Genomic DNA, 49,087 nt, shown 5'->3' on the forward strand with positions numbered 1-49,087 from the left:
CGGCGGCATGACCCGCATGCCCAAGGTGCAGGAGAAGGTGAAGGAGTTCTTCGGCAAGGAGCCACGCAAGGACGTGAACCCCGACGAAGCCGTGGCCGTGGGTGCTGCCATCCAGGGCCAGGTGCTCTCGGGTGACCGCAAGGACGTGCTGCTGCTCGACGTGACCCCGCTGAGCCTGGGCATCGAGACCATGGGCGGCGTCATGACCAAGATGATCCAGAAGAACACCACGATCCCGACCAAGTTCGCGCAGACCTTCTCGACCGCCGAAGACAACCAGCCGGCCGTGACCATCAAGGTGTTCCAGGGCGAGCGTGAGATCGCCTCCGGCAACAAGCTGCTGGGCGAGTTCAACCTCGAAGGCATCCCGGCGTCGCCGCGCGGCATGCCGCAGATCGAGGTGTCGTTCGACATCGATGCCAACGGCATCCTGCACGTGGGCGCCAAGGACAAGGGCACCGGCAAGGAAAACAAGATCACCATCAAGGCGAACTCGGGCCTCTCTGAAGCCGAGATCCAGCAGATGGTGAAGGACGCCGAGCTCAACGCCGCCGACGACAAGAAAAAGGTCGAACTCGTGCAGGCGCGCAACCAGGCCGAGGCCATGGTGCACAGCGTGAAGAAGAGCCTGGGCGAACACGGCGACAAACTCGAAGCCGCCGAGAAGGAAGCCATTGAAGCCGCCTTGAAAGACGCGGAAGAAGCGGCCAAGGGCGAGGACAAGGAAGCCATCGAAGCCAAGACCGAAGCGCTGATGACCGCGAGCCAGAAGCTGGGCGAGAAGGTGTACGCCGCCTCGCAGGCCGAGCAGGCCGCCACCGCGAATGCGGAGAGCGCCTCGCAAGGCAGCAGCAAGGCGAACGACGACGATGTGGTCGACGCCGAAGTCAAGGAAGTGAAGAAGTCCTGATCGGCTGAGCCCTTTCGATCATCCGCCGCGTCAGGGCAACCTGCCGCGGCGTTTGTGTTCCAACCGAACCCCAAACACCATGGCCAAACGCGACTTTTACGAAGTGCTGGGCGTCCCCAAGAACGCCGGCGACGAAGAAATCAAGAAGGCGTATCGCAAGCTCGCGATGAAGCACCACCCCGACCGCAACCAGGGCGATGCGGCCAAGGCGGCGGAAGAGCGCTTCAAGGAGGCGAAAGAAGCCTACGAGATGCTGTCCGACCCGCAGAAGAAAGCGGCGTACGACCAGTACGGCCACGCCGGTGTGGATCCGAACCTGCGCGGTGGCGCGGCCGGCGCTGAAGGCTTTGGCGGCTTCTCCGAGTCGTTCGGCGACATCTTTGGCGACATCTTCGGTGGCGCGCGCGGCCAGCGCAGCGGCCGCCAGGTTTACCGTGGCGCCGACCTGTCGTACGCCATGGAAATCTCGCTCGAAGAAGCGGCCGGCGGCAAGGACACGCAGATCCGCATCCCGAGCTGGGACGACTGCGAAACCTGCAGCGGCACCGGCGCCAAGCCCGGCACCAGCGTGAAGACCTGCAGCACCTGCCACGGCCAGGGCTCGGTGCAGATGCGCCAGGGTTTCTTCAGCGTGCAGCAGACCTGCCCGCAGTGCAGCGGCACCGGCAAGCTCATTCCCGAGCCCTGCACCACCTGCCACGGCCAGGGCAAGATCAAGAAGCAGAAAACGCTGGAGATCAAGATCCCCGCCGGCATCGACGACGGCCAGCGCATCCGCAGCACCGGCAACGGCGAACCCGGCCAGAACGGCGGACCTTCGGGCGACCTCTACATCGAAGTGCGCCTGCGCAAGCACGACATCTTCGAGCGCGAGGGCGACGACCTGCACTGCCAGGTGCCGGTGAGCATGACGGTGGCCGCACTCGGTGGCGAGATCGACGTGCCCACGCTCGCGGGCAAGGCCACCATCGACCTGCCCGAAGGCACCCAGAGCGGCAAGACCTTCCGCCTGCGCGGCAAGGGCGTCAAAGGGGTGCGCAGCAGCTACCCCGGCGACCTGTACTGCCACGTGGCGGTGGAAACCCCGATCAAGCTCACGGAGCACCAGCGCAAGCTGCTCAAGGAGCTGGACGAGTCGTTCAAGAAGGGTGGCCACAAGCACAGCCCGAACGACAAGGGCTGGTTCGAGAAGGCGAAGTCGTTCTTCAGCTGAGGGCGGTTTTCCCCCTGAAAAAAGCGACGCCGTGGCGTCGCTTTTTTCTTGCGGTGTTCCACCTAGCGCTGCTGCGCGCGGCGAGCACCCCAAATCGCCAAACCCACCAGCAGCCAGAGCACCAAGGCCACCGCCGCGTACACGTATTCGCTCCCCGCGTGGTGAACCACCAGTCCGTCGAAATGCTGGCCCTCTTCGTTATACGGCATGCGCGCTTTGGCCCACGCCCAGGCCGACACCAACGCGGCGGGAACGGCCAGCAGCACGGCCAACAGCCCCAAGGCCATCGCCAGGGTTCGGACTCGGCTGCGCGGTTTCATGGGGATCTTCTCCTGTGGTGGTGCTCTCGAGGGTGCTCCCGCACTGTATCGGGCTCGCGCCCGCGCCCCTATCTCCCTCATTGTCAACATCGATTGGCCTGAATCGATAGTTTTTGTCAAACTCTCGACTTCCGAGACCACCCGCAGGCACCCCATGACCGCCCTCATTCGACAAGTCCGCCCCGTCTGGGCCCAACTGCAGGAGTTCGATCTGCAGGTGCCCGCCCACGCGCTGCGCAACGCGCTCCTGGCCTTGGGCGCTGGCCTGCTGGTGATGGCGGGCCTGGCCGCGCTGAGCACCTTCTGGGCGCCCACCCGCGCGTGGTGGACGGCCGCCGAGAACGGCAGCGCCATGGCCGCCGGTGTGCAGGCCTCGCTGCTCGCAGCGGTGGCCACGGCCGTGGGTGCGCTGCCGGTGTTTCTGGTGCAGCGGGTGAGCAAGTTGCAGGAGGCGGCTCTGATGTCGTTCTCGGCCGGCATCATGCTGGCCGCGGCCATCTTTGCCTTGCTGCTGCCCTCGCTGGAGGCCGGACGCACGCTGCTGGCCGGCATGACCGGCGCGGCCACGGGCGCCGCCGCGCTCAGCGGCGTGGGTCTGATGCTGGGCATGGGCCTGATGCTGGCGATCGACCGCTTCACGCCGCACGAACACGCGGTGCTGCCCCCGGCGGCGCTCGGCCACACCGGGGCCTGGGGCGCGCAGCCCGACAACGCCGCGGTGCAACGCGCCAAGCTGATGGTGCTGGCCATCCTGATTCACAACGTGCCCGAAGGCCTGGCGGTGGGCGCAGCCTACGCCGGGGTGGACGGTGCGGGTGGCACGCAGGCGGGCGCTTCCGTGGCCCTGGCCATCGGCCTGCAGAACATGCCCGAAGGCCTGATCGTCGCCATGGCCTTGCGCACGCTGGGACGCAGCGCGACGCAGGCCTGGGGCGTGGCCGCGCTCACCGGCCTGGCCGAGCCGCTGGGTGCCATCGTCGGGCTGGCGGTGCTGGGCAGCGTGCCGGCGTTCTACCCACTGGGTCTTGCGCTCGCGGCGGGCGCGATGTTGTTCGTGGTGAGCCACGAGATCATTCCCGAGACGCACCGCAACGGGTTCGAGACCATGGCCACGGCCACGCTGCTGGCGGGCTTCATCTTCATGCTGCTCCTCGATGCGGCCCTGAACTGAGTGATCAAAGAGCGGGGCGTAAGATGCCCCGCATGAGCGTACACATCCGATTTCTCGGCGGCGCCGGCACCGTCACCGGCTCCAAGTACCTGGTCGAGCACGACGGCCAGAGCCTGCTGGTCGACTGCGGTCTGTTCCAGGGCTACAAACAGCTGCGCCTGCGCAACCGCGACCCGCTGCCGGTGTTGCCCAACCACATCGGCGCCGTGTTGCTGACGCACGCGCACCTGGACCACAGCGGCTACTTGCCGCTGCTGGCCAAGGAGGGATTTCACGGCAAGGTGTGGGCCACGCCGGCCACGCGCGACCTGGCGCAGATTTTGTTGCCCGACAGCGGCCACATCCAGGAAGAAGACGCGGCCTTTGCCAACCGCAAGGGCTTCTCCAAACATTCGCCCGCGCTGCCGCTCTACACCGAGAGCGATGCGCTGCAAAGCCTCAAGCTGTTTCGCACCGTGCCCATGCACCAACCGTTCGAGCCGCTGAAAGGCTGGACGGCACAGTTCTCGGGCGCAGGGCACATCCTCGGGGCGGCCAGCCTGCTGCTGGAGGTGGGTGGGAAGCGCATCCTGTTCTCGGGCGACCTCGGTCGGCCCGACGACGCGCTCATGCTCGCGCCCGACGCACCGCCCGCGGCCGACGTGGTGGTGTGCGAATCGACCTATGGCGACCGCGACCACCCGGACGAAGATGTGCTGGCCGAACTCGCTCCGGCGTTGCAGCGCGTCGCAGCGCGTGGCGGCTCGGCCGTGGTGCCGGTGTTTGCGGTGGGCCGCGCGCAGGCCTTGCTGCACGCCATCGCCGAACTCAAGGCCTCGGGCCAGTTGCCGCACAGCCTGCCGGTCTACCTCGACAGCCCCATGGCCATCCACAGCACCGAGCTGTTTGCGCGCCACCTGGGCGAGCACCGGCTGAACGCTGCGCAGTGCCACGCCATGGCGCTGGTGGCGAAGATGACGCGCACGGCCGACGAGTCCAAGGCGATTGCGCGCCAGCACGGCCCCAAGGTGATCCTGGCCGCCAGCGGCATGGCCACCGGCGGGCGCGTGCTGCACCACCTGGTGCAGTACCTGGGCGACCACCGCAACATGGTGCTGCTTACCGGCTACCAGGCGCCGGGCACGCGCGGCGCCACGCTGGCCAACGGCGGCACGCAGCTTCGCATCCACGGGCAAGACCTGCCGGTGCGTGCGGAGGTGGTGCAACTCCAGTCCGCGTCAGCGCATGCCGACGCCGGGCAGCTCATGGCCTGGCTGCGCGCCCTGCCCCAGCCGCCGCGCCGCGTGTTCGTCACGCACGGTGACATGGAAGCCTCCGATCGGCTGCGCCACCGCATCGAAGCCGAACTGCGCTGGCAGGCGCTGGTACCTGAACACGGCAGCACCTGGGCGGTCTGACGCATCCGCATTCACACCTGCACACACGGCCCATGGAACGCGGCCGCTTTTCCCCACTCTGATCCCGATGAATCTTCAAACTTCCCTGCTCCTGGGCGCCGCCCTGCTCTCTTCTTCCGTCTGGGCCCAGACGCCCACGCCAACCCCCAATCCCGAGTTCGACTCCTGCCTGAACGCCCTGCGCGCCCCGGCCCGCGCCGCCGGCGTGCGCGACGACACCTTCGCCCAGCACACGCAGAACCTCGCGCCCGACATGAGCGTGATCGACAAACTCAACTTCCAGCCCGAGTTCCGCACCGCGATCTGGGACTACCTGGCCGGTCTGGTGGACGAGGAGCGCGTGGCCGAGGGCCGCGCGATGCTCACACGCCACGCCGAAACGCTGGCTCGGGTGAGTGAAAAATACGGTGTGGACCCGGCCACGGTGGTGGCGGTCTGGGGCGTGGAGAGCAACTTCGGCCAGACCTTCGGCAAATCACCGTTGGTGCAGTCGCTGGGCACGCTTTCGTGTTTCGGACGGCGCCAGGCCTACTTCCGCACCGAGTTCTACGCCACGCTGCGCATCCTGCAGGCAGGGCACATCGCGCCTGAGCGTCTGGTGGGCTCGTGGGCGGGCGCCTTCGGGCACACGCAGTTCATGCCCAGCACCTTCGAACGCCTCGCGGTGGACTTCGACGGCGACGGCAAGGCCGACCTGATGGACAGCACCAGCGACGCGCTCGCGTCCACCGCCAACTTCCTGGCCAAGGCGGGCTGGCAAAGCGGCCAACCGTGGGGGTTTGAAGTGAAGATGCCGGAGGGCTTCAGCACCACCGGTGAAGGCCGCCGCACCAAACGCGGCATGGGCGAATGGGCGGCACGCGGCCTCCAGCGGGTCGACGGATCGCCCCTGCCCGCCAGCGGAAGTGCCGGCCTCATGACACCCGCCGGAGCCCAGGGCCCGGCGTTTCTGGTGCTGCGCAACTTCGACGCGATCTACAGCTACAACGCGGCCGAGAGCTATGGTCTCGCGATTGCGCACCTGTCGGACCGCCTGCGCGGTGGCGGCCCCTTCGCCACACCCTGGCCGACCGACGATCCGGGCCTCTCGCGCGCCGAGCGCCGGGAAGTCCAGACACTGCTGATCGCACGCGGCCACGACATCGGCGCGGTGGACGGCATGCTGGGCGACAAGAGCCGCGTGGCGATCCGCGCGGAGCAGACTCGTCTGGGGCAGGAGGACAGCGGGCGCGCCGGACAAAAACTGTTGAAGGCCTTGCGCGGCGGCTGACCGGTCAGCCCAGCTTCACCGCCGTCCCACTCACCGCGACCATCATCATCCCGTTGGTCTCCCCCAGCACTTCGTAGTCGAAGTCGATGCCGATCACGGCGTTGGCCCCCATCTCGCGCGCGGACTCGATGAGGTCTTCCACAGCCGCGTCGCGCGCGCCCGAGAGGGCCCGCTCGTAGCCGCCGGCGCGACCGCCCACCACGTCGCGCACCGACGAGAACATGTCCCGGAAGATGTTGGCGCCGATGATGGCTTCGCCGTTGACCACACCCAGGTACTGCGAGCGGTCGATGCCCTCGGGCGTGGTGGTGCTCAGAAAGAAGCCGTCTTTCGCTTTGGAAAACCATCCCATGTGAAAACTCCTGTGATTGCGCCGCGTGGTGTGGCGTACGGACATTGTGCAGGTCAGGTGCTACGGTGAGGCTCAGCCACAACGGGAACATCCCATGCCCGGCTACCAGGTCAAGACCGAAACCGTGTCGCTCGGCGGCACCGACTGGCACCTACGCTGCCTGATCGACGACCAGCAGTTCAACGACACCCACCACGCCGCCGCCGACATCGGTTTGCCTTCCGCGGGTTGGTCGCATTTCGGGCAGGTGTGGCCGTCATCGCGCGTGCTCGCGCTGGCCATGCTCACGCACCCGCTGGCCGGGCTGCGCGTGCTGGAGATCGGCGCGGGCCTGGCGCTGGCCAGTCTGGTGATGCACCGGCGCGGTGCCGATGTGACGGTGAGCGACTGGCATCCGCTGACGGAGGAATTCCTGCGCCACAACCTGGTCTTGAACGACCTGGGGCCATTGCCGTACGAGGCCGGCAACTGGGAAAGTGTGGCCGCCACCGACAACCCGGCGCTGGGTCTGTTCGATCTGATCGTGGGCAGCGACCTGCTGTACGAACGCCAGCAGCCCGCACAGCTCGCCGCCTTCATCCACCGACACGCCGCGGTGGGTGCGCAAATCGTGATCGTCGACCCAGACCGGGGCAACCGGGCCGCCTTTGGTCGCGACATGGGCATGCTGGGCTTCGTGCTCACCATGCAGGCTGCCGGGCGCCAGCTGGAAGACGGCACGGCCTACAAAGGACGGTTTCTGAGCTTCACGCGCTGAGGTGGGGCCCTTGGGCCGCGCACCCATGCAAAAAGCCCGCTGCGCGGGCTCTTTGCAATTCAGCAAGGCCGGCCACCAGGGCCGAACCGGTCAGCCGCCTTTTTTGGAGCGCTTGCCGGGGTTTTTCTTGCTGCGGGTGGCCACACCACGCTCCAGGCTCACACGCTGACCACGGCCAGGGGAGGTCAGCGACACGCCAGCGACGGGCGTGGGGCGGGGGGTGGCTTTGCGGTCGGCTTCGGTGACGATTTTGTTGCCCATGACTGGATCCTGAGAAAGTTGCGAAAGTGACGGAACCCGCTATTAGGCCACAAGGCTCCGCGGTGGTCAGGTGGCGTTGCCGCCGTTCCAGGTGAACGACGCGTCGGTGGACAAGGCCTCGGGCCGGCGCACCGGCATGAGCCAGCCGTGGGCGGGGTTGGTCTGCGCCGAGATGTCGATGCGCGGCGCCTGGGCCGATACCGGGCCGAAGATGGTGGCAAACGAAGCGTCGGCGGCGTCGCGCCCGGTGCCGATGCGCACAAAACCCATGGGAATGGCGGTGCCCGACGGATCGAACAGGTACCAGCGGTGGCCCAGGTACACCTCCACATAGGCGTGGAAGTCGGTCGGGCCCAGGGCCGGGTCGGCGCCGAAATCGATCGCGGTGGTGAAACGCGCGGGGATGTTGAGCGCGCGGCAGAAGGTGATCATGAGGTGCGCAAAGTCTCGGCACACGCCCTTGCGGTCGTTGAGGGTGTCCATGGCCGAGGTCATGGAGTTGCTGGTGTTCGACTCGAACGTCACCTGGCTCTGCACCCACTGCTGAATGGCCTCCACACGCCGATACCCCGGCGGCATCTGGCCAAAGAGCTGAGTGGCCATGGCGGTCACGCAGTCCGACTGGCAGTAGCGGCTGGGGTAGATGTAGGCCAGCACATCGGTGGGCAGCTGGTTGATGGGTGTCTCGAACACCGCGTCGGGCTGGTCCACGTGGTGAACGATGTCCAGCGTGGCGCGGTAGCGCAACTGCAGTGCGCCGGGGGTGGCGGTCAGGCGCAGGATGCGCGTGCGGGTGGCGGCGTCGGTGTGCGACACCAGCGGCACGGGCTGGCTGACCTGCAGTTCTTCCCACACCACGGTCTGCTGGGGTGAATGCGCGGCCTGCACATTGAAGATGAAGTCGGCGCTGGGCTGGTTGACCTGGTACTGCAGGTCGATGGCGAGGTGGATGCGAACCATGGGGTCACCGTGGATAAAAAGTGGACCGGCCTGGTGGGCCGGCGGCAGCGAACACATTCGCTGTGCAACGGTGAGAAACGCCTCGGTGCATGTTATGCGCGTGCGACCGGGCTGTCTGTGTGCCAAGGCACCATGCCCCGGCCCGGCCAGCGGACAAGGGCTTGGGCGTAAGCTCAAACGCCATGCGCGCGCTGCTCTCCACCTTTTCCTTGCAAGAGTTGCGCCACCACCCGTGGCGCAATGCCTCGGCCGTGGTGGCGGTGATGCTGGGCGTGGCGCTGGCGTTTGCGGTGCACCTCATCAACGCCTCGGCCCTGGCCGAGTTCTCCAGCGCGGTGAGTTCGGTGAATGGCCAGCCCGATGTGGAGCTGCGCGCCCGCCAGGGGCTGTTGCCCGACACCCTGCTCGACCGCGTGGCGGCCCACCCGGACGTGGCGCTGGCCAGCCCGGTGCTGGAGCTGCCCACGCAGGCGGTGCTGCCGGGTGGCGAACGCGTGGCGGTGAAGCTGCTCGGCGTCGACGCGCTGGTGGTGGCGGGCCTGTCGCCCGCACTGATGCCGGTCCCCGAGGCCGCTTCAAGCAACAGCGCGGCGCGGCGCTTCGACCTGTTTGCACCCGACGCGGCGTTTCTCAACGCAGCCGCATCCCAAGCGCTGGGCAACAGCACCACGCTGCAACTGCAAAGTGGCCTGGCGCTGCGCACGGTGCGCGTGGCGGGCCGGGTGAACGCACCGGGCCCGCCGCTGCTGGTGATGGACGTGGCCGCCGCGCAAGACCTGACGGACCGCGCGGGCCAGCTGAGCCGGATCGACCTGCGCCTGGTGCCCGGTGCGCAGCTGGACGTGGTGTTGACGTCACTGGCCCTGCCCGATCAGGTGATCGCGCAGCGGCCCGAGCAGTCGGGCGAGCGGGTGAGCAACCTCTCGCGCGCCTACCGGGTCAACCTCACCGTGCTGGCACTGGTGGCGTTGTTCACCGGTGCTTTCCTCGTGTTCTCGGTGCTCTCGCTCTCGGTGGCTCGACGGCAGCCGCAGTTCGCGCTGCTGGGCGTGCTGGGCCTGTCGGGCAACGAGCGCCTGCGCCTGGTGCTGGCCGAATCGGCGCTGCTGGGTCTGCTGGGCAGTGCCCTGGGCGTTGCGCTGGGGACGGGGCTGGCGGCCCTGGCGCTCAAGCTGCTGGGCGGTGATCTCGGAGGTGGCTACTTTTCGGGCGTCGCTCCGCCGCTGCGGTGGAGCGCCTGGGCTGCGCTCGTTTACGGGCTGCTCGGTGTGGCGGCCTCGGTGGTGGGTGGCTGGTGGCCGGCGCGCGCCACGGCCCGCATGGCGCCGGCGCTGGCCTTGAAGGGACTGGGTGCGCCCGCGCCCGCCGGTGCGCGTCGGCACACGCTGGCCCTCGCATTGGTCTTGCTCGCCGCGGCCCTGGCCTGGGCACCGCCCGTGGGCGGCATTCCGCTCGCGGCCTACCTGTCGGTGGGCCTGCTGCTGGTGGGTGGCATCGCGGCATTGCCGCTGGCCGTGGGCTGGCTGCTGGACCGCATGGCGCCGCACATCACGCGGCACGCGCTGCCGGTGCTGGCGGTGGAGCGCGCGCGCCGCCTGCGCGAGACCGCCGCCGTGGCCACCAGCGGCGTGGTCGCCAGCCTGGCCCTGTCGGTGGCGCTCACGGTGATGGTGGCGAGCTTTCGCGACTCGGTCACACAGTGGCTCGATGCCGTGCTGCCCGCGCAGCTGTATGTGCGCAGCAGCGCCGGGGGCGGCCTGGACGCCGCGCACCTGCCCGCCGACTTCGTGGCCGGCGTGGCGCTGGTGGACGGCATCGAGCGCGTGGACACCCTGCGCGCCACACCGGTGCAGTTCGACCCGGTGCGCCCGGCCGTGGTGCTGCTCACTCGCCCCCTGACCATGGTGAGCGGTGCCGCACTGAGCCTGCCGCTGGTGGGCAACCCGCTGCCCACCCCGGCAGCGGCCGAGGGTGAGAGCGTGGTTCCGGTGTACGTGAGCGAAGCCATGGTGGACCTGTACGGCGCCGAGCCCGGCGGCTGGCTGCCGGGGCTGGCACAAGCCTTCGCCGGGCCGCAAGTGCGAGGCGTGCGCTTTTTCGTGGCGGGCGTGTGGCGCGACTACGCGCGCCAGCACGGCAGCGTGGCCATGGACCGCGCCGACTTCGTGCGCCTCACGGGCGATGCGCGCGTGAACGACCTGGCGCTGCACCTGGTCCAGGGTGCCGACGAAGACGCGGTGCGCGAACGCATCCGCGCGCTGGCCGAGGAGCGAGGCGCCGGTGACCTGATCGAGTTCGCGTCCTCCGGGCAGATCCGCGCGGTCTCGCTGCGCATTTTTGACCGCAGCTTCGCCGTCACCGTGTGGCTGCAGGCGGTGGCCATCGGCATCGGCCTCTTTGGTGTGGCCGCGAGCTTCAGCGCGCAGGTGCTGGCGCGCAAGCGCGAGTTCGGCCTGCTCGCCCACCTGGGCCTCACCCGGCAACAGATCCTGGGCGTGGTGGCGCTCGAAGGCCTGGCCTGGACGCTGCTGGGCGCACTCGCGGGCCTGGCGCTCGGCCTTGCGGTGAGCCTGGTGCTGGTGCACGTGGTCAACCCGCAGAGCTTTCACTGGACCATGGACCTGGTGCTGCCCTGGGCGCGGCTGCTCGCGCTGTGCGCGGCCGTGGTGGTGGCCGGCACCCTCACGGCCTGGCTGGCGGGACAGGCGGCCGCGAGCCGCGATGCGGTGCGGGCGGTGAAGGAAGACTGGTGAACATGACCACAAACAGCGCACCACACCCCAGGGCCGAGCCTGTCGAAGCCCTCACCAACCGCCGCCACCTCTTGATCGCGTCGGCGGGCGCCCTCGCCTTGCCCGGTCTCCAGGCTCGAACCCCACACCGCCCTGGCGATGCACTCCGACCCCGCACACTGGTGTTCCCGCGCGACCACGGCACCCACAACGATACCCGCACCGAGTGGTGGTACTTGACGGGCCACGCAAAAGACGAGCAGGGTCGCGAGTTCGGTTTTCAAGTCACCTTCTTCCGCAGCCGGGTGGACGGCACACAGGCCCTGCAAAGCCGACTGGCCGCCAAACACCTGCTGTTCGCCCACGCGGCCATCACCGATGTGCAAAGTGGACGGCTCCTGCACGACCAGCGCATGGCGCGCTGGAACGGCGAGATGCCGACGCAAACCGAACGCGGCGTCTTCGCCAGCGAAGCCGACACACGCGTGGTGCTGCGCGACTGGCACATCGAGCGCGCAGCGGATGGCCGCTACACCACACGCATCGGCGGCGACGCCTTGAACATCGACCTCACCGCCCAGCCGCAACAGGCCTGGCTGCTGCAGGGTGACGAGGGCTTCTCGCGCAAAGGGCCCGACGCCTCACAAGCCAGCTTCTACGTGTCGCACCCCCAACTCGCGGTCCAGGGCACCCTGGGCATCGGCCGACAGCGATTCGCGGTGACCGGCACGGCCTGGCTGGACCACGAATGGAGCGAGGCGCTGCTGCACCCCGAAGCCGTGGGCTGGGACTGGATCGGCATGAACCTGTTCGACGGCCACAGCCTGACCGCGTTTCAGCTGCGCCGCGCGGACGGCAGCAAGGTCTGGGCAGGCGGATCGTTTCGCGCAGCGGGCAGTGCCCAGAGTCCCACCGACATCTACCGTTTCCGACCGGGCGAGGTCGACTTCAAACCGCAGCGTTACTGGACCAGCCCGCTCACCCGCGCACGCTACCCGGTGGAGTGGCTGATCCGCACGCCGGCCGACTTCTACACGGTCAGGGCGGTCATCGATCCACAGGAACTCGACGGCCGCCAAGGCACCGGCACGGTGTACTGGGAGGGCCTCTCGGACCTGTTCGAGAGCAACGGCCAGCGGGTGGGACGGGGGTATCTGGAGATGACGGGGTACGCGCAGCGGCTGGTGTTGTGAGACGCCGCTGCGCAGTCGGTCAACGCTGAGCCGGAACGACGATCACGGCGCCGCCGCTGGAGGGCAGCGAGGTGGCGCCGGTGGCGCCTGTTGCGCCGGCACCGCCGGTGGCACCCGTGGCACCGGTGGCGCCCGTTGGGCCCGCCGGACCCATGGGAGCAGAGATGCAGCCGACCAGTGCGAGCGACAGGGCGCCGGCCCACAGCAGTTTCGAATGGTTCATGGTGATTCCTTTGTGTCAGCCACCACAGGGTGGTGTGAACACAGCTTAGGCAGTCGATGCACCTGCGTCGGTGCGTTGACCGACACAGCCCCCAGGCGCGCTCAGGGGCGCGCGGGCTCCCGTTGCCATTCACGGAAAAAGCGGGTGCGCTCATCGTGGCCGGGGTGGCTGGCAATGGCGATCGGCAAGGTTGTGTCGCCATGACCACCATCGTCTTGATCGGTTTCTTCCTGTTGCCGGATGCGCTCGAAGAACGCCACCATCACCGACGGGGACACGCCGCTTCGCTCGAGCAGCTGCGCAGCGAAGGCATCGGCCGCGCGCTCGGCATCGCGCGAATAGGCCTGTGTGGCCAGGGTGGCGGGCACGCTGGCCAGGAAGCCGGAGGCGTCGCCCAGCACCACGCCCACCAGCGCGCTGACCAGGCTGGCGCGCACCATCAAATCCAGCCCGTGGCGGTGGTGCACATGACCGAGTTCGTGCGCCAGCACGCCGGTGATGGCGTCGGGCTGGTCGGTCAGCAAGTTCACCAGATCGTCCGTGATCACGATGAAGCCCCCAGGCAGGGCAAACGCGTTCGCGCCGAGCGCTTGTGAGCGGTGAAACGCAAGTTGCCACGCCGGTGAACTTCCTTCCGGAAAGGCCCGCTCCACGGCGGATCTGAACCGCGTGCGCAACGCCTCCTGTTGCTGCGCAGGCAGTGCGCTGGGCTGGAGGAACAAACGGTCCAACTGCTGCATGCCCTGCTCACCGAGGCGCACCTCCAGCGAGTGGGGCACCTGCTGCGCCAGCGCCTGGCTCAGCCAGGGCACGCCCCAGGTCCAGGCCGCACCGAGAAACACCACGCTGGCCACCATGGCGACGAGGGTGGCACGCCAGCTCTGCATCCACCCCACCACCGCACCCTCGCGCTGGCCGCTGGCCTGGCGCCAGGCGTCCCACTCGCCGGCGTCGGCGTGCTGGATCAGGCTGCCGTCGGGCAGTTCGCTCTGGCGCTGGCCGTGCGAGCGGCGTTCGGCCCAGCGCACCTCGCGCACCGGGTAGCGGCGCACACCGCTCTCCAGCGTGAGCACCAGTTCCTCGCCCTCGATGCACAGGTCGCAGGCCTGCGCTCGAGGGCTCCGGCCATCGAACCAGGTGCTGGGCAGGCGGGGCATCGCGTTCATCACAGACCCATGTCGATGCCGAAGAAATCGCCTGCGGCATCGCCCAGGATGCCCTTGTCGGCGCCCTGCGCCCTGGCGAGCCACGCGTTCAAGTCGCCCTGCACCGAGACACCCATGGCTTCGAGCCGCAGGCGTGCGGTGTGCACCTTGGCAAACGGCCAGTACAGACCCAGCGTGAGTGCGATCAACAGCCAGTTCTTTGCGGTCAACCGCATCAACGGGGCGAACCTCAGCTGGCTCTCGAAGCCGATGCGGCGGCTGCGGGTGTGGCCCCACACCAGGTTCTGCAGCCTCGACGTGGTGTAAGGCATGAGCACCAGCGGAAACACCAGGTAGGCCAGCGCCAGCAGGAAGGGCAGCAGGACCATGCCCGCACCCGCCGAGGCCCCCACCAGCGCCGCCACAATGCCACCCACACCAGCGAGCAGGGCCGAGCACAGCAGGGACATCCCCATCACGCGAAATGAAAAACCATAGAAAGCGCCCAGGCCGGCGGTCAGCCGCGTGCGCTCCTGCGCGAACGCATAACCGCCGTGCTGGTAGCGCTTGATGCGCGCGAGCAACCAGGGCGACAGCGCGGTTATGGCCAGCACCGTCAGACCGGTGGCTGCAGCCAACGCAGCACCGGCCTCGCCCTCTTCCGCGCCCCGGGTGGTCGATGCCGCCACACCGAAGACCACCCCCATCAGCAGCACCGGGATGAAAAACGGCAGCATGCACAGGTAGGCGCCCTGGAGGTCGCCTTCGAACGCCATGCGCACACCGCGCCAGCTGGTGTTGCGCAACCGGAACTGCAGCGACGCACGCCACAGCGCGGGCCACAGCACCGCGAGCACCAGCAGGGGCAACCAGGCGAAGCTCGGCGCAAAGTTGGACACGGCCCAATACGAGACACCGAACATCAGCATGAGCACATAGCCACGGAACATCTTCCACGGATCGCCGTGAAAGCCCAGCGGGTCGCGGCCCACCAGCGTGTTGTTCTGAAAATAGGCCAGGCGGCGCGCGCGCGCAAAGGGCCAGTACAGCGTGAACGTGACCAGGGTCAGCAACAGGTTGACGATCCAGATGCGGAAGTATTCGCTGCCCGAACCGGTGAAGCGGATGTCGAGCGTGCGTTCCGGATCGCCGGTGGGGGATCGGCCCTCGGACAGGAATTCCGTCGCTTCAAAATCATCGTGCTGTGCCATCCCTGTCCCTCCCGTTGGTTGAAAATTTGGCCGCGATGCTAGCACCAAACTTTGGTACCTATGGCTTACTTGAACCAACAGCGGAAGGCGCAGGCGTGCGCTGAAAACGGGCACACACAAAACCCGGCACACTCACCTGCATGAGTTCCCCCACGCCCTCCGACCGCCCCAAAGCCACCACCCCCACCTCGCTCAGCGGCCTGCTGCCGTTCCTGCGGCCCTACCGCCTGCAGATCGGTCTGGCCATCCTGTTCCTGGTGCTGGCCGCGGCGGCCACGCTGGCATTTCCGCTGGCCTTGCGCTTTCTCATCGACAGTGGTCTGGCTCCTGCCGGGCGCGGCGAGCAGGCGCTCGCGCTGCGCGGCCACTTCGCGGCCCTGTTCGGCGTGGCGGTGGCGCTCGGCTTTTTCTCGGCCATGCGCTTTTATCTGGTGAGCTGGCTGGGCGAACGCGTCACCGCCGATTTGCGCAACGCGGTCTACAGCCATGTGCTGCGCCAGAGCCCGCAGTTCTTCGAGACCACCCAGACCGGTGAGGTGCTCTCGCGCCTGACCACCGACACCACCCTGGTGCAGACGGTGGTGGGCTCGTCGCTCTCGATGGGCCTGCGCAACGCCGTCATGGGCATCGGCGCACTGGTGATGCTGGTGTGGACCAACCCCTATGTGATGCTGCAGGTGCTGCTGATCATCGTGCTGGTGGTGCTGCCGAGCATGTGGTTCGGCCGGCGCGTGCGCAAGCTCTCGCGCGCCAGCCAGGACCGCGTGGCCGATTCCAGCGCCATCGCGGCCGAGGTGCTCAACGCCATTCCCGTGGTGCAGAGCTACACCGCCGAGGACCGCGAAGCGGCGCGCTTCAACGCGTCAACCCAGTTCGCCTTCGACACGGCGATCAAGCGCACGCGCGCGCGCTCGGTGCTGGTGGCCTTCATCATCATCACCACCGCCGGCCTGCTGCTGTGGGGCCTGTACCAGGGCACGCAGGCGGTGCTGGCCGGCACCATCACACCGGGTCACCTGGGGCAGACGGTGCTCTACATCATCATCCTGGCCGGTGCGGTGGCCGTGCTCGGCGAGGTGTACGGGGACCTGCTGCGCGCCGCCGGCGCGAGCGAGCGCCTCATGGAGCTGCTGGCCAGCGCCTCACCGGTGCAGTCGCCCGCACAACCATTGCAACCGGCCACCCCGCAAGGCGGCAGCGCGCTGGTGTTCGACGACATCACCTTCCACTATCCCTCGCGTCCGGCTCAGGCCGCGCTGACGGGCTTCAGCCTCGCGGTCAAGCCCGGTCAGACGGTGGCGTTGGTGGGCCCGAGCGGCGCGGGCAAAACCACCGTCTTCGGCCTGCTGCTGCGCTACTACGACCCGGCACTCGGCACGATCCGGCTGGACGGTGTGCCCATCCACCAGATGAGCCTGCACGACCTGCGCAACCGCGTGGGCATCGTGCCGCAGGACCCGGTGATCTTCTCCAGCAGCGCGATGGAGAACATCCGCTACGGCAAGCCCGGCGCGAGCGATGACGAGGTGCGCGCCGCCGCTGCCGCGGCGTTTGCCGACGAGTTCATCGACCAGCTGCCCGAGGGCTACGACACCTTTCTGGGCGAGCGCGGTGTGCGCCTCTCGGGCGGCCAGCGCCAGCGCATCGCGATTGCGCGCGCCATGCTCAAGAACCCGCCGCTGCTGCTGCTGGATGAAGCGACCAGCGCGCTCGACGCCCAGAGCGAACGCATGGTGCAGGCCGCGCTGGAGTCGGCCATGAAGGACCGCACCACGCTGGTCATCGCGCACCGCCTGGCCACGGTGCAGCAGGCCGATCTGATCGTGGTGCTGGACCAAGGCCGGCTGGTGGAGCAAGGCACGCACACCGAATTGGTGGCACAGGGCGGCGTATACGCCGGCCTGGCCGCGCTGCAGTTCCAGGTCTGACTACCCCAACTGGCGGAGCTCTCTGAGTGCCACAGAGACAGGCGCGAGATCGGGCGCCAGACCGGCGATGCTCTCGTGCATGTCGTTGATGCGCGCGATCGCCTTCGCATGCTGCTCCTGCCACTCGGCCAGCGTCTGCTGGCTGCTGAGCAGCGACAGCACCAGTTGACCGGCGATCGAATACACGTCGTCGCGCGCGCTGGCGCGGGCCTGCGACTGCCACATCGAATCGGTCGGCAGCTGGCCGATGCGCTGACGCCAGCGGTCCAGACCCAGCGTGTTCTCGATCGCAAAGTAGGTGCGCGCAGCCTGCTCCAGCGTGCTGCCGGCCTTGGCCGCCACGTCCACCAGATCGAGCACCGGGTACAGGTGGTCCAGCACGGTGAGGTCATCGGCGAGTTGGGCGTCCACGCCGGCCTGCACCAGGCGGGCGCTGGCGGCTTGCCATGACGCCAGTGCGGTCGCGGGCAGCCACTGCTCGACGTGCTCCCGCAGCATGCGGGCCGCGGGCCGGTATCTGGCGATCAGCGTGGGCAGGTCGCCCTGGCCGCGGTGGCGCAGCATCCAGCGGCTGGCGCGCTGCGCGATGGTGGCCAGCTGTGTGAGCAGGCGCAGCTGCAGCTCGGTCGTGACCTTGTTGTCCAGCGCGTCGATCTGGTCCCAGATCGGCTCCAGCGCGAACACCTCGCGCGCCAGCGTGTAGGCGCTGACCACCTCGGCCGCGGTGCACGACGCTTCGTTGGCCAGGAAGTTGACGAAGGTCGCACCCACCCTGTTGACCACGGTGTTGGTCATGAAGGTCGCGATGATCTCGCGCTTGAGCGGGTGCTGCGCAATGAAGTCCGCATGGCGCTCGCCGAGCACCGCGGGGAAATACATGGTGAGCACACGCGCGTAGAACGGGTCGTCGGGCAGGCTGCTGGCGCACAGCTCGTCGAACAGGTTCATCTTGGCGTAGGCCATGAGCACGGCGTTCTCGGGACGGGTCAAACCCTTCCCTTCGCGCTTGCGTTTGGCCAGCTCCGCGTCGGCGGGCAGGAACTCGATGGCGCGCTTGAGCAGACCGATCTGTTCCAGCCAGTGCATGAGGTTCTGCTGACCGTCGAGCAGGTACACGGGTCGGGTGGCGGCCAGCTCGATCTGCTGCGTCTGGTAGTAGTTGTCCTGCAGCACGAGAAGACCCACCTCGTTCGTCATGCTGGCCAGCAGATCGTTGCGGCTCTCCAGCGTGAGGCCGCCGGCTTCCTGCACGGCACCCAGCAGGATCTTGATGTTGACCTCGTGGTCGGAGCAGTCCACACCGGCGGAGTTGTCGATGGCATCGGTGTAGATCAGGCCGCCGGCCTGGGCGAACTCGATGCGGCCGTTCTGCGTGCAGCCGAGGTTGCCGCCTTCGCCGAACACCTTGCAGCGCAGCTCGTTGCCGTTGACGCGGAAGGCGTCGCCCGCCTTGTCGCCCACCTGGGCGTGGCTCTCGTAACTGGCCTTCACATAGGTGCCGATGCCGCCGTTGTAAAGCAGGTCCACCGGGGCCTTGAGGATGGCGTTGAGCAGCTCGTTGGGCGCCATGGCGGTGGCCTCGGTGCCGATGACGGCGCGCGCCTGCGGGCTCAGCGGAATCGACTTGGCGCTGCGCGGGAACACGCCACCGCCCTCACTGATGAGGGCCTTGTCGTAGTCGTCCCAGCTGGAGCGCGGCAGCTTGAACAGGCGCTCGCGCTCGGCGTAGCTGGCCGCAACGTCGGGGCTCGGGTCGATGAAGATGTGGCGGTGGTCAAACGCCAGCACCAGCTTGATTTGCGTGGACAGCAGCATGCCGTTGCCGAACACATCGCCCGACATGTCGCCGATGCCGGCCACGGTGAAGGGCTGGGTCTGCGTGTCCACGCCGAGGCCGCGGAAATGGCGCTTGACCGATTCCCACGCGCCGCGCGCGGTGATGCCCATCTTCTTGTGGTCGTAGCCCACCGAGCCGCCCGAGGCGAACGCGTCGCCCAGCCAGAAGCCGTAGGCCGCGCTGACGCTGTTGGCGATGTCGCTGAAGGTGGCCGTGCCCTTGTCGGCGGCGACCACCAGGTAGGGGTCGTCCTCATCAAAGCGCACCACGTCGGTGGGCGGCACCACCGCACCCTTCACCAGGTTGTCGGTGACGTCGAGCAGGCCGGAGAGAAAGGTCTTGTAGCAGGTCACGCCCTCGGCCAGGAAGGCCTCGCGCTCGCTCGCGGGCGGCGCCTTCTTGAGCACGAAGCCGCCTTTGGAGCCCACCGGCACGATCACGGTGTTCTTCACCATCTGCGCCTTCACCAAGCCCAGGATCTCGGTGCGGAAATCTTCGCGCCGGTCGGACCAGCGCAGACCACCACGCGCCACCTTGCCGCCACGCAGGTGCACACCCTCGACGCGCGGCGAATACACCCAGATCTCGAACAGCGGCTTGGGTTCGGGCACGTTGGGGATGTCGCGCGGGCTGAGCTTGAAGCTCATGCAGGCCTTGCCGCGCTGGTAGGCATTGGTGCGCAGCGTGGCCTGGAGGGTGCTGAGGAACTGGCGCAGCACGCGGTCTTCTTCCAGGCTGGCCACCTCGGCCAGCAGGGCTTCGAGCGCCTGCACCTGGGCACTGATGCGCTCGGCGCGCGCATCCGATTTCGCCGGGTCGAAGCGGATGGCGAACAGCTCGGCCAGGCCTTGCGCGATCGCGGGGTTCTTGTTGAGCGTGTCTTCGATGTAGCTCTGGCTGAACGCGAAGCCCAGCTGCTTGAAGTAGCGCACGTAAGCGCGCAGCACCGAGATGGCGCGCGCATCGAGCTCGGTGGAAAGCACCAGGCGGTTGAGCGCATCGCTCTCGACTTCCTGGCGCCAGACGGCCTGGAACAGTTCCTCGAAACGGAACTTGAGGCGGTCCACATCCAGCGCCTGGGCAAACTGCAGACCCCAGTCGTGGATCCAGTAGCCTGGCGCGGCCAGGTGGTAGGGGTGCTCGTCGATCACCCGTGCGCCCATCGATTCCATCACCGGCATGGCGTCGGACAGCGTGATCTTCTGCGTGGCGTAGGTCTTGAAGCGCACCTGGCCCTCGCGCTGGTAGAGCCTGAGTGCCAGCGGCTGTGTTTCGCTCAGCCCGCTGAGCACGGCCGCGTCGCTGGCCGCGGTGTCGGCGTCGAAATGCTCGCGGTACGCGGTGGGGAATGCGGCCACCAGGGCTTCCAGGCCGCTGGCGCTGCGGCCGCTCTGGCCCAGCAGAACCGCGTTCACGCCGTCGACCCAGCGCTTGCAGGCCTCGGCCACGCGGGCTTCGAGCTGCAGCAGGTCCACCTGCGCGGGCAGCTTGTCTTTGGCGCGCACGATGTAGTGGATGCGCGCGAGCGCGCTGTCGGTGAGCATGGGCGTGAATTCGACGGAGGCGGCGTCGAAGGCCTCGGTGAACAGGGCGCCGAGCTTCACGCGCAGCTCGGTGGTGTACACATCGCGCGGTACGTACACCAGCAACGACGCCAGGCGACCGAAGGCGCCGCGGCGCATGAACAGGCGCACACGCTGGCGCTCCTGCAGGCGCAGGATGCCCATGGCGTGCTGCTCCAGCGTGGCGGCGTCAATCTGCAGCATCTCGTCGCGCGGGTAGGTCTCCAGGATCGCCTGCAAGGCCTTGTGCGCATGGCTGCCGGTGACCACGCCGGCGTGGGCCATGACCTGGGCGACGTGCTGGCGCACCACCGGGATCTGCTCCACCGAGGCGGCGTAGGCGGCCGACGTGTACAGGCCGAGGAAGCGGCTTTCACCGACCAGCTGGCCAGCCGCGTCCAGGCGCTTGACGCTGATGGCGTCGAGCCAGGCCGGGCGGTGCACGGTGGAGCGGCTCATCGCCTTGGTGGACAGCACCAGGCCGGAGTCGGACACGAACTGTTCGGCGGGCTGGGCCGGCAACACCTGGGTACCGGGGGCCTTCAGCAGGCCGAGCGCGGTGCCCGGCACCGGCACCAGCACCTGGCCTTTGAGCTCGTAGTCTTCGGCGGCCAGAAAGGTGAAGTGGCCCTTTTCGAGCCAGGTCAGGAAGGCCTTGGCTTCGTCGGCCACCGAGGCGTCCAGCGCGGTGAAGCTGGCGTTGAGCACCTGCACGCGCGAGAGCATGGCGCGCCAGTCCTGCACAGCCAGACGCACATCCTGCAAGGTGTCTTCAATGGCCTTGCGCAGCGCCACCGCCTCGGGGTCGGACGCGAGCCGGTCGCACTCGACCAGGATGCACGAGACCACCTGGCCATCGCCCGCGCCGGTCTGTGCGGCACCGGTGATCTGCGCGACATGGCCGGCCGCGTCGCGCGTGACGCGCAACAAGGGATGAACGATCCAGTGCAAGGTGCGCCCGCTGCGGTTGACGGCCATGCCCACCGAGTCCACCAGAAACGGCATGTCGGGATGGATGATCTGCAGCACGTGGGTACCGCTCTCGGGGACCCGATCCCGGGGCAGTTCCAGCAACTGCAAGCGCACCTCGCCCGCCGACGAAGCACCGAGCAGGGCCTGGTGTGCGGCTGCCAAGGTCTGAAGCCAGGCGGGGTCGCGGCTGCGCAATTCTTCGGGGTCCGCGGCGGCGAAATACAGGTCCTGGAAACTCGGTTTCATGGTCGGCATCCGGTCAGATGGTGGTGGTCGGGGGGCAAGGTGTGCGCGATTCTAGGAGCGCCCCAGCGGGCAAAACCGCCCCAGACAAGGATTGCATGGACCCATGCCATGCCTTCATGCAGCAAACGCATGATGCGCCTGCGGGCATGAATTCGCCATGAAAAAACCCCGCAGAGCGGGGCTGGATGGGGGCTGGATGGCGGCGTGGAGCGCGTTACTGCAAGGTTTCCTTGACCGCCGGCAGCATCGGCAGTGCGATGACCTCGATGCCCTCTTCCAACATCGCCAGGGCTTCCTGCGGGCTGGCCTGCCCACGGATGTTGCGGTGCTCGGTTTCGCCACTGTGCATGGCGCGCGCCTCGTCGGCAAAACGTTCGCCCACATCTTCCGTGTTCGCCACCACCTCGCGCAGCGCCCTGAGCATGCGGGCCTGAAGGGCGGCCAGTTCGGGGCTCTGCGCGTGGTTGCTCATCGGCACGGAGACCGTCGATGGCGCGTCCATGTCGTGGCGGCCCGAGCGCAGGTTCAGCCGAGGGGCCGACAGCTTCTTGTGGATGTGCGCATCGCCGCACAGCGGACACGTGACGAGGCCTCGGCCCAGCTGGCTCACAAAATCGTCTTCGGAGCCGAACCAGCCTTCAAATTCGTGCTGGTGGGCGCATTGCAGGTTGAGGACCTTCATGACCTGGATTGTCCCGTGAAAGTCTCGTCAGCAGAGTCGTTCCATGACAACGCCCATTCGCCGCTTTGCACGTTCTGCAGCCACATCGACCCTATGAGGGTCTTGCTGTCAGTGACTTCCCCGCTGAAACACCAGGCCCGCAGCTCGGCGGGCGTGGCGGTGAACACGTCGAGAAACTCACCGTCGTCGAGTTGGCGCTCGCCGGGTGTGAGACCGCGCGCAAACCAGATGTCGATGGTCTCGTCGGAGTACGCCACGGTGGGCGCCAGGCGGCCGGCGAAGGCCCACTCCCGCGCGCTGTAGCCGGTTTCCTCCAGCAGTTCGCGCTGGGCGCACACCAGGCTGTCTTCACCTGCGTCAAGCTTGCCCGCGGGAAACTCGATCATCACGGCCTGCTGAGGGTGGCGGAACTGGCGCTCCAGCACCACCCGGCCGTCGTCCAGCAGACCGATGACCATGACCGCGCCCGGGTGCAGCACGTATTCACGCGTGGACTCGGCGCCATTGGGCAGGCGCACCGTGTCGCGCACCACGTGCAGAAAGTTGCCGCGCAACAGTTCGGTGCGCGACAGCGGTGTTTCTCGCAGGTGGCTGTCTTCGTTCATCCTCGGTGGCGATAAAGGTAGCGGTAAACGAAGCCGGGGAAGGCCAGCGTGATGAAGAGCGCGCCGGTGGTGGCGTAGAACTCCCAGCCTTGCGGTGCAATCTGCCCGGCGCGCTGCTCCAATGCAAGGCCGAGCGCGCCGACGATGAAGTACAGCAGCACCATCTCGCCCAGCCGCATCCAGAGGGTCTTGGGCAGGCTGCGCGGAATGACAGCCAGCCAGCGTTCGTTGATGAAGGGCAGGTTGGCGGCCACCAGCGCGGCGACCAACACCAGCCAGATGGAGAAACTGTGGTTCATGGTGGGAGGTGTGAGCCGGCCCCACCGGCGAAGTTCACCGGACCAGGGCCGCGTCCATCAAGCGAGAAGCGCCGCCACGGCTTGGGCGCACAAGGCCATGAGGCCACCGGGCAGGATCCCCAGCAGCAACACCAGCGCGCCGTTGACCGAGAGCACCGAACGCGCGTCGAGGCCCGCCTCGATGTCGGCGGTCTGCGTGGGCGCGTCGAAGTACATCACCTTGACCAGGCGAAGGTAGTAGAAGGCGCCGATCAGCGACATGATCACCGCGAACACCGCCAGGCCCACGTAAAACGCACCGCTGGAAGCCAGCAAGGCCTGAAGCACCGAGAGTTTGGCGTAGAAGCCCACCAGCGGCGGCACGCCGGCCAGCGAGAACATGCAGATCGCCATGACGCCGGCGTACAGCGGGCTGCGCTGGTTGAGGCCGGCGAGGTCGCTGATGTTTTCCGACTCGAAACCGCTGCGCGAGAGCAGCAGGATCACACCGAAGGTACCCAGCGTCGTCAACACGTAGGTGATGACGTAAAACATGGACGAACTGTAGGCGTTGGCCATGTTGCCGGTGTCGCCGTTCACCACGCCGGCCAGCAGGCCCAGCAGCATGAAGCCCATTTGTGCGATGGTGGAAAACGCCAGCATGCGCTTGAGGTTGGTCTGCGCGATGGCGGCGAAGTTGCCCACCAGCAGCGACATCACGGCCAGCACCGCGAGCATCTGCTGCCAGTCGAAGGCGAGTGGCTGCAGGCCTTCGACAAGCAGGCGGATCACGATGGCGAATGCCGCGAGCTTGGGCGCGCCACCGATCATGAGGGTGATGGCGGTGGGTGCGCCGTGGTACACGTCGGGCACCCACATGTGGAAAGGCACCACGCCGAGCTTGAACGCCAGACCGGCCACCACAAACACCAGACCCAGCGTGAGCACCTGGGCCGAACCCTTGAGCGTGGCCTCGCCGCCCGCGATGGACTGCATCACTTCGGGCAGCGCCAGCGAGCCGGTGGCGCCGTACACCATGGACAAGCCATAGAGCAGGAAACCGCTGGCCAGCGCGCCCAGCACAAAGTACTTCATGGCCGCTTCGGTGGCCTGCACGTCGTCGCGGCGCAGCGCCACGAGCGCGTAGCTGGAGAGCGTGAGCAGTTCGAGACCGAGGTAGATCACCAGGAAGTTGTGGCCCGAGATCATGACGAACATGCCCAGCAGCGCGAACATGGCGAGCGTGAACATCTCGCCGCCGCGCAGCATGTCGCGCTGGCCGGCATAGCCCCGACCGTACACCAGCGTGATCATCATGGCGATGGTGGCAAAACACTTGAGCCAGTTGCCCATGGGGTCGCTGACGATCATGCCGCCGAAGCCCAGGGTGGTGGTGCCCGAGGAGGCCGCCATGGCGAGCAAAACAGCGACCGCGCCCAGCGAGAGCAGCGTGAGCACATAGGTCGCACCGCGCAGGGGCGACTTCACCGTCAGATCGGCCAGCGCGATCACGCAGGCCATCGTCAGCAGGAGGATTTCAGGGTAGGCCGCGACCCAGCTGAGCTTGTCAATCATTGTTCGTTCTCTTGTGTCGTGTGGCGGGCCCGGCTCACTGGGGCAACTTGGAAACCGCCACGTGGCGCAGCAACTCCGCCACGGAGGCGTCCATCACGTCGGTGAAAGGCTTGGGGTACACGCCCATGAAGAGCACGGCCAGCGCCAGCACCGCCATCACGAGGAACTCGCGCGCGTTGAGGTCGATCAGGTTCTTCACGTTGTCGTTGCCCACGGCGCCCAGGTAGACGCGCTTGTACATCCACAAGGAATAGGCAGCACCGAAGATCAGAGCCGAGGCGGCGAGCAGGCCGATCCAGAAGTTGGCTTTGACTGCTGCGAGGATCACCATCCACTCGCCCACGAAGCCGGCGGTGCCCGGCAGGCCGCAGTTGGCCATGGTGAACAGCAGCGCGAACGCGGCGAACTTGGGCATGGTGTTGACCACACCGCCGTAGTCGGCGATTTCGCGCGAGTGCACACGGTCGTACAACACGCCGATGCCCAGGAACATCGCGGCCGACACAAAACCGTGGGCAATCATCTGCACGATGCCGCCGGACACACCCAGGTCGCTGAACACGAAGAAGCCGAGCGTGACGAAACCCATGTGGGCCACCGACGAATAGGCCACCAGTTTCTTCATGTCCTGCTGGACCATGGCAACCAAGCCCACGTAGATCACGGCCACCAGCGAGAGAGCGATCATGAGCCAGGCCCATTCGTGCGAAGCGTCGGGCAGGATGGGCAGCGAGAAGCGCAGGAAGCCATAGGCCCCGAGCTTGAGCATGATGGCCGCCAGCACCGCAGAGCCGCCGGTGGGTGCTTCGACGTGCACGTCGGGCAGCCAAGTGTGCACCGGCCACATGGGCACCTTGACCGCGAAGGCCGCGAAGAAGGCAAAGAACAGCAGGGTCTGCGCGGTGCCGCTCAGCGGCAGCCGGTACCAGTCGGCCAGGGCGAAGCTGCCACCGGACACGGTGTACAGATAGATGAGCGCCACCAGCATCAGCAGCGAGCCCATCAGCGTGTACAGGAAGAACTTGAACGCGGCGTAGATCTTGTTCGGGCCGCCCCAGATGCCGATGATCAGGTACATCGGGATCAGCGTGGCTTCAAAGAACACATAGAACAGCATCGCGTCCTGCGCGCTGAACACGCCGATCATCAGACCCGAGAGGATCAGGAAGGCGCCCATGTACTGGTTCACGCGCGTCGTGATCGACTCCCAGCTGGCCACGATCACCACCACGTTGATGAACGCGGTCAGCAGCACCAGCCACAACGAGATGCCATCCACCCCCAGGTGGTAGTGGATGTTGAAGTCCTCGATCCAAGGGGCTTTTTCGACGAACTGCAGCGCAGCGGTGCCGAGTTGGAAACCGGTGTAGAGCGGCACCGTGACCGCGAGACCCACGACAGCACCCACCAACGCGATCCAGCGCACCATCGGTGCCTGATCGTCACGGCCCAGGGCCAGCAGCACGACGCCAAAAAAGATGGGCGTCCAGATGGCAAGGCTCAGCAAACCCATGATGTTCTTCTTCCTCTTGTTTTATTTGGCGAGCCAGACGAAGTACGTCATGAACAGCAGCACACCCACGATCATCATCAGCGCGTAGTGGTACAGGTAGCCGGTCTGTGCGCGGCGCACCACGCCGGAGACCAGCCCCACCAGCTTCCAGCTGGCGTTGACCACACCGCCTTCGATCACCCCCCGATCGCCACCCTTCCACAGACCGATGCCCAGACCACGCGCACCCTTGGCCAGCACGTTTTCGTTGAACCAGTCCAGGTAGTACTTGTTCTCCAGCACCACCACCAGCGGGCGCAAGGCGCGGCCAATGGCCGCGGGCACGGCCGGGTTGATCAGGTACATGTACCAGGCGCTCACCGCACCAGCCAGGGCCAGGTACAGCGGTGGCGTGAACAAGGCGTGGGAGACCATGGCCAACGGGCCGTGGAAAATCTCGGCGAACTTCGCCATGGCCGGGTGGGCCGCGGCGTTGATGAAGATCGCGTCCTTGAAGAAGTCACCGAACAGCATGGGCTGGATGGTCATGAAACCGATCACCACCGACGGGATGGCCAGCAGCACCAACGGCACCGTGACCACCCAGGGGGATTCGTGCGGCTTGTTGTCATGGGCATGACCATGCCCGTGGTCGTCGTGGTGACCATGGTCGTCGTGGTGCGCGTCCGGATTCTGGTCGTAGCGCTCTTTGCCGTGGAACACCAGAAAGTAAAGGCGGAACGAATAGAACGAGGTGACGAACACACCGGCCAGCACCGCGAAATAGGCGAAGCCCGAGGCCGGCAGGTTGCTGAAGTGCACCGCCTCAATGATGGAGTCCTTGGAGTAGAAGCCCGAGAACAGCGGCGTGCCGATGAGGGCCAGCGTACCCAGCAGCGAAGTGATCCAGGTGATGGGCATGTACTTGCGCACGGCGCCCATCCAGCGGATGTCCTGGTTGTGGTGCAGACCCATGATCACCGAGCCGGCCGCGAGGAACAGCAGCGCCTTGAAGAAGGCGTGCGTCATGAGGTGGAACACCGCCACCGAGTAGGCCGATGCGCCGAGCGCGACCGTCATGTAGCCCAGCTGCGAGAGCGTGGAATAGGCCACGATGCGCTTGATGTCGTTCTGGATGATGCCCAGGAAGCCCATGAACAGCGCGGTGATGGCGCCGATGACCATGATGAAGTTCAGCGCCGTATCGGACAGCTCGAACAGCGGCGACATGCGCGCCACCATGAAGATGCCGGCGGTGACCATGGTCGCGGCGTGGATCAGCGCCGAGATGGGTGTGGGGCCTTCCATGGAATCGGGCAGCCACACGTGCAGGGGGAACTGGGCGCTCTTGCCCATGGCGCCGATGAACAGGCAGATGCAGATCACGGTGATCAGCAGCCAGTCGGTGCCGGGAAAGCCCATGGCGCCGAGGGCAGGTGCTTTCGCAAACACCTCGGTGTAGTTCAGCGTGCCGGCGTAGGCTACGATGAGGCCGATGCCCAGGATGAAGCCGAAGTCGCCCACGCGGTTGACGAGGAAGGCCTTCATGTTGGCGAAGATCGCCGTGGGCTTGTTGAACCAGAAGCCGATCAGCAGATACGACACCAGACCCACCGCTTCCCAGCCAAAGAACAGCTGCAGCAGGTTGTTGCTCATGACCAGCATGAGCATGGAGAAGGTGAACAGCGAGATGTAGGCGAAGAAGCGGTTGTAGCCCTTGTCTTCTTCCATGTAGCCGATGGTGTAGAGGTGCACCATGAGCGAGACGAAGGTGACGACCACCATCATCATGGCGGTGAGACCGTCGACCAAAAAGCCGATTTCCATCTTCAACCCGCCGACCACCATCCAGGTGTAGAGGGTCTCGTTGAAGCGGGCGCCGTCGAGGGCCACGCTCTTGAGCGTCATGGCCGACAGGATGAAGGCGACCAGCACACCCAGGATGGTGAGGGTGTGCGAGGCGCGGCGGCCGATGACGTTGCCGCCGAACGTGGTGCCCAGGACGCCGGCCAGGGCCGCGCCGATCAGCGGCGCCATGGGGACGGCGAGCAGGGTGCTGGCAGAGAGGGTGGTGCTCATGGTGTTCTGGTCTGGGGGCTGGTGCTCAGCCTTTGAGCGTGTTGAGCTCTTCGACGCTGATCGAGTTCTTGTTGCGGAACAGCAGCACGAGGATGGCCAGGCCGATCGCCGATTCGGCGGCGGCCACGGTCAGGATGAAGAACACGAACACCTGTCCGTGCATGTCACCCAGGAAATGCGAGAAAGCCACGAAGTTCATGTTCACGGCCAGCAGCATCAGCTCGATGGCCATGAGCAGCACGATCAGGTTCTTGCGGTTCAGGAAAATGCCGACGACCGACAAGGCGAACAGGATGGCGCCGACGGCGAGGAAATGGCCCAGGGTCACGCTCATGATGCTTTGCCCTCCTCGGCGGTCACCGATTCGACGGCGGGTGCGGCTTTTTGTGTGGCGTTCATCGGCACCACCACCAGACGGTCGCTGGCACGCACATGCACTTGCAGGCCCGGGTTGATGGCCTTGCTGTCCTTGCGCTGGCGCAGGGTGAGCGCGATGGCCGCAATCATGGCCACCAGCAGGATCACGGCGGCCACTTCGATGGGGTACAGGTACTCGGTGTAGAGCAGCAAACCGAGCTCACGTGTGTTGGAGTAATTGGCAGCGTTGATGCCGGTGTTCACCGCATCGGGGTTGGCAGCCAGGCTGGGGAAGCCCGCAAACAACACGGCAATCAGCTCGGCCGCCACCAGACCGCCCAGGATGGCGGCGAGCGGAAAGTGTTTCCAGAAACCCTTGCGCACACTGTCCATATTGATGTCGAGCATCATCACGACGAACAGAAACAGCACCATCACCGCGCCCAGGTACACCAGCACCAGCGTGATCCCCAGGAACTCCGCCTTCAACAGCAACCACAACGCAGACGCCTGCGAAAACGCCAGCATCAGGAACAACACAGCGTGCACCGGGTTGCGCGCGGTGATGACGCGGAAGGCTGCAAACAGCAGCACCGCGGCGAAGAGGTAAAAAAAGCCGGTCTGGTAATCCATGGCGTTGTTCTTGTGTCGTCTGTTCCGGGCGGTTCCGGATTCAGAACGGATCAGCGGTAAGGGGCGTCGGCGGCCCGGGCAGCGGCAATCTCGGTCTCGTAGCGGTCGCCCACGGCCAGCAACATCTCTTTGGTGAAGTACAGGTCACCGCGTTTTTCACCGTGGTACTCGAAGATGTGGGTCTCCACGATGGAGTCGACAGGGCAGCTCTCTTCGCAGAAGCCGCAGAAGATGCACTTGGTGAGGTCGATGTCGTAACGCGTGGTGCGGCGTGAACCGTCGTCGCGCACATCGGATTCGATAGTGATGGCCATCGCCGGGCACACCGCTTCGCACAGCTTGCAGGCGATGCAGCGCTCTTCGCCGTTGTCATATCGGCGCAAGGCGTGCAGGCCCCGAAAGCGCGGCGACAGCGGCGTCTTTTCTTCCGGGAACTGCACCGTGATCTTGCGTTTGAAGGCGTAGCGGCCGGTCAGGGCCATGCCCTTGAACAACTCCACCAACAAAAAGCTGTTGAGGAAATCGCGAAAGGAAAACGGCGCCACGACCGCTGGGGCGGCGGCGGGGTTGGCGGTGATGGTGGACATGGTCAATCGCCCTCTTTATTTCCAGAGGTTCCACGAGGTCTGCATCAGCCCGCCGACGAGCAGCAGGTAGATGAGCGTGACGGGAATGAAGATCTTCCAGCCCAGACGCATGATCTGGTCGTAGCGGAAGCGCGGGAAGGTGGCGCGGATCCAGATGAACATGGACACCACGAGGAAGGTTTTCAGCCCGAGCCAGATCCAGCCGGGTATCCAGTTGAACACGGCGCTGTCGACGGGGGGCAACCAGCCACCCAGGAACATCAGCACCGCCAGCACCGAGATCAGCCACATGCTGGCGTATTCGGCCAGGAAAAAGATCGCAAAGCCCATGCCCGAATACTCGACCATGTGACCGGCCACGATCTCGGCCTCGCCCTCGACCACGTCGAACGGGTGGCGGTTGGTTTCGGCCACACCCGAGATGAGGTAAACGAAGAAGATGGGCAGCAGCGGGAGCCAGTTCCACGACAGAAAGTTCAAACCTTGCGAGGCGGCCATGCCGCGCGCCTGCGAGTTCACGATGTCGACCAGGTTCAGACTGCCCGAAACCATGACAACGATCAGGAAACAGAAGCCGATGGCGATTTCGTAGCTCACCATCTGGGCCGACGCGCGCAGCGCACCGAGGAACGCGTATTTCGAGTTGGAAGCCCAGCCCGCGATGATCACGCCGTACACCTCGATCGAGGTGATGGCCAAAATCACCAGCAGACCGGCGTTCACATTGGCGAGCACAGCTTCGGGACCGAAAGGCACGGCCACCCACGCGGCGAGCGCCGGCATGATGGCCATGATGGGACCGAGGCGGAAGAGCCCGTTGCTCGCAGCGCTCGGTCGGATCAGTTCCTTGGTCAGCAGCTTGAGCGCATCGGCAATGGGCTGGAGCAAACCGAAAGGGCCCACGCGGTTGGGTCCGTGGCGCACCTGGATCCAGCCGAGCAGCTTGCGCTCCCACAGCGTGAGGTACGCCACAGCACCCATCAAGGGCGCCAGCACGGCCACGATCTTGATCAGGTTCCAGATGACGGGCCAGGCCGCAGTGGTCCACCACGGGGCCGCAATCAAGCCCATGCCGCCGTTGTACATCGCGTCGATCATGCGGGCACCTCGTCGGCGATGAGGGATGCGCGGGCGTCCGCTGTCATTTGCAGCGCGGGAGCGCGGCGCACCAGACCATCAAGCTGGTAAATGCTCGCCACGCAAGGCTCAACGCTGGCCGGTGCCGTGTCGATGGAAGCGGCACTGCTGTTGTTCAGCCGGGCGGTATCCACCACCGCACCGCTGGCCACGCCTGGCAGCACGCTGGCCAGCACGGCCTGCGACGAGTCGGCATCAAAGCCGGTCAGGCCGAGCAGGTTGCCCAGCACGCGGATCACCTTCCAGGCCGGGCGCGTTTCACCCAGCGGGCGAACAACGGCATGGAAGCTCTGCAGGCGGCCTTCGGCGTTCACGAAAGAACCCGAGGTTTCGGTGAACGGAGCGATCGGCAAGAGCACGTCGCTGACATCGAGGTTGGTCTTGAACGGGCTCAGCGTGACGACCATGCCGGCGCCAGCCAGGCCTTCGGTTCCGGCCGCGCTGTCGTGCGCGGGTTCGGTGTTCAGCAGAACCAGCGCCTTGAGTGCGCCGCCCAGCATCTGGCCAGCGTTCAGACCGCCCTGCCCCGGCACGGCGTTCACAAGTTGTGCGCCCACGGTGTTGGCGGCTTCGCTCAAATAACCGACGCTGGCGCCGGTCTGCTGGGCGATCCAGTTGGCCAGCGACAGCAGGCTGGCTGCTTTTTCGTGGTGCGCAACGGCGTTGCCGAGCAGGATGGCCTTGTGCTCACCACCCAGCAGCGACTTGGCCACCGCACGGTGGGCGTCGGTCGCCTCGGCGTTCACCGGTGCGCTCGCGCCCGTCTCGGCGGCGATAGCAGACGCAATGCCAGCCAAGGCCGACACCCAGACGCCGCTGTCGGCGAGCACCACGTTCTTGAGCGGCATGGCCCAGTCTTGCGCGACGGCATTGAGCACGTTGACCTGCGCACCCTTGCGCTGCGCCTGGCGGATGCGTTGCGCAAACAGCGGATGGTCCTTGCGCATGTTGGAGCCGACCACCAGCACACGCTGGAGGTTGGACAGCGAGGCCACGGGCATTCCAAGCCAGCGCGCCGCACCGGCGGGGGCGGTGTTGGAGAAATCGGCGTGGCGCAAGCGGCTGTCGATGTTCTGGCTGCCCAGGCCGCGCACCAGAGCGCCAGCCAACGCCAATTCTTCGAACGTGCTGTGCGGGCTGGCCAGCAGGCCGATGGCAGCGGCGCCGTGTTCGGCCTTGACCTGTTTCAGGCCGTTGGCCACGTATTCGAGGGCGGTCTGCCAGTCGACCGTCTTCCATTCGCCGCCCTGCTTGAGCATGGGCGCGGTCAGGCGGTCTTCGCTGTTGACGGCTTCGTACGAAAAGCGGTCGCGGTCGGCGATCCAGCATTCGTTGACGGCTTCGTTCTCCAGCGGCACCACGCGCATGACCTTGTGGTTCTTCACCTGGACGATCAGGTTGGCACCGGTGGAGTCGTGCGGGCTCACGCTCTTGCGGCGCGAGAGCTCCCAGGTGCGGGCGCTGTAACGGAACGGCTTGCTGGTGAGCGCGCCAACCGGGCAGATGTCGATCATGTTGCCCGAGAGTTCGGAGTCGACCGTGTCGCCCAGCACCGTGGTGATCTCGGCGTGTTCACCGCGGTGGATCATGCCGAGCTCCATCACACCGGCCACTTCCTGGCCAAAGCGCACGCAGCGGGTGCAGTGGATGCAGCGGCTCATCTCCTGCATGGAGATCAGCGGCCCCACGTCCTTGTGGAAGACAACGCGTTTTTCTTCTTCGTAGCGCGAGCCGGAGCTGCCATAGCCCACGGCCAGATCCTGCAACTGGCACTCACCTCCCTGGTCACAGATGGGGCAGTCCAGCGGGTGGTTGATGAGCAGGAACTCCATCACCGACTGCTGAGCCTTGATGGCTTTGTCGCTCTTGGTGCGCACGATCATGCCCTGCGTGACCGGGGTGGCACAGGCCGGCATGGGCTTGGGCGCCTTCTCCACGTCCACCAGGCACATGCGGCAGTTGGCCGCGATGGACAGTTTCTTGTGATAGCAGAAATGCGGGATGTAGGTGCCGGCCTTCTCGGCCGCATGCATGACCATGCTGCCCGGGGGCACTTCCACCTTTTTGCCGTCGAGTTCGATTTCGATCATGGTGTTCTTGTCTTCAGGCGGCTGGGGCGTTGGCCGAGGCGATCTTGGCCTCGAACTCATGCCGGAAGTGTTTGATCATGGCGCGCACCGGCATGGCCGCAGCATCACCCAGGGCGCAGATGGTGCGGCCCATGATGTTCTCGGCCACGTTGTCCAACAGCGCCATGTCGGCGGGGCGGCCTTCGCCCTCATCGATACGGCTGACCATGCGCCAGAGCCAGCCCGTGCCTTCACGGCACGGCGTGCACTGGCCACACGATTCGTGCATGTAGAAATAGGACAGGCGCTTGAGCGACTCGACCATGCAACGGCTGTCGTCCATCACGATCACGGCACCGGAGCCCAGCATGGAGCCGGCCTTGGCAATCGAGTCGTAGTCCATGGTGCAGTCCATCATGATGGACGCGGGCAACACGGGCGACGACGATCCGCCGGGGATCACGGCCTTGAGCGTGCGGCCCTTGCGCACGCCACCGGCGAGCTCGAGCAGCTTGCTGAAGGGTGTGCCCATGGGCACCTCGTAGTTGCCGGGCATCTCCACGTCACCACTGACCGAGAAGATTTTGGTGCCGCCGTTGTTGGGCTTGCCGCAAGCGAGGTAAGCCGCGCCGCCGTTGCGGATGATCCAGGGGACCGCCGCGAACGTCTCGGTGTTGTTGATCGTGGTGGGCTTGCCGTACAGGCCGAAGCTGGCCGGGAACGGTGGCTTGAAGCGGGGCTGGCCCTTCTTGCCTTCGAGCGATTCGAGCAAGGCGGTTTCTTCGCCGCAGATGTAAGCGCCGAAGCCGTGGAACGCGTGCAGCTGGAAGCTGAAGCCGCTGTCCAGGATGTTGTCGCCCAGCAGGCCGGCGGCGCGGGCTTCTTCCAGCGCCGCTTCAAATCGGTCGTAGGCTTCGAAGATTTCCCCGTGGATGTAGTTGTAGCCCACGCTGATGCCCATGGCGAAGGCGGCAATGGCCATGCCTTCGATCACGATGTGCGGGTTGTACATGAGGATGTCGCGGTCCTTGCAGGTGCCCGGCTCGCCCTCGTCGGAGTTGCACACGAGGTACTTCTGACCTGGGAACTGGCGCGGCATGAAGCTCCACTTCAGCCCGGTGGGGAAACCCGCACCGCCGCGACCGCGCAAGGCCGATTCCTTCAGCGTGGCAATCACCTGGTCCTGCGTCATGCCCACCACCGGTGGGTCACCCGCCGGCTCGGCCCCGTCCTTGCCCAGCACCTTGCGCAAGGCCTGGTACCCGCCACGCGCCACGTAGTCCTTCAGCGACCAGTTGCCGCCATTGAGGTCGGCGTAGATCTGGGGATTGATGTGACGGCCGTGGAAGCAGGTTTGCACGCCGTTGGCGCGGAACTGCGAGAGGATTTGTTCGGCGTTCATGACTGTCCTTCTGAAGCACGCAAGCCGTCAATCAACTGGTCCAGCTTGTCGTTGCTCATGAAACTGCACATGTGGCGGTCGTTGACCAGCATCACCGGGGAATCGGCGCAGGCGCCGAGGCACTCGCTTTGCTGCAGGGTGAACAAACCGTCTGCGGTGGTACCGCCCATGGTGATGCCCAGCTTGTGCTCCAGGTGGTGCAGCGCGCTCTGACCATCGCGCAACTGGCACGGCAGGTTGGTGCAGACGTTGAGCTTGAACTTGCCCACCGGCTGCTGGTTGTACATGTTGTAGAACGTCGTCACCTCGTGCACGGCGATCGGCTCCATGCCCAGGTAGGCGGCCAGCGCCGCTTCGGCGCCGGTGCTCACAAAGCCCATCTCCTGCTGGATGATGGACAGGCAGGCCATTACGGCCGACTGCGCCTGGTCGGCCGGGTATTTGGCGACTTCGCGCGCAAAGCGCTGCTGGGTGGTGCTGCTGAATTCCACAGCGGCAACTGCTTGGCCGGTGCTCATCGGTCGATCTCCCCGAAAACAATGTCCATGGTGCCGATGATGGCCACAGCGTCGGCCAGCATGTGACCGCGCGCCATCTCGTCCATCGTGGCCAGGTGCGCAAAACCGGGCGCGCGGATCTTCAGGCGGTAGGGCTTGTTGGCGCCGTCGCTCACCAGGTAGATGCCGAACTCGCCCTTGGGGTGCTCGACCGCTGCGTAGGCTTCGCCTTCGGGCACGTGGAAGCCTTCGGTGAACAGCTTGAAATGGTGGATCAGCTCTTCCATGTTGGCCTTCATGGCCTCGCGGGCGGGGGCCGCCACCTTGTGGTTGTCGGTGATGACCGGACCGGGGTTGGCGCGCAACCACTTCGAACACTGTTCGATGATGCGGTTGGACTGCTTCATCTCTTCCATGCGGACGAGATAGCGGTCGTAGCAGTCACCCGTCTTGCCCACCGGAATGTCGAAGTCCATCTGACCGTACACGTCGTACGGCTGCTTCTTGCGCAGGTCCCAGGCGATGCCGGAACCGCGCAGCATGGGGCCGGTCATGCCGAGGTTGAGCGCACGCTCGGGCGTGACCACGCCGATGCCCACGGTGCGCTGCTTCCAGATGCGGTTGTCGGTCAGCAGCGTGTGGTACTCGGCGAGATACGTGGGGAAGCGCTTCGTGAAGTCGTCGATGAAATCGAGAAGCGAACCCTGGCGGTTCGTGTTCATCTGCTCCATCGCGCGGGCGTTGCGGATCTTGCTGTGCTTGTACTGCGGCATGGTGTCCGGCAGATCGCGGTACACGCCGCCCGGACGGAAGTAGGCCGCGTGCATGCGCGCGCCAGAGACCGCCTCGTACATGTCGAACAGGTCTTCGCGCTCGCGGAACGCGTAGATCAGGATGGTGGAGCTGCCGCAGTCGTTGCCGTGCGAGCCCAGCCACATCAGGTGGTTGAGCAGGCGCGTGATCTCACTGAACATCACGCGGATGTACTGAGCACGGATCGGCACCTCGATGCCGAGCAATTTCTCGATGGCCAGGCAGTACGCGTGCTCGTTGCACATCATCGACACATAGTCCAGCCGATCCATGTACGGCAGCGACTGGATGTACGTCTTGTGCTCGGCGAGTTTTTCGGTGGCGCGGTGCAGCAGGCCGATGTGCGGATCGGCGCGTTGCACGACCTCGCCGTCGAGCTCGAGCACCAGGCGCAGCACGCCGTGCGCGGCCGGGTGCTGCGGACCGAAGTTGAGGGTGTAGTTCTTGATTTCAGCCATGACGATGTCGCAGGAAGGCCAGGGCCCTCAGTGCAAGCCCCCGTAGTTGTCTTCGCGGATGATGCGCGGCGTGATTTCGCGGGGCTCGATGCTCACCGGCTCGTAGATCACGCGCTGGCGCTCGGCGTCGTAGCGCATCTCGACGTGACCCGACAGCGGAAAGTCCTTGCGGAAAGGGTGGCCGATGAAGCCGTAGTCGGTGAGGATGCGACGCAGGTCGTCGTGGCCTTCGAAGACGATTCCGAACAGGTCAAATGCCTCGCGCTCGTACCAATTGGCAGCCGCCCACAACGGCGTGACAGAGGCCAGCACGGGGAAGTCGTCCTCGGGGCAGAAAACCCGCACGCGAACCCGGTGGTTGTGCGTGACCGACAGCAGGTGCACCACGGCGGCAAAACGCTGACCCTCCCAGCGGCCGTCACCATACGTCTGGTAGTCCATGCCGCACAGATCAATGAGCTGTTCGAACGCCGCCACAGGCGCATCGCGCAGGGTCTTCATGACGTCGAAATAATGGGCCGCAGAGACGATCAGCGTGAGCTCTTCGCGAACCACGTCCAGCGACACCACACGGTCACCCAGCAACTCGGCCAAGGCGTGCTTCAGGGCTTCCGGTGCAACTGCGTAGGAGGTTGTTGAGGTGTCGGTCATGGGTGCGTCTCTGGGGACTCGTTTCGCCGTGGAACAGCCGGCGCTCAGGCGCGGGCGATGGTCTGGGTGCGCCGGATCTTCTGCTGCAACTGGATGATTCCGTACAGCAGGGCTTCCGCCGTGGGCGGGCAGCCGGGCACATACACATCCACCGGCACGATGCGGTCGCAACCGCGCACCACCGAATAGCTGTAGTGGTAGTAACCACCGCCGTTGGCACACGAACCCATGGAGAGCACCCAGCGCGGCTCGGCCATCTGGTCGTAGACCTTGCGCAGGGCGGGCGCCATCTTGTTGCACAGCGTGCCCGCCACGATCATCAGATCGGACTGGCGCGGGCTGGCGCGGAACACCTCGGAGCCGAAGCGGCCGATGTCGTAACGCGCGGCCGCCGCGTGCATCATTTCCACCGCACAGCAGGCCAAACCGAAGGTCATGGGCCACAACGAACCGGTCTTGGCCCAGTTAACCACCGAGTCGTAGCTGGTGGTGACAAAGCCTTCTTTGAATACGCCTTCAATCATGGGCCACTCCGGTGCGTTCGTGTGTGTGCTTGTTGATCATTCCCAGTCCAGTGCGCCCTTCTTCCACTCGTAGGCAAAGCCCACGGTGAGGATGGCCAGAAACACGACGCCCGCGAGGAAGCCGGTCATGCCGATGTCGGAGAAGGCCACAGCCCAGGGGATGAGGAAAGCGATTTCGAGATCGAACAGAATGAACAAAATCGCTACGAGGTAGTAGCGCACATCGAACTTCATTCGAGCGTCTTCAAACGCTTCAAACCCGCACTCGTAAGGGGAATTTTTCTCTGCGTCCGGAAGGTTGGGACCGAGGATGTAGCCCAGGACCTGCGGGATGATCCCGATGGCAATACCCACCAAGATGAACAGGAGCACAGGTAGGTATTGTTCGAGACTCATCTTGGTCTGTTCCACTGACACGGCATGGGGCCGTGTTGTCCAAAGATTGGTGCCGACGGCGAGACTCGAACTCGCACAGCTTTCGCCACTACCCCCTCAAGATAGCGTGTCTACCAATTTCACCACGTCGGCTGGTCTGCGTTGCTGGCTCACGAGGTCTGTGTGAGCCTTGCTGACAAGCATTGGAGTTTACCCTGAAACCACCCCTCTTTTGAGAGGGAGCGGGCCTTTTTCAACACCAATGGAAGATGCTTGGGCACGCCGGTGGAAGCCGGGTGCCCCCAAGCTCATTTCGCCGGGATTTGCGCCGGGCCCGTGGGCGCCGGCGTGGCTGCGGCGGGCGCGGGGACGGCACCCGGAATCTGCTGCGAGGCGTCGGCGGGCTGGGCGGGGGTCACCACGCCTTCAAGCACGCTGCCGGAGCTGGGCGCCACAGTGCGCAGGTTGCCAAAATAGGCCAGACCCAAGGTGCAGCCCAGGAACACCGCAGCCAGCACCGCGGTGGAGCGCGACATGAAGTTCGCCCCACCCGAGGCACCGAACAAACTGGCCGAGCCGGCACCGCCGCCGCCAAAGGCCGCACCGGCGTCGGCACCCTTGCCGTGCTGCATGAGGATCAGGCCAATCATGGTCAGGGCTGAGAGGATCTGCACGGCCAGCAGGATGGTCAACACAACGTTCATTTTTTACTCCGGGATCACAGTTGTCGATGCGCTTGAAAAAGCGCGAAAAGGTCAATGGGCCGAGGCCACGATTTGAAGGAAGTCGGCGGCCTTGAGCGACGCGCCGCCAATGAGTCCCCCGTCGATATCGGGCTGGGCCAGCAGGCTGGCGGCGTTCGCTGCGTTCATGCTGCCGCCGTACAGGATGTGCACACGCTCGGGGTGCTGGGTCGCTGCGGCCAGCTGGGCCCGCAGCACAGCATGCACCTGCTGGGCCTGATCGGGCGACGCGGTCTTGCCGGTGCCGATGGCCCAGACGGGCTCGTAAGCCACCACGATTTCGCTGGTGCAATGCGCCACGGCATGGATGACCGCGGCCAGTTGGCGCTTCACCACAACTTCGGTCTGACCCGCCTCACGCTCGGCCAGGGTCTCACCCACACAAACAATGGGGGTGATGCCGTGGGCCAGTGCCAGCCTGGCCTTCTCGGCCACCAGCAAGTCGGTCTCGCCGTGGTACTGGCGTCGCTCGGAATGGCCAACGATCGCATAGCGGCAGGCAAAGTCCTTGAGCATGGTCGCCGACACCTCACCGGTGTAGGCGCCCTGCTCGTGGCTGGACACATCTTGAGCACCCCAGGCAATCGCGCTGCCCGTCAGCTGCGACTGCAGTTGCGCCAGGTAGGGCGCCGGCACGCACAGGGCCATGTCGGCCGCTGGCGTCTTGCCATCCAAACCGTCGAGCATGGCCCTCACCAGGGCGGCGTTGGCGGCCAGCGAGCCGTTCATTTTCCAGTTGCCTGCGATCAGTGGTTTCATGTCAGAGATGTCGTCATGCCCAGGTCAGGACGAGCTTGCCGATGTGGCGGTTGGACTCCATGAGCGTGTGCGCTGCAGCCGCTTCGCTGGCGGGGAACACCTGATGGATCACCGGCTTGATCTGCCCCTGGGCCAGCAGCGGCCAGACGCGATCGCGCAGCGCTTGCGCAATGGCGGTCTTGAAGGCGATCGGGCGCGGACGCAAGGTCGAACCGGTGATGGTCAGGCGCTTGCGCAGCACCATGCCGGCGTTGAACTCGGCCTTCACTCCACCCTGCACCGCGATGATGACCAGCCGGCCGTCTTCGGCCAGGCAATCGATCTCGCGCGCCACGTAGGCACCGGCCACCATGTCGAGCACGACATTGACGCCCTGCCCGCCGGTGAGGTCGGCCACGGCAGCCACGAAGTCCTGCGTCTTGTAGTTGATGGCGTGGTCGGCGCCAAGCGTCAGGCAAGCTGCGCACTTGTCGTCGCTGCCCGCGGTGGCGATGACGCGAGCGCCCAGGGCCTTGGCCATCTGGATCGCGGTCACACCGATGCCGCTGGTGCCACCCTGGATCAACAGGGTTTCACCCGCTTGCAGACGCGCGCGGTCGAACACATTGCTCCACACGGTGAAGAAGGTCTCGGGCAGCGAGGCGGCAGCGATGTCATCCAGGCCCTCGGGCACGGGCAGGCACTGGCCCACGGGTGCCACGCACCACTCGGCGTAACCGCCGCCGGCCACCAGCGCGCACACGCGATCGCCCACCTTCAGGCCCGCGGCAGCCATGGCCACCTCGTCGCCCGAAGCAATCACGCCCGCCACTTCGAGGCCGGGAATGTCGGAAGCGCCGGGCGGCACCGGGTAGTTGCCGGTGCGCTGCAGCACGTCGGGGCGGTTCACGCCCGACGCGCTGACGCGAATCAGCACCTCACCCGCAGCCGCCACCGGCACCGGGCGCACGCCGAGGCGCAGCACCTCGGGTCCACCGAAGCTGCTGATCTCGACCGCTTGCATCACCGCCGGGATCACGACTGGGGCTGCTGCTGCGGCTCGACCGCGTTGCGATCGGCCAGCGCCTTCATCGACAGCTTGACGCGACCTTTTTCGTCGGTCTCGAGCACCTTCACGCGAACGATCTGGCCTTCGGTCAGATAGTCGGTGACGCGCTCGACGCGCTCGTGCGCGATCTGGCTGATGTGCAACAGACCATCCTTACCGGGCAGCAGGTTGATCAGGGCACCGAAGTCCAGGATCTTGGTGACCGGGCCTTCGTAGACCTTGCCCACTTCCACTTCGGCCGTGATCTGTTCGATGCGGCGCTTGGCCTCGTCGGCCTTGGCCGAGTCGGTCGACGCGATGGTGATGGTGCCGTCTTCGTCGATGTTGATCTGCGTGCCGGTCTCTTCGGTCAGTGCGCGAATCACGGCGCCGCCCTTGCCGATCACGTCGCGGATCTTCTCGGGGTTGATCTTCATGGTGAAGAGCTTGGGCGCGAAGTTGGAGACTTCGGTCTTGGCTTCGCCCATGGCTTCCTGCATCTTGCCCAGGATGTGCATGCGGGCTTCCTTGGCCTGGGCCAGCGCGACCTGCATGATTTCCTTGGTGATGCCCTGGATCTTGATGTCCATCTGCAGCGCCGAGATACCGTTGGTGGTGCCGGCGACCTTGAAGTCCATGTCGCCCAGGTGGTCTTCGTCACCCAGGATGTCGGTCAGCACGGCGAAGCGGTTGCCGTCCTTGATCAGGCCCATGGCGATGCCGGCCACGTGGGCCTTCATCGGCACGCCGGCGTCCATCAGCGCCAGGCAGCCGCCGCAGACCGATGCCATCGACGAGGAACCGTTGGACTCGGTGATTTCCGACACCACGCGCATGGTGTAGGGGAAGTCTTCCTTGCTGGGCAGCGCGGCGATCAGCGCGCGCTTGGCCAGGCGGCCGTGGCCGATTTCGCGGCGCTTCGGTGTACCGAAACGGCCGGCCTCACCGGTGGCGAAGGGAGGCATGTTGTAGTGCAGCATGAAGCGGTCTTCGAACTCGCCAGCCAGCGCGTCGATGCGCTGGGCGTCGCGGTCGGTACCCAGTGTGGCCACGACCAGCGCCTGCGTTTCACCGCGGGTGAACAGGGCCGAGCCGTGGGTGCGGGGCAGCACGCCGTTGCGGATTTCGATGGCGCGCACGGTGCGCGTGTCGCGGCCGTCAATGCGGGGCTCGCCGGCCAGGATCTGACCACGCACGATCTTGGCTTCGATCTCGAACAGCAGGGCTTCGATGGCCACGCTGTCGAAGGCCACGCCTTCGGCTTTGAGTGCAGCGAACACGTCGGCGTATGCAGCACGGCAAGCCTGGGTGCGGGCCTGCTTGTTGCGGATCTGGTAGGCGGCTTCGAGCTTGGCTTTGGCCAGGCCGTCGATCTTGGCGATCAGCGGCTCGTCCTTGGCGGGTGCTTGCCAGTCCCAGGCCGGCTTGCCAGCGTCGCGCACCAGCTCGTTGATGGCGGCAATGGCGATATTGCCCTGCTCATGGCCGAACACCACGGCGCCCAGCATGATTTCTTCGGACAGCTGGTCGGCTTCGGATTCCACCATCAGCACGGCGGACTCGGTGCCGGCGACCACGAGGTCCAGCTGGCTGTCTTTGAGCTGAGTCTGGCCGGGATTGAGGACGTACTGGCCATTCACGTAGCCCACGCGGGCAGCACCGATGGGGCCGTTGAACGGGATGCCGCTGACCGACAGGGCGGCCGAGGTGGCGATCATGGCGGCGATGTCGGCCTGCACTTCGGGGTTCAGGCTCACCACGTGCACGATCACCTGAACTTCGTTGTAGAAGCCTTCGGGGAACAGGGGGCGGATCGGGCGGTCGATCAGGCGGCAGGTCAGCGTTTCGAGTTCGCTCGGGCGGCCTTCGCGCTTGAAGAAGCTGCCGGGGATCTTGCCGGCGGCGTACGACTTCTCGGTGTAGTCCACGGTCAGCGGGAAGAAGTCCTGGCCGGCCTTGGCCTCGGTCTTGGCGACCACGGTGGCGAGCACCACGGTGTCGTCGATGTTGACCAGCACGGCGCCGGTGGCCTGGCGCGCGATTTCGCCGGTTTCCATGGTGACCGTGTGGGGGCCCCACTGGAAGGTCTTGGTGACTTTGTTGAACATGGTCATGGTTTATCTCCTGAATTTTTCTCCGCCACCCGGCGGAAAACACAGCGTGCGGCAAACCCGCACAAAACCCGGAAACACAACCCAGAACACGATGCCATTCCAGATGGATTGAGTGTTTCGCCGTTGGCGCTCAACCCGCTTGGAATGACACAGCTTCGCTCTGTAATCAATGCTCCGGAATCAAAAAAGAGGTCAAAAAAGCAAAAAACGCCCGAGCCAGCGAACCAACTCAGGCGTTTTCTGTGTCAACCCGGGCTCAATTACTTGCGCAGGCCCAGTTTGGCGATCAGCGCCACGTAACGCTGGGCGTCTTTGGACTTCAAATAGTCCAGCAGCTTGCGGCGGCGGCTCACCATGCGCAGCAGGCCGCGACGACCGTGGTGGTCTTTGGCGTGCGTCTTGAAGTGGGGGGTCAGTTCGTTGATGCGTGCGGTCAGGATGGCGACCTGCACTTCTGGGCTGCCGGTGTCATTGGCGGCACGGGCGTTGGCCGCGACGACTTCGGCTTTGATGGATTGGGCAATCATGGAATTTCCTTGGGGTTACATGCGTCCCGGCGCAGCCAGTCGGCTCAAGGATTTGCTCCAGGGCCAGCCGCCGCATCGGGCGTGGGTATGCTGTCCTTTCGAACGGCAACCGCGAATTATAGGCCAGAAGGCGTCAAGTGCCGCCACCCGGCTGGGCGGCGATCCAGCGGCGAAGGCGGGAGACGCCCTCTTCGAGCCGGTGGGTGTCGCGGCTGGCGAAGCACCAGCGCAGCCAGCCAGCCGCTTCCGGACTGAAAGCGCTGCCCGGGGCGAGTCCAATGCCCGCCTCGCGCACCAGCCGTTTGGCCACGTCCAGGCAGTCGTCATGGCCCTGCAGCGTGAAGAAGGCGTACATGCCGCCCAACGGTTCGGCGAGCGTCACGCCGGGCACGGCGCTCAGCAGCGGCACCAAGGTGTCGCGGCAGGTTTTGAGGTGGGCCACCAGCGCCGGTGTGACCTCCGCGCCGCGCTGCAGCGCCACCGTGGCGCCGCGTTGCACAAAGACCGGAGCGCACGAGGTGTTGAACTCGATCAGCTTGCCCATCGCCGCGGTGAGCGCGGCGGGGAGCACCAGCCAGCCCAGGCGCCAGCCGGTCATGAGGAAACTTTTGGAAAAGCTGTGGGCCACGATGACGCGGTCGTCGGGCTCGGCCACGTCCAGAAAGCTGGGGGCCGAACCATTGGCGGTATCGCCCGCGTAATAAAGACGCTCGTAGACCTCGTCGGCCAGGATCCAGGTGCCGGTGCGCCGACAGTGCGCCAGGATGGTGGCTTGCTCCTCGCGGGTCAATGTCCAGCCGGTGGGGTTGTTGGGCGCGTTGACGATGAGCAAACGCGTGGCCGGTGTGATGGCTGAGAGCAGAGCGTCCGTGTCCAGCGCCCAGGCGCCAGCGCGCGGTCCGTCGGTCAGCACATGCAGCGGCACGCTTTTCACGTGGGCCCCCATGATCTGCGGCTGCGCCACCAGGTTGGGCCAGGCCGGCGTGACCACCACCACCTCATCGCCCGCCTCCACCAGCGCTTGCGACGCCAGCATCAGCCCGTTCACGCCGCCCGAGGTGACGGCGAGGCGGTCGATCCAGTGCGCAGCGCCGCGCCCGGGGTGCAGGCCATCGGTGTAGACCGCGATCGCTTCGCGCAACTCGGGCAGACCGAGGTTGTGCGCGTAGAAGGTTTCACCGGACTGCAGCGAGGCGATGGCGGCTTCGCGGATGAAGCCGGGCGTGACCTCGTCGCTCTCGCCAAACCAGAACTTGAGCACGTTGTCGCGGCCCAGGCCCTCATTGGCCACCTCGCGAATGCGGGAAGCTTCAAGGTTTTCAACGACGGGGCGCATGAAGGGAGCGTGTTGGGACATCAGGGTCGGACCATGTTGCAGCGGTGGGGCTGTTCGGCTTGCTGGGGTGCCAGGTTGCGGATGACGCGAAAGCCGTAGCCCGAGCCTTCGACGTCGAATTGGGCGCCGGCTGCGCCCTGGCGCTCCATCACGGCCACCGCCAGCGGCTGCTGGAACTGGTGATCGGCGGCGCGCATGCGGGCCGTCTGGCCTGCCAGCGTGACCTCGGCTTTCTCCAGTTGGGCCGCCACGCTGGCGGCGTTGACCGGGCCGATGGCACCCGCGCGCTCGAGGGCCTGCGCCAGCGACTCGATCATGAGTTGCATGCGCATGTGCACGTAGTCGTCGGCGGGGTTGGGGAACCGCTGGCGGAACGACTGGTAGAAGGCCTCGGACTCGCGCGTGGGCACGTTGGGGAACCAGTCGGCCACGGCGATCACCTTGCCGATGCCGGCCTCGCCCATGGCCGCCGGAGCACCCAGCGCGTTGCCGTAGAAGGTGTAGAAGCTGCCGTCAAAGCCCACCTCGCGCGCGGCCTTCACCAGCAGCGTGAGGTCGTTGCCCCAGTTGCCGGTGAGCACGGACTGCGCGCCACTGGCCTTGATCTTGGCGGCATAGGGCAGAAAGTCTTTGACGCGCGCCATGGGATGCAGTTCTTCGCCGACGATCCTCACATCGGGGCGTTGCGCCGCCAGCTGGTTGCGACCCTCACGCAGCACGGCCTGGCCGAAGCTGTAGTCCTGGCCGATCAGGTAGACGCTCTTGAGCTGCTTGTCTTCGCGCAGCACGCTCATGAGCGCGCTCATGCGCATGTCGGCGTGGGCGTCAAAACGAAAATGCCAGTAACTGCACTTCTCGTTGGTCAGCGCCGGGTCCACCGCCGAGTAATTGAGGAACAGCATCTGGCGCGCCGGCTCGCGCTCGTTGTGTTTGTTGATCGCTTCGATCAGCGCGCTGGCCGCGGCCGACGAGTTGCCCTGCGCGATGATGGTGATGTCGCGGTCCACGGCCGAGCGCAATGCCGACAAAGCCTCTTCGGTCTGGCCCTTGCTGTCGAACCGTTCGATCAGCAGCGGGCGGTTGCCGCCGGGCAGTTTCACGCCGCCGCGGGCATTCACGCGCTCGGTGGCCCAGACCAGATTGCGGTACACGGCTTCGCCGGTGTTGGCGATCGGGCCGGAGAGGCCTTCGATCAGAGCGATGCGGATGGGAGACGGCGCCTGGGCAGACACCGACGGCGCGACAAGGACAGCGCCCAAGACAGCAACCAGCACGCGCCGGCGCACGGACCAAAATGAATCGAGCATGCTTTTCATGAGATGAATGCGTTCGGCCAAGGCCGTCAGGAAGCCATGGTCAGATCGGCCAGGGGCCAACGCGGCTTCACATCGAAGCTGTAGCCCTGGCCCTCGGCCGCATCGAGTTGAACCAGACCGGCCTGCACCCGCATGCCGCCGGCCAGCGCGATCATGGCGCCGTTGTCGGTGCACAGGTGCAGCTCGGGGTAGTGCACGCGCACGCCGGCCTTGGCGCAGGCAGCGCCCAATTGCTCGCGCAGCAGTGTGTTGGCTCCCACGCCGCCGGCCACCACCAGGCGGCGCAGGCCACTCTGGCGCACCGCCGCCATGGACTTTTTCACCAGCACCTCGACGATGGCGGCCTGCACGCTGGCGGCCACATCGGCCTTTTGCTGCGGCGTGAGCGGGTCGGCCAGGTGCAGCGTGGCCGGGCCATCCAGACTGGCGTGGGCCAGCCGTTTCACTTGGGTCAGAACAGCGGTTTTGAGGCCGGCGAAGGAAAAATCGAGATCGCCGCTGTGCAGCAGTGGGCGCGGAAACTTGTACGCCAAGGGGTCGCCCTGCAGCGCCAGCCGCGCCAGCGCCGGGCCACCCGGGTAGCCCAGGCCGAGCAGCTTGGCCGACTTGTCGAAGGCCTCGCCCGCTGCGTCGTCGATGGTTTCGCCCAGCAAGGTGTAGCGCCCCACCCCGTCCACCCGCATCAGCTGGCTGTGTCCGCCTGAGACGAGCAAGGCCACAAACGGGAACTCCGGCGGGTCGGCGCTCAGAAATGGCGAGAGCAAATGCCCCTCGAGGTGGTGCACGCCGATCACCGGTTTGCCCAGCGCAAACCCCAGCGCGCAGGCCACGCCCGACCCCACCAGCAGCGCGCCGGCCAGTCCCGGACCCCGCGTATAAGCCACCGCATCCACCGCCGACAGCGGCAGGCCGGCCTGCGCCAGCGCTGCGTCGGTGAGTGGCAACACCCGGCGGATGTGGTCGCGGCTGGCGAGCTCGGGCACAACGCCACCGAAGGCGCGGTGCATCTCGATCTGGCTGTGCAGCGCATCGCCCAGCAGCCTCGGCGTCTGGCCGCCGCTGGCGTCGACCAGAGCGACGCCGGTTTCGTCGCAAGACGACTCGATTCCCAAAATCAGCATGCGGCGAGTGTACGGGCGGCATGTTTGTTGCTCATGATCGCGGGATGCTTGCAACGACCCCACACACATGAAATCGGGCCTGAACTTTCTGCTGGCGGCCAAACGCTGCGAAATCGCCGAGCTGCAACAGCTCGCCCTGACCAGCGCGCTGGTGAACGTGACCGGGCGCCTGGTGCATGGCTTGCAGCGCGAGCGGGGACTGTCCAACCTGTTCCTGGGCTCCCAAGGCCTGCGGTTCGGCGAAGTGCGCCATCAGCAGATCGGCGAGTGCCGACAGATCGAGGCCGAGCTGCGCGCCTGCTTTGACGAACTGGACACCGAATCGGCCCGGCTGGGCAACGGTGCCCGCCTGTTCAGCCGCATCGCCTATGTGCTGCACGGGCTGGACGCACTCGACGGCCTGCGCACTCGCGTCCAGACGCTGGAATGGACACCCCAGCGGGCCACCGAGGCCTATGTGCGGCTGATCGCCGGTTTGCTGGCGGTGGTGTTCGAGGCAGCGGACAGCGCCAGCGACCCGGAGATCTCGCGCCTGCTGGTCGCCTTGTTCAACTTCATGCAGGGCAAGGAATTCGCCGGCCAGGAACGGGCGGCCGGCTCGGTGCTGTTTGCCGCGGGCCGCGCCGTGGCCGACGAGCAGCAGCGCCTGCTGCACCTGATCGAGTCGCAAGAGCGCTGCCTCGAGGTGTTTGCCGAGTTCTCGAACCCGCACGTGGTGGCCCTGTGGCACACCACCCAGGCCAGCGCCATGCTCGCCGAGCTGGAGCGCTTGCGCCGCGTGCTGTGCACCGCGCCGCACGGCTCACCGCTCAATGCGCAGGTGAGCCAGGCCTGGTTTGACTGCTGCAGCCGGCGCATCGACCGCATGAAGGCGGTGGAAGACCGCCTCGCGCTCGACCTGCTGCAAGCCTGCGAACAGAAGATCACCGCGGCCAACGCCGAGCTGGACAGTTTCCACGCCCTGCACAACGCACCCGCCACCGAGGCGGACGTGCTGTCGTTCTTCCGCGCACCCGAGGCGCAAGGCGCGGCGGCGTTTGGCACCAACACCCAGGGCTACGGTCTGCATCTGGAGCGCTCCATCCTGGAGCTGGTGCAGGAACAGGCGCGGCGCCTGCAGACCATGAGCGAAGAACTCGACACGGTTCGCGCCAGCCTCAACGAGCGCAAGCTGATCGAGCGCGCCAAGGGCCTGCTGATGGCGCACCGCCACCTGAGCGAAGAAGAAGCCCACAAAACCATGCGCCAGATGGCCATGAACCAGAACCGCCGGCTGATCGAGGTGGCCGAAGCGGTGCTCGCCATGGCCGACGTGTTGCCCGAGCGACCGCGCTGAGGTCGTGCGTGCTGCGGTGCACCAACAGCGGTGCCGGGAACCGTTGCGCACCAGCTTGATGCCCCGAAAACGAACGAGGCCACAGGACGACCTCGCGGTACAAAAACGGGGACAACAGAAAATCCTTTGAAAATCAAGGACTTTCCGAAAAATCCCGCCATCCTCTTCGCCCAGCTCGATGCTGGCACACAAGCTGCTTTGAACAAGGCAGAGGAAAGCGGGCCAATGGCGGTCCGGCTTCCGACAGTCACCCCCGACACTGGACAACGGCGTCCATTTCCGGTTTGCGATCCGCAGGCTTGGAGATGGGCGCCGTTGTGCTTTTGGGGTCCGGTTTTTTTCATCAGCAAGGAGTTGGACATGAACGCAGACACCCCCGGCACCACCGTTGCACCGATCCCGGTCGACACCACGTCCGAGACCGCCGCGGCATCCAGGCGCGACTTCATCAAGAAGAGCACCGCCATCGGCGCTGCCACCTTCTTCTCCACGCTGGGCCACAGCGGCGTGTGGGCGGCCGGCTCCGACGCGCCTGAGAAAACCGAGGTCAAGATCGGTTTCATTCCGCTGACCGACTGCGCCAGCGTGGTGATGGCCGCCGAACTCGGCCTCGACAAGAAGCACGGCGTGAAGATCATCCCGACCAAGGAAGCCAGCTGGGCCGGTGTGCGCGACAAGCTGGTCAACGGCGAGCTGGACATGGCCCACGTGCTCTACGGCCTGATCTACGGCCTGCAGCTGGGCACCGCCGGCCCCCGCAAGGACATGGCCATCCTGATGAACCTGAACCAGAACGGCCAGGCCATCACGCTGTCCAAGAAGCTGGCTGAAAAAGGCGCGGTGGACGGCCCGTCGCTGGCCAAGCTCATGGCCACCGAGAAGCGCGAATACACCTTCGCGCAGACCTTCCCCACCGGCACCCACGCCATGTGGC

At 66.0% G+C, this 49,087-nt stretch carries 44 protein-coding genes and 1 tRNA gene; 11 read left to right on the plus strand and 34 right to left on the minus strand.

Going from position 1 to position 49,087, the window contains the following annotated elements; all coding sequences use genetic code 11:
* On the plus strand, positions 1-910 hold a 910-nt coding region (locus tag Q1W68_RS07185), incomplete at its 5' end, for an Hsp70 family protein (RefSeq protein WP_300715979.1).
* Between the two features lie 79 nt (positions 911-989).
* Positions 990-2,123, plus strand: a complete 1,134-nt coding sequence (gene dnaJ / locus Q1W68_RS07190; protein ID WP_300649779.1) for a molecular chaperone DnaJ — start codon at positions 990-992, stop codon at positions 2,121-2,123.
* Between the two features lie 62 nt (positions 2,124-2,185).
* Here the strand turns inward: dnaJ and Q1W68_RS07195 are convergent, their stop codons facing one another.
* Positions 2,186-2,443, minus strand: coding sequence for a hypothetical protein (locus Q1W68_RS07195; RefSeq protein ID WP_300649781.1), 258 nt, complete (start codon positions 2,441-2,443; stop codon positions 2,186-2,188).
* Between the two features lie 154 nt (positions 2,444-2,597).
* Here Q1W68_RS07195 and Q1W68_RS07200 point away from each other — a divergent pair, with 154 nt between their 5' ends.
* The 3 genes from Q1W68_RS07200 (at position 2,598) to Q1W68_RS07210 (ending at position 6,281) form a co-directional block, all read left to right on the plus strand.
* A complete protein-coding gene (locus tag Q1W68_RS07200) occupies positions 2,598-3,614 on the plus strand; it encodes a ZIP family metal transporter (RefSeq protein WP_300649782.1) in 1,017 nt (338 codons plus the stop codon).
* Positions 3,615-3,646: 32 nt separating this feature from the next.
* A complete protein-coding gene (locus tag Q1W68_RS07205) occupies positions 3,647-5,011 on the plus strand; it encodes an MBL fold metallo-hydrolase (protein ID WP_300715980.1) in 1,365 nt (454 codons plus the stop codon).
* A gap of 67 nt (positions 5,012-5,078) precedes the next feature.
* On the plus strand, positions 5,079-6,281 hold the full coding sequence (locus Q1W68_RS07210; RefSeq protein ID WP_300715981.1) for a lytic murein transglycosylase: 1,203 nt from the start codon (positions 5,079-5,081) through the stop codon (positions 6,279-6,281).
* Between the two features lie 4 nt (positions 6,282-6,285).
* On the opposite strand, the gene Q1W68_RS07215 is transcribed toward Q1W68_RS07210, so the two are convergent.
* Positions 6,286-6,633: a heavy metal-binding domain-containing protein gene (locus Q1W68_RS07215; protein WP_300652900.1), complete on the minus strand. Its 348-nt coding sequence runs from the start codon at positions 6,631-6,633 to the stop codon at positions 6,286-6,288.
* Positions 6,634-6,727: 94 nt separating this feature from the next.
* Here Q1W68_RS07215 and Q1W68_RS07220 point away from each other — a divergent pair, with 94 nt between their 5' ends.
* Entirely contained in the window at positions 6,728-7,390 is a 663-nt protein-coding gene (locus Q1W68_RS07220) for an SAM-dependent methyltransferase (RefSeq protein ID WP_300652903.1), read from the plus strand.
* A 90-nt stretch (positions 7,391-7,480) separates the two neighbouring features.
* Here Q1W68_RS07220 and Q1W68_RS07225 read toward each other — a convergent pair whose 3' ends face one another.
* Positions 7,481-7,651 carry a hypothetical protein gene (locus Q1W68_RS07225; RefSeq protein WP_172823098.1) on the minus strand — a complete coding sequence of 57 codons (171 nt, stop codon included), beginning with the start codon at positions 7,649-7,651 and terminating at the stop codon, positions 7,481-7,483.
* 66 nt (positions 7,652-7,717) lie between these two features.
* Positions 7,718-8,611, minus strand: a complete 894-nt coding sequence (locus tag Q1W68_RS07230) for a transglutaminase family protein (protein WP_300715982.1) — start codon at positions 8,609-8,611, stop codon at positions 7,718-7,720.
* Positions 8,612-8,793: 182 nt separating this feature from the next.
* Here Q1W68_RS07230 and Q1W68_RS07235 point away from each other — a divergent pair, with 182 nt between their 5' ends.
* Together Q1W68_RS07235 and Q1W68_RS07240 are read left to right on the plus strand one after the other, a co-directional pair.
* Entirely contained in the window at positions 8,794-11,364 is a 2,571-nt protein-coding gene (locus tag Q1W68_RS07235) for an ABC transporter permease (protein WP_300715984.1), read from the plus strand.
* Between the two features lie 2 nt (positions 11,365-11,366).
* Positions 11,367-12,536 carry a carotenoid 1,2-hydratase gene (locus Q1W68_RS07240; protein ID WP_300652908.1) on the plus strand — a complete coding sequence of 390 codons (1,170 nt, stop codon included), beginning with the start codon at positions 11,367-11,369 and terminating at the stop codon, positions 12,534-12,536.
* Positions 12,537-12,555: 19 nt separating this feature from the next.
* Here the strand turns inward: Q1W68_RS07240 and Q1W68_RS07245 are convergent, their stop codons facing one another.
* From Q1W68_RS07245 to Q1W68_RS07255, 3 genes are all read right to left on the minus strand, one after another.
* Complete coding sequence (locus Q1W68_RS07245; protein WP_300652910.1) at positions 12,556-12,759, minus strand: hypothetical protein; 204 nt, start codon at positions 12,757-12,759, stop codon at positions 12,556-12,558.
* 101 nt (positions 12,760-12,860) lie between these two features.
* Positions 12,861-13,925: a M48 family metallopeptidase gene (locus tag Q1W68_RS07250; RefSeq protein WP_300652912.1), complete on the minus strand. Its 1,065-nt coding sequence runs from the start codon at positions 13,923-13,925 to the stop codon at positions 12,861-12,863.
* Positions 13,925-15,115, minus strand: coding sequence for a YjgN family protein (locus Q1W68_RS07255; protein WP_300652914.1), 1,191 nt, complete (start codon positions 15,113-15,115; stop codon positions 13,925-13,927). Before Q1W68_RS07255 ends, Q1W68_RS07250 begins: the two co-directional genes overlap by 1 nt.
* Before the next feature lie 140 nt (positions 15,116-15,255).
* Here Q1W68_RS07255 and Q1W68_RS07260 point away from each other — a divergent pair, with 140 nt between their 5' ends.
* Positions 15,256-17,043 carry an ABC transporter transmembrane domain-containing protein gene (locus Q1W68_RS07260; RefSeq protein ID WP_300652916.1) on the plus strand — a complete coding sequence of 596 codons (1,788 nt, stop codon included), beginning with the start codon at positions 15,256-15,258 and terminating at the stop codon, positions 17,041-17,043.
* Here the strand turns inward: Q1W68_RS07260 and Q1W68_RS07265 are convergent, their stop codons facing one another.
* The 27 genes from Q1W68_RS07265 to tsaD form a co-directional block, all read right to left on the minus strand.
* Entirely contained in the window at positions 17,044-21,660 is a 4,617-nt protein-coding gene (locus Q1W68_RS07265; RefSeq protein ID WP_300715986.1) for an NAD-glutamate dehydrogenase, read from the minus strand. It abuts the gene before it with no gap.
* A 214-nt stretch (positions 21,661-21,874) separates the two neighbouring features.
* Positions 21,875-22,342: a DUF1178 family protein gene (locus Q1W68_RS07270; RefSeq protein WP_300652495.1), complete on the minus strand. Its 468-nt coding sequence runs from the start codon at positions 22,340-22,342 to the stop codon at positions 21,875-21,877.
* Positions 22,339-22,947 (minus strand): NUDIX hydrolase, encoded by a 609-nt coding sequence (locus Q1W68_RS07275; RefSeq protein ID WP_300652497.1) that lies wholly within the window; start codon positions 22,945-22,947, stop codon positions 22,339-22,341. Before Q1W68_RS07275 ends, Q1W68_RS07270 begins: the two co-directional genes overlap by 4 nt.
* Positions 22,944-23,246, minus strand: coding sequence for a DUF2818 family protein (locus tag Q1W68_RS07280; protein ID WP_300652498.1), 303 nt, complete (start codon positions 23,244-23,246; stop codon positions 22,944-22,946). The genes Q1W68_RS07275 and Q1W68_RS07280 overlap by 4 nt, the downstream gene beginning before the upstream one ends.
* Positions 23,247-23,303: 57 nt before the next feature.
* A complete protein-coding gene (gene nuoN, locus Q1W68_RS07285) occupies positions 23,304-24,800 on the minus strand; it encodes an NADH-quinone oxidoreductase subunit NuoN (protein WP_300715988.1) in 1,497 nt (498 codons plus the stop codon).
* A gap of 34 nt (positions 24,801-24,834) precedes the next feature.
* Positions 24,835-26,313, minus strand: coding sequence for an NADH-quinone oxidoreductase subunit M (locus Q1W68_RS07290; RefSeq protein ID WP_300715989.1), 1,479 nt, complete (start codon positions 26,311-26,313; stop codon positions 24,835-24,837).
* Between the two features lie 21 nt (positions 26,314-26,334).
* Entirely contained in the window at positions 26,335-28,371 is a 2,037-nt protein-coding gene (gene nuoL, locus Q1W68_RS07295; protein WP_300715990.1) for an NADH-quinone oxidoreductase subunit L, read from the minus strand.
* A 25-nt stretch (positions 28,372-28,396) separates the two neighbouring features.
* Positions 28,397-28,705 carry an NADH-quinone oxidoreductase subunit NuoK gene (gene nuoK, locus Q1W68_RS07300; protein ID WP_069046930.1) on the minus strand — a complete coding sequence of 103 codons (309 nt, stop codon included), beginning with the start codon at positions 28,703-28,705 and terminating at the stop codon, positions 28,397-28,399.
* Positions 28,702-29,361 (minus strand): NADH-quinone oxidoreductase subunit J, encoded by a 660-nt coding sequence (locus Q1W68_RS07305; RefSeq protein WP_300715992.1) that lies wholly within the window; start codon positions 29,359-29,361, stop codon positions 28,702-28,704. Before Q1W68_RS07305 ends, nuoK begins: the two co-directional genes overlap by 4 nt.
* Positions 29,362-29,411: 50 nt before the next feature.
* Positions 29,412-29,948 (minus strand): NADH-quinone oxidoreductase subunit NuoI, encoded by a 537-nt coding sequence (nuoI, locus tag Q1W68_RS07310; protein WP_300715993.1) that lies wholly within the window; start codon positions 29,946-29,948, stop codon positions 29,412-29,414.
* 15 nt (positions 29,949-29,963) lie between these two features.
* Complete coding sequence (gene nuoH, locus Q1W68_RS07315) at positions 29,964-31,046, minus strand: NADH-quinone oxidoreductase subunit NuoH (RefSeq protein ID WP_300715995.1); 1,083 nt, start codon at positions 31,044-31,046, stop codon at positions 29,964-29,966.
* Complete coding sequence (nuoG, locus tag Q1W68_RS07320) at positions 31,043-33,175, minus strand: NADH-quinone oxidoreductase subunit NuoG (protein ID WP_300715997.1); 2,133 nt, start codon at positions 33,173-33,175, stop codon at positions 31,043-31,045. Before nuoG ends, nuoH begins: the two co-directional genes overlap by 4 nt.
* 13 nt (positions 33,176-33,188) lie before the next feature.
* Positions 33,189-34,556: an NADH-quinone oxidoreductase subunit NuoF gene (gene nuoF, locus Q1W68_RS07325; protein WP_300715998.1), complete on the minus strand. Its 1,368-nt coding sequence runs from the start codon at positions 34,554-34,556 to the stop codon at positions 33,189-33,191.
* Positions 34,553-35,074 (minus strand): NAD(P)H-dependent oxidoreductase subunit E, encoded by a 522-nt coding sequence (locus Q1W68_RS07330; protein WP_300715999.1) that lies wholly within the window; start codon positions 35,072-35,074, stop codon positions 34,553-34,555. The genes nuoF and Q1W68_RS07330 overlap by 4 nt, the downstream gene beginning before the upstream one ends.
* On the minus strand, positions 35,071-36,324 hold the full coding sequence (locus Q1W68_RS07335; protein ID WP_159605088.1) for an NADH-quinone oxidoreductase subunit D: 1,254 nt from the start codon (positions 36,322-36,324) through the stop codon (positions 35,071-35,073). Before Q1W68_RS07335 ends, Q1W68_RS07330 begins: the two co-directional genes overlap by 4 nt.
* 27 nt (positions 36,325-36,351) lie before the next feature.
* Positions 36,352-36,975 (minus strand): NADH-quinone oxidoreductase subunit C, encoded by a 624-nt coding sequence (locus Q1W68_RS07340; RefSeq protein WP_300716000.1) that lies wholly within the window; start codon positions 36,973-36,975, stop codon positions 36,352-36,354.
* A 44-nt stretch (positions 36,976-37,019) separates the two neighbouring features.
* Positions 37,020-37,499 carry an NADH-quinone oxidoreductase subunit B gene (locus Q1W68_RS07345; protein ID WP_056273769.1) on the minus strand — a complete coding sequence of 160 codons (480 nt, stop codon included), beginning with the start codon at positions 37,497-37,499 and terminating at the stop codon, positions 37,020-37,022.
* 36 nt (positions 37,500-37,535) lie between these two features.
* Positions 37,536-37,895: an NADH-quinone oxidoreductase subunit A gene (locus Q1W68_RS07350; protein ID WP_069048937.1), complete on the minus strand. Its 360-nt coding sequence runs from the start codon at positions 37,893-37,895 to the stop codon at positions 37,536-37,538.
* Between the two features lie 47 nt (positions 37,896-37,942).
* Positions 37,943-38,027: transfer RNA gene (locus Q1W68_RS07355), tRNA-Leu, on the minus strand.
* 155 nt (positions 38,028-38,182) lie between these two features.
* Positions 38,183-38,578 carry a preprotein translocase subunit SecG gene (gene secG, locus Q1W68_RS07360; protein ID WP_300716002.1) on the minus strand — a complete coding sequence of 132 codons (396 nt, stop codon included), beginning with the start codon at positions 38,576-38,578 and terminating at the stop codon, positions 38,183-38,185.
* Between the two features lie 51 nt (positions 38,579-38,629).
* Positions 38,630-39,376 (minus strand): triose-phosphate isomerase, encoded by a 747-nt coding sequence (tpiA, locus tag Q1W68_RS07365; protein WP_300716003.1) that lies wholly within the window; start codon positions 39,374-39,376, stop codon positions 38,630-38,632.
* Positions 39,377-39,389: 13 nt separating this feature from the next.
* On the minus strand, positions 39,390-40,379 hold the full coding sequence (locus tag Q1W68_RS07370) for an NAD(P)H-quinone oxidoreductase (protein WP_300716004.1): 990 nt from the start codon (positions 40,377-40,379) through the stop codon (positions 39,390-39,392).
* 11 nt (positions 40,380-40,390) lie between these two features.
* The gene (pnp, locus tag Q1W68_RS07375; RefSeq protein WP_300716005.1) at positions 40,391-42,517 is read right to left on the minus strand and encodes a polyribonucleotide nucleotidyltransferase; all 2,127 of its coding nucleotides are present in this window, start codon (positions 42,515-42,517) and stop codon (positions 40,391-40,393) included.
* A 260-nt stretch (positions 42,518-42,777) separates the two neighbouring features.
* A complete protein-coding gene (gene rpsO, locus Q1W68_RS07380) occupies positions 42,778-43,044 on the minus strand; it encodes a 30S ribosomal protein S15 (RefSeq protein WP_056273781.1) in 267 nt (88 codons plus the stop codon).
* Between the two features lie 133 nt (positions 43,045-43,177).
* Positions 43,178-44,401, minus strand: a complete 1,224-nt coding sequence (locus Q1W68_RS07385; RefSeq protein ID WP_300716006.1) for a pyridoxal phosphate-dependent aminotransferase — start codon at positions 44,399-44,401, stop codon at positions 43,178-43,180.
* Positions 44,401-45,696: a branched-chain amino acid ABC transporter substrate-binding protein gene (locus tag Q1W68_RS07390; RefSeq protein ID WP_300658295.1), complete on the minus strand. Its 1,296-nt coding sequence runs from the start codon at positions 45,694-45,696 to the stop codon at positions 44,401-44,403. Before Q1W68_RS07390 ends, Q1W68_RS07385 begins: the two co-directional genes overlap by 1 nt.
* A gap of 26 nt (positions 45,697-45,722) precedes the next feature.
* Positions 45,723-46,817: a tRNA (adenosine(37)-N6)-threonylcarbamoyltransferase complex transferase subunit TsaD gene (gene tsaD, locus Q1W68_RS07395; RefSeq protein WP_300658293.1), complete on the minus strand. Its 1,095-nt coding sequence runs from the start codon at positions 46,815-46,817 to the stop codon at positions 45,723-45,725.
* A 67-nt stretch (positions 46,818-46,884) separates the two neighbouring features.
* On the opposite strand from tsaD, the gene Q1W68_RS07400 reads away from it, so the two are divergent.
* Together Q1W68_RS07400 and Q1W68_RS07405 are read left to right on the plus strand one after the other, a co-directional pair.
* Positions 46,885-48,153: a nitrate regulatory protein gene (locus Q1W68_RS07400; protein ID WP_300716007.1), complete on the plus strand. Its 1,269-nt coding sequence runs from the start codon at positions 46,885-46,887 to the stop codon at positions 48,151-48,153.
* Between the two features lie 360 nt (positions 48,154-48,513).
* Positions 48,514-49,087: CmpA/NrtA family ABC transporter substrate-binding protein (locus Q1W68_RS07405; RefSeq protein WP_300716008.1), on the plus strand; the 574-nt coding region annotated here is incomplete at its 3' end.

It is taken from the genome of Hydrogenophaga sp., from assembly GCF_030158645.1.
GTDB lineage: Bacteria > Pseudomonadota > Gammaproteobacteria > Burkholderiales > Burkholderiaceae_C > Hydrogenophaga.

Excerpts from the sequence above, each read along its gene's own strand:
- dnaJ (WP_300649779.1), top strand. The coding sequence starts at position 990 with ATGGCCAAACGCGACTTTTACGAAGTGCTGGGCGTCCCCAAGAACGCC.
- Q1W68_RS07195 (WP_300649781.1), bottom strand. The coding sequence starts at position 2,443 with ATGAAACCGCGCAGCCGAGTCCGAACCCTGGCGATGGCCTTGGGGCTG.
- Q1W68_RS07200 (WP_300649782.1), top strand. The coding sequence starts at position 2,598 with ATGACCGCCCTCATTCGACAAGTCCGCCCCGTCTGGGCCCAACTGCAG.
- Q1W68_RS07205 (WP_300715980.1), top strand. The coding sequence starts at position 3,647 with ATGAGCGTACACATCCGATTTCTCGGCGGCGCCGGCACCGTCACCGGC.
- Q1W68_RS07210 (WP_300715981.1), top strand. The coding sequence starts at position 5,079 with ATGAATCTTCAAACTTCCCTGCTCCTGGGCGCCGCCCTGCTCTCTTCT.
- Q1W68_RS07215 (WP_300652900.1), bottom strand. The coding sequence starts at position 6,633 with ATGGGATGGTTTTCCAAAGCGAAAGACGGCTTCTTTCTGAGCACCACC.
- Q1W68_RS07220 (WP_300652903.1), top strand. The coding sequence starts at position 6,728 with ATGCCCGGCTACCAGGTCAAGACCGAAACCGTGTCGCTCGGCGGCACC.
- Q1W68_RS07225 (WP_172823098.1), bottom strand. The coding sequence starts at position 7,651 with ATGGGCAACAAAATCGTCACCGAAGCCGACCGCAAAGCCACCCCCCGC.
- Q1W68_RS07230 (WP_300715982.1), bottom strand. The coding sequence starts at position 8,611 with ATGGTTCGCATCCACCTCGCCATCGACCTGCAGTACCAGGTCAACCAG.
- Q1W68_RS07235 (WP_300715984.1), top strand. The coding sequence starts at position 8,794 with ATGCGCGCGCTGCTCTCCACCTTTTCCTTGCAAGAGTTGCGCCACCAC.
- Q1W68_RS07240 (WP_300652908.1), top strand. The coding sequence starts at position 11,367 with ATGACCACAAACAGCGCACCACACCCCAGGGCCGAGCCTGTCGAAGCC.
- Q1W68_RS07245 (WP_300652910.1), bottom strand. The coding sequence starts at position 12,759 with ATGAACCATTCGAAACTGCTGTGGGCCGGCGCCCTGTCGCTCGCACTG.
- Q1W68_RS07250 (WP_300652912.1), bottom strand. The coding sequence starts at position 13,925 with ATGAACGCGATGCCCCGCCTGCCCAGCACCTGGTTCGATGGCCGGAGC.
- Q1W68_RS07255 (WP_300652914.1), bottom strand. The coding sequence starts at position 15,115 with ATGGCACAGCACGATGATTTTGAAGCGACGGAATTCCTGTCCGAGGGC.
- Q1W68_RS07260 (WP_300652916.1), top strand. The coding sequence starts at position 15,256 with ATGAGTTCCCCCACGCCCTCCGACCGCCCCAAAGCCACCACCCCCACC.
- Q1W68_RS07265 (WP_300715986.1), bottom strand. The coding sequence starts at position 21,660 with ATGAAACCGAGTTTCCAGGACCTGTATTTCGCCGCCGCGGACCCCGAA.
- Q1W68_RS07270 (WP_300652495.1), bottom strand. The coding sequence starts at position 22,342 with ATGAAGGTCCTCAACCTGCAATGCGCCCACCAGCACGAATTTGAAGGC.
- Q1W68_RS07275 (WP_300652497.1), bottom strand. The coding sequence starts at position 22,947 with ATGAACGAAGACAGCCACCTGCGAGAAACACCGCTGTCGCGCACCGAA.
- Q1W68_RS07280 (WP_300652498.1), bottom strand. The coding sequence starts at position 23,246 with ATGAACCACAGTTTCTCCATCTGGCTGGTGTTGGTCGCCGCGCTGGTG.
- nuoN (WP_300715988.1), bottom strand. The coding sequence starts at position 24,800 with ATGATTGACAAGCTCAGCTGGGTCGCGGCCTACCCTGAAATCCTCCTG.
- Q1W68_RS07290 (WP_300715989.1), bottom strand. The coding sequence starts at position 26,313 with ATGGGTTTGCTGAGCCTTGCCATCTGGACGCCCATCTTTTTTGGCGTC.
- nuoL (WP_300715990.1), bottom strand. The coding sequence starts at position 28,371 with ATGAGCACCACCCTCTCTGCCAGCACCCTGCTCGCCGTCCCCATGGCG.
- nuoK (WP_069046930.1), bottom strand. The coding sequence starts at position 28,705 with ATGAGCGTGACCCTGGGCCATTTCCTCGCCGTCGGCGCCATCCTGTTC.
- Q1W68_RS07305 (WP_300715992.1), bottom strand. The coding sequence starts at position 29,361 with ATGGATTACCAGACCGGCTTTTTTTACCTCTTCGCCGCGGTGCTGCTG.
- nuoI (WP_300715993.1), bottom strand. The coding sequence starts at position 29,948 with ATGTCCACCATCACCGCCAACCCCGCCGCCGCCCCAGCGGTCGTGGCG.
- nuoH (WP_300715995.1), bottom strand. The coding sequence starts at position 31,046 with ATGATCGACGCGATGTACAACGGCGGCATGGGCTTGATTGCGGCCCCG.
- nuoG (WP_300715997.1), bottom strand. The coding sequence starts at position 33,175 with ATGATCGAAATCGAACTCGACGGCAAAAAGGTGGAAGTGCCCCCGGGC.
- nuoF (WP_300715998.1), bottom strand. The coding sequence starts at position 34,556 with ATGAACGCCGAACAAATCCTCTCGCAGTTCCGCGCCAACGGCGTGCAA.
- Q1W68_RS07330 (WP_300715999.1), bottom strand. The coding sequence starts at position 35,074 with ATGAGCACCGGCCAAGCAGTTGCCGCTGTGGAATTCAGCAGCACCACC.
- Q1W68_RS07335 (WP_159605088.1), bottom strand. The coding sequence starts at position 36,324 with ATGGCTGAAATCAAGAACTACACCCTCAACTTCGGTCCGCAGCACCCG.
- Q1W68_RS07340 (WP_300716000.1), bottom strand. The coding sequence starts at position 36,975 with ATGACCGACACCTCAACAACCTCCTACGCAGTTGCACCGGAAGCCCTG.
- Q1W68_RS07345 (WP_056273769.1), bottom strand. The coding sequence starts at position 37,499 with ATGATTGAAGGCGTATTCAAAGAAGGCTTTGTCACCACCAGCTACGAC.
- Q1W68_RS07350 (WP_069048937.1), bottom strand. The coding sequence starts at position 37,895 with ATGAGTCTCGAACAATACCTACCTGTGCTCCTGTTCATCTTGGTGGGT.
- secG (WP_300716002.1), bottom strand. The coding sequence starts at position 38,578 with ATGAACGTTGTGTTGACCATCCTGCTGGCCGTGCAGATCCTCTCAGCC.
- tpiA (WP_300716003.1), bottom strand. The coding sequence starts at position 39,376 with ATGAAACCACTGATCGCAGGCAACTGGAAAATGAACGGCTCGCTGGCC.
- Q1W68_RS07370 (WP_300716004.1), bottom strand. The coding sequence starts at position 40,379 with ATGCAAGCGGTCGAGATCAGCAGCTTCGGTGGACCCGAGGTGCTGCGC.
- pnp (WP_300716005.1), bottom strand. The coding sequence starts at position 42,517 with ATGACCATGTTCAACAAAGTCACCAAGACCTTCCAGTGGGGCCCCCAC.
- rpsO (WP_056273781.1), bottom strand. The coding sequence starts at position 43,044 with ATGATTGCCCAATCCATCAAAGCCGAAGTCGTCGCGGCCAACGCCCGT.
- Q1W68_RS07385 (WP_300716006.1), bottom strand. The coding sequence starts at position 44,401 with ATGTCCCAACACGCTCCCTTCATGCGCCCCGTCGTTGAAAACCTTGAA.
- Q1W68_RS07390 (WP_300658295.1), bottom strand. The coding sequence starts at position 45,696 with ATGAAAAGCATGCTCGATTCATTTTGGTCCGTGCGCCGGCGCGTGCTG.
- tsaD (WP_300658293.1), bottom strand. The coding sequence starts at position 46,817 with ATGCTGATTTTGGGAATCGAGTCGTCTTGCGACGAAACCGGCGTCGCT.
- Q1W68_RS07400 (WP_300716007.1), top strand. The coding sequence starts at position 46,885 with ATGAAATCGGGCCTGAACTTTCTGCTGGCGGCCAAACGCTGCGAAATC.